This window comes from Stenotrophomonas ginsengisoli (genome assembly GCF_001431485.1).
GTDB lineage: Bacteria > Pseudomonadota > Gammaproteobacteria > Xanthomonadales > Xanthomonadaceae > Stenotrophomonas > Stenotrophomonas ginsengisoli.
Map to the genome: position 1 here is coordinate 1 of NZ_LDJM01000042.1, position 53571 is coordinate 53571.

Sequence of the window (53571 nt, forward strand, 5' to 3'; positions counted from 1 at the left end):
TCGATGGCCTTGTCCAGCACCAGCAGCCAGCGTTGTTGCGGTGCCTGCTGCGCCCATTGCTGCGCGGCCTGCCATTGGCCGGCAAGCGGGCGTTTGAAGCCGAAGTCCACGGCCTTGCGGTCGGCCTGCAGCAGGTTCTGCTCGCGCCAGGCGACCAGGCCCAGCTGGGCCTCCGGGCCGATCTGCTGGCCCACCCCGGCCATGAGCTGTTGTGCCGAACTGTAGGGGGACAGGGCCGGCATGATCAGCAGCCCATGCAGCAGCCAGAGCACGGCCAGGCCACCGAGCAGGCCGGCCAGTACATGACGCAGGCGGGTCAGGGCGCACAGCAGCACGATGCCGATACCGGCGCCGAGCAGGCCTTGGCCGGCAGGTGCCAGCAGGTCGGCCGGCATGCCCCGGCGCAGCAGGTTGGCCAACAGGGCCGGGTGCTGGGTGCTGGCCAGTACGCCCAGGATCAACAAGCCGCTACCCAGCAGCAGCGACCAGCCCAGCAATACCCGGCGCACGCCCGGACGCTGCAGCAGGCCGGGTAACAGGGGCGCGGCGGCCACACACAGTGCCGGCAGCATCGGCAACAGGTACACCTCGCGCTTGCCCGGGCTGGCACTGAAGAAAAGCAGCACCAGCGCGGCCCAGCCCAGCAGCAGCCACTGGCGCGGCTCACCCAGGCGCAACTGCCGCCACCAGGCCGGCAACAGCCACGGCAGCAGCAGGGCGGCGGGCAGCCACAGGGTGGCCATCACCTGCAGGTAGTACCAGGCTGGCTGGATGTGGTGCCAGGCCCGGGCATAGCGGGTGCCGGTCTGTTTGAACAGCAGTTCGTGGGCATAGGCCTGCAGCTGGGCATCGGGGTGATGCCACAGCGCCCAGCACAACGGCCCCAGCCATACCAGGGTGCCCAGCACCAGGCCGGGCAGCAGCCACCACAGCGGTCTTGCCGGTGGCGTGGCCCCGCTTGCCGGCCAGCGCCAACGGGCAAACAGCCAGGGCAGCACCGCCAGCAGGGGCAAAAAGCCCACGCCCTTGGTCACCGTGCCGATGCCGGCGGCAATCCCGGCCAGCAGCAGCCAGCGTCGCTGTGCCCGGCCGAACAGGCAGCGGCACAGGGCCCAGAGTGCGGTGGTGGTCAGGGCCACCAGCACCATGTCGATCTGCGCACGTTTGGCCATCAGCACGAACTGGATGCAGCACAGCAGGGCCAGGATGGCCGGCAGGCGCATCGACCGGCCCCACAAGCGTGCGGCCATGTCGCCGGTCAGCCACAGGGTCAGCAGCGCGGCCAGCAGGGACGGCAGCAGGAAGGCGCCGTCCCAGTGGCCGCTGACGGCGAGGCTGGCCGCCTGCAGCCACATGAACACCGGTGGCTTTTCGGCATACAGCTCACTGCCGCGATGGGGCAGCAGCCAGTTGCCGGTGTCCAACATGGCCTGTGCGGCGAGCACAAAGCGCGGTTCATCCGGGGGCAGCGGCAGGCGCAGGCCGATACCGGCAGCCAGTACGCAGGTGATGGCCAGGGCGGCAAGCAGCCAGAACAGGCTGGCGGGCAGTGTGCAGGGGCGGCCAGCTGCGGCCACAGGGGTAGGGGACAGGGGTTTCAAGGGGGCGCGCAGGTCCTGTTGGAGCTGCCACTGTCAGTGCCCGGCAGTATGAAAACTGTCGGAAGGGGACACATTCCGACAACCCTACGACCTCGCCGCCGGCATACTGGCGCAGCAGGCCACCGCCGGTGGCAACGAGCCTGGACACAGCGCATGCGCTTGCTGGTGATTGATGACAACCAACACCTGGTTGCCAACATCTTTGATTATTTCGAGCCGCGCGGACATGTGCTTGATGCCGCTCCGGACGGGGTGACCGGCCTGTACCTGGCCACCACCCAGGAGTACGACGCGATCATCCTGGACTGGATGATGCCGCGGCTGGAGGGCACGGCCTTGCTGGAACGCCTGCGCCGTGAACACGGTTCCACCGTGCCGGTGATCATGCTCACTGCGCGCGGTGAGCTGCCGGACAAGATTGCCGGTTTCCGCAGTGGCGCCGACGACTATCTGGTCAAGCCGTTTGCCCTGCCCGAGCTGGAGGTGCGGCTGGAAGCCCTGCAGCTGCGCCGTGATGGCCGCAGTGCACAGCAGCGCCTGCAGGTCGGTGACCTGAGCCTGGACCTGTCCACCCTGGAGGCGCATCGCGCCGGCCACCTGCTGCACCTGTATCCGGCCTGCCGCAAGCTGCTGGAGGTATTGATGCGGGCCAGCCCGGCGGCGGTGCCGCGCGAGCGTCTGGAGCAGGCGTTGTGGGGCGACGAGCTGCCTGATGGCGACATGCTGCGCTCGCATATCTACGAGCTGCGGCGTGCGGTGGATGCCCCGTTCGCGGTCAAGCTGCTGCATACCCTGCCCAAGCTCGGTTACCGCCTGCGCGTGCCCGATCAGGAGCCGGTGGCTGCGGCGCCGGTGACCGACGCCAGCGGCCGATGACGCGCCGGCCGACACTGCGGCGCAAGCTGCTGGGCTGGCTGCTGGGCTATCTGGCCCTGGTCACCCTGGTGGTGTTCGCCGCCGCCAATTACGTGCACGAGCATGCCGAGCATGCGGTCTGGCGGGCCATGCTCAACACCGAGCTGGACCGGGTGGTCAGCCACCTGCGCCAGCAGCCCGGCTATCACTGGCAGGACTCGGACACCATGCGCCTGTTCCGTGGCGATGCCACCGGCAAGGGCTTGCCGGCGTCGTTGCAGGTGCTGCATCCGGGCCTGCATGACGGCCCCCTGTTCGATGGCCAGTCCAGTGCGGTGATGGTGCGCCAGACCGATGACCTGGGGCGGCTGGTGATGGTGATGGACATCACCGACTTTGCCGCGATGGAGTCGCTGACCACCCGTCTGGCGATCCTGGCCGGTGCGGCGCTGGTGCTGGTCACCTTGCTGATGGCCTGGCTGGGCATGGCGCGCCTGGTACGCCCGCTGTCCAGCCTGGCGCGCTCCATCGCCGACCTGCGCGAAGGACAGATCGGGCAGCGGGTGGCGGTGGAAAAACGCGGCAGTGCCGAGCTGGAGGTCATCGCCGCCGCGGTGAATGATTACCTGGAACGCAACCAGCGCTTTGTCGAGCGCGAGCGCGAATTCATCAGCACCACCAGCCATGAGCTGCGCACGCCGATGGCGGTGATCAGCGGGGCGGCCGAACTGGGCCTGGATCAGGACGGTCTGCCCGAGCGCGCGCGGGTCCAGTTGCAGCGCATCGGCAACGTCGCCAGCGGGGTGGAACAGCTGATCAGCCTGCTGCTGGTGCTGGCCCGTGATCCGGCTCGCCTGGCTGCGCTGGGTGAGCAGATCAGCCTGGCCGGCCTGATCGAGCAGAGCGTGCAGGACCACCAGCACCTGGCCGCAGGCAAGGAATTGCAGGTGGACTGCCTGATCCATGCCGACTGCGAGATCTTCGCCCCACCGGTGGTGGTGCAGGCCGCCATCGGCAACCTGTTGCGCAACGCCATCGAGAACAGTGACCGCGGCCAGATCGTGGTGTCCCTGCAGGCACCGGCCCTGGTGCGCATCAGCGATTCGGGCCACGGCATGTCGCCGCAGGAAATCAGTGCGCTGTATGCCCGCCTGGCGCGTGGCCAGCAGCAGGGCAACGGCGGTATCGGCCTGGCCCTGATTGCCCGGCTGTGCGCGCACCTGGGCTGGCAACTGGCGCTGCAGCCGCGTGCCGGCGGCGGCACCCACGCCGAGCTGGACATGGCGGCCTCGCTGATTCCAGACGAGGCCGGCAGCGGCTGAAACGGCTCAGTTGACCGGCAGCCGGCGCTCGGCCAGCCAGGCCCGGGCATCTTCGGCATCGCCTTCAAACCAGGCGCGGGTCGAGCCCAGGCGATAGGTGTAGCCCCAGGCATCCATGTCGGCCATCAGGCGCGCGCTGCCCACCCCGGGCAGGCGCCCGGCCAGCACGATCTGCAGGTAGCAGGTGGCATCTTCCTCGGCCACCGAATCGGTGGCATCGGTATGCACCAGGGCGCGGCGGTCCTCGGGCAGCACGATCAGGTGGCAGGACTCGTGCAGCATCGAGTGCACCGGGGTGTCGTTGCGCACATAGACATTGCTGGCAATGATGCCGGCCTCCGGTGCGCCCCAGTAGCTGCCGGGAATCTCGGCGCCGTCGGCGATGTGGTGCAGGGTCAGGCCGAAGCCGGCGAGCAGGCCGGCGGCATCGTCAAAACGGATCTGGCCGACGGTCATGACGCTGTCGGCGGGATCGGGATTCGGTGCAGTGTTCACGCAGATACCAAACCCCGGCGCGGTGAGGCGCCGGAGCCTTGCTTACTTGTCGTCGGGCAGGGCGACGGAAATGTCGAGCACGTCGTTGTCGCCATCACGCACCAGGTCGACCTTGACCGCATCGACATCGATGTTGACGTACTTCTTGATCACTTCCAGCAGCTCACGCTGCAGCAGCGGCAGGTAATCCGGGCCGCCCCGGCTGCTGCGCTCCTGCGCGATGATGATCTGCAGGCGGTTCTTGGCCGTTTCGGCGGTGTTCTTCTTCTTGTGCAGGAAGTCGAGAATACCCATGCCTTAGCCTCCGAACAGCTTGCTGAAGAAGCCCTTCTTTTCCACGCTGGTGAAGCGCATCGGGCGCTCTTCACCGACAATGCGGCTGACCGCGTCCTCGTAGGCCTGGCCGGCGATGGACTCGTTGTCCAGGATCACCGGCTCGCCCTTGTTGGAGGCATTGAGCACGTCGCCGGATTCGGGGATCACGCCGATGCACTTCAGGCCCAGCACTTCCTCGACGTCGGCGATGGAGAGCATTTCGCCGGTTTCAACGCGGGCCGGGTTGTAGCGGGTCAGCAGCAGGCGGGCATCCAGCGGCTTGCCGCTTTCCGCGCGCAGGGTCTTGGAATCGAGCAGGCCGATGATGCGGTCGGAGTCACGTACCGAGGACACTTCCGGGTTGACCACCACGATGGCGCGGTCGGCGAAGTACATCGCCAGGAAGGCGCCCTTCTCGATGCCGGCCGGGGAGTCGCACAGGATGTAGTCAAAACCGTCGTCGGCCAGTTCCTTGAGCACCTTGCCCACGCCTTCCTGGTGCAGGGCGTCCTTGTCGCGGGTCTGCGAGGCGGCCAGCACGTACAGGTTGTCAAAGCGCTTGTCCTTGATCAGGGCCTGCTTGAGGGTGGCTTCGCCGTTGACCACGTTGACGAAGTCATACACCACGCGGCGCTCGCAACCCATGATCAGGTCCAGGTTGCGCAGTCCGACGTCGAAGTCGATGACGGCGATTTTCTTGCCCTTGCGGGCCAGGCCGCAGGCCAGGCTGGCGCTGGTGGTGGTCTTGCCGACGCCGCCCTTGCCCGAGGTGACTACGATGATTTCAGCCAAAGGACTTCTCCTGGTGTGTTGGGGGTATGCCGGACTCAATCCAGAGCGGCAATCATGATTTGATCGTGTTCCAACCAGACTTGAACGGCCTTGCCGCGCAATTGGCTGGGGACATCATCGAGCACCTTGTAGCGGCCGGCGATTGCCACCAGTTCGGCGTGGAACTCACGGCAGAAAATACGCGCATTTTCATTGCCCTGCGCGCCGGCCAGGGCGCGCCCACGCAGGGTGCCGTAAATATGGATGCTGCCATCGGAAATGACTTCGGCACCGGCGCCGACGGTGGACAGCACGGTCAGGTCGCCGTTGTGGGCATACAGCTGCTGGCCCGAGCGCACGGTGGCGTGGTGCATCTTGCCGCTTTCACTGTTGCCGGCCGCAGCAGCCGGGGCCGGCGCGGGAGCCGGTGCCGGGGCAGGGGCCTGACGGCGGGCGGGAGCCGGGGCCGGTGCACTGGCTTCATCGCGCTCGTACTGGGCACGGAACTTGGCCAGCAGCGGCAGGCCGAGCTGCTCGGCCAGCTGTTCGGTGGCCGTGGTGCCATAAGCCAGGGCCACCGGCAGCACGCCGGCCTTGCGCAGGCCGTTGATCAAGGCCTGGGCCGTGGGCAGGTCAGGCACCTGGGACAGGCCGCCGAAATCGAGCACCACCGCTGCACGGGCGAACATTTTCGGTGCCCGGGTCACGCGCTCGTGCATTTCCTGCACCAGGCGCGGGACATCCAGGCTGCGGATGCGCAGGTTGGCAATTCCCACCTGGCCGATTTTCAGTTCACCGGCCTGTTCATAATCATTCATCTGCATCACATCAATTCCCGGCCGGAGCCGGTTCAACGGGGGTACGCGGGCGGATGATCCAGTCCGCATCCGGCAGTTTGTCACCGTAAGTCTCGCGTACCCATGGGTAGCTGCACAGGTCCTTGAGCATCATGCTCGCACGCACATCGACATTGCGCATGGTGTTCTGGCCGATTTCGCGGAAGCCGAAACTGCCGTGGAACAGCAGGGCCGCATCGGCGCCGTGGTCCAGGAATACCTCGCAGGCAATATGCGGGTAGCGCAGCTCGGCATAGCTCTGGATATCGGCATACAGGGCGCGGCCGACACCGCCACCGCGACGGCGACTGGCCACCACGATGCGGTCGATATAGCAAAAACGGGCATAGCGCTGGGCAAACCAGGCAAAGTTGCTTGAATCGTGGGCGCTGCCGCTGCCGAAACCGATCAGGAAGCCGGCCAGCGCGCCATCGCGCTCGGCGATGCGGAAATACTCGGCGTAATCGTAAAAATAGCGAAGCCGTTCGGCATCCATGGGCAGGATGGCGGAGCCGGCATTGTTGTTCAACGCCAGGACGGCATCGAGCTCATGCTCGCGGACATCGCGGATGACAATGGACATGCACACTCCGGTGGGGCGAACGTTAGACGTGTAAACCCGGTCGATTATCGCATGCCCGGCGGGCCGGGGCGATGCGGCCGCCCTGGCATGACCATCGGTACGGTGCGGCTGACCGGGTGCCGGCCTTAAGATGGGCCATGTTTGGACAATTGAGCCATACCCGCGTGCTGCGCCACGCCGGCCTGTTCACCTGGGCCCTGGTCGCGCTGCCGCTGGTCTACAGTCATTTCTACCCTGCCCTGGAAGACCTGAGCGGGCAGGGCATCCAGCTGCTGGGCGCCTATGTGGGCTTCGGCGCCGGCTACTGGTGGCTGACCCGTGGCCTGGAGACCGGTGGCCATTCGTCCTGGTATGACCGCCTGCTGCTGGTCGCGCTGACCTGCTTTGCCTTGATGGTCAGCTATGCCAGCTGGTCCGGGCTGGGTTCGATCCTGATGATGGTCGCCGCCGGGGTGATCCCTTGGCTGCTGCCGGCCCGGGCCGGGGTGGTGTGGCTGCTGGTCAGCCAGCTGGCGGTGCTGCCGGTGTACTGGCTGAACCTGCACATGTCCCTGTTCGAGGCCTTGATGCAGACACTGCTGTATGCGGGCTTTTCGATGTTCGTGTTCGTCACTTCGCTGGTGGCCCGGCAACAGGCCCATGCCCGCGAGCTGCAGCGCCGGCTCAATGCCGAGCTGCGCGCCACCCGCGTGCTGCTGGCCGAAAGCGCCCGGGTCAACGAGCGCACCCGCATCTCGCGCGAGCTGCATGACCTGCTCGGCCACCACCTGACCGCGCTGAGCCTGAACCTGGAAGTGGCCGGCCACATCACGCAGGGCCAGGCCCGCGAGCATGTGCGCCAGGCCCATGTGCTGGCCAAACTGCTGCTCACCGACGTGCGTGAGGCGGTGAGCACCATGCGCCAGACCGGGGCGATCGACCTGGCCGCGACTCTGCGCCCGCTGGCCGACGGGGTTCCCTCGCTGGCGGTGGAGCTGGATATTCCCCAATTGCTGGAAATCGATGACCCCGAACGGGCCCACGTGCTGCTGCGCTGCGCCCAGGAGATCATCACCAATACCGCCCGCCATGCCCGGGGTGCGCGCCACCTGTCCTTGCGCGTGGCCCGCCGTGAGGGCCTGCTGACCCTGACTTCGCGCGATGATGGTGCCGGCGCCGATCCGGCCGCCCTGGCGCCGGGCAATGGCCTGCGCGGCATGCGCGAGCGGCTGGCCCAGCTGGGCGGCAGCGTGGAAATACAGACCAGCCCGGGCAAGGGCTTCGCCATCACGGTGATGCTGCCGGAAACCCCGCCAGGCATTACGCTGATGGCTACCGTTGAGGAGAGTGTTGATGATTCGCGTCTGCCTGGTTGATGACCAGACCCTGGTGCGTCAGGGGATCCGATCGCTGCTGGCGCTGGATGGCGGCATCGAAGTTGTGTCCGAGGCGGCCGATGGCCGGCAGGCGGTGGAGATGATCCCGCAGCAGCGTCCTGACGTGGTCCTGATGGACATGCGCATGCCGGTGATGAGCGGCCTGGAAGCGCTGCAGACCCTGGCTGCGGCCGGGCAGCTGCCGCCGACCATCATCCTGACCACCTTCGATGACGACCAGCTGGTGCTGGCCGGCCTGAAGGCCGGGGCCAAGGGCTACCTGCTCAAGGATGTGTCGCTGGAGCAGCTGGTCGGGGCGATCCGCACCGTGGCCGATGGCGGCTCGCTGGTGCAACCGGCGGTGACCCAGCGCCTGCTCTCGGGCCTGGAGCACATGCGCAACGAGTTCGTCAGCCTGGACCGGCCGGACCCGTTGACCGACCGCGAGACCGAGATCCTGCGCCTGATGGCCAGCGGCTTTTCCAACAAGGAGATCGCCAACTCGCTGGGCGTGGCCGAAGGCACGATCAAGAACCACGTCTCCAACATCCTGTCCAAGCTGGGCGTGCGTGACCGTACCCGCGCCGTGCTCAAGGCATTTGAACTGCAGCTGGTCTGAGCAGGCCTTCTGGTGTGGGCCCGGGCTGGGCAGGGCCGGGCCGGCCCGGTAGCATTGTTTTGCCGGGGTTAAGGCGAGTGAAGGTTTCACATCGCCGGCTACCCCATGACTTTGGAAACCCTCAGTGGAACTGGGGTCAGAATGTAATAAACAAGCGACGCGAAGCCTGCTAGGATGCGAGCTTCGCTTCAATTAACCCGGCCGTGGCATCGGCCTCGGAGACTCTTGCATGACCCGTATTATCGAGTTCCTGATCGCCTTGGGGATCGTGGCAATCCTGTTCGTCATCATCGGCGTCTGCCTGCCGGGTGAGCGTCACATCAGCGAAAGCATCGAAACCAATCGCAAGATGACCATCGTCAATGACACGGTCAACAGCCTGCGTCGTTTCAAGGACTGGAACCCGCTGATCCTGCGTGATCCGGCCATGAAGCTGTCCTACAGCGGCCCGGTCTCCGGCGTGGGTGCCACCATGGAGTACGACTCGGCTGAAGTCGGCCAGGGTAGCTGGAAGATCACCGAGAGCCAGGAAAACGAGCGCGTTGTCTATGCGCTGGACAACAACCAGCGCGGCTCTGACAAGACCGTGACCTTCCTGCTCGAGCCGACCGGCAAGGACAACCGCAACGTCAAGATCACCCAGGAATACTCGGTGAAGTACGGCATGGACCTGTTCGGCCGTTACGCCGGCCTGTACGTCAGCCGTCACGTTGGCGATGACATCAAGATGGGCCTGGGCCGTCTGCAGACCATGCTGGCCGGTGTGCCGAACATCGACTACCGCGATGCGTCCACCACCATGGCCGATCTGGGCATTGTCGACCTGGCTGCCGAAAACCTGCTGGTGGTCAACGCCGGCAACATCGAGCGCGGCAACGAGACCATCCGCCAGTCCATCAAGGACAACCAGGAGTGGATCAAGCGCGTGATGGACAACAACGGTCTGGAAGCTGCCGGCCCGATGCGCATCATCACCACCGACTTCGGTGCCGAGAAGTACGCCTTCGACGTGGCCCAGCCGGTCCGCAAGAAGGGTGCCGCCGAGGCTTCGGCCGAAGAGCTGAGCGTGAAGGTTGATGGCACCCCGGTGACCTACAGCCACGTGCCGGCCCGCAAGTCCGCCCATGCAACCTACGTTGGCCACATGGCCGGCCTGGACGTGGCACGCAACGCCCTGCGTTCGTGGGCCACCACCAATGGTTACGAGCTGATCGAGCGTCCGTACGAATCCTGGAACGATGGCCTGGACAAGTCCTTCACCCAGGACGGTACCTACGACATCTACTGGGCCATCAAGTAAGCGCACCGCGCTCACTGGATGTTGCTGAAAACGCGCCGCGCAAGCGGCGCGTTTTTTATTGCCTGCCTGTTTTGCCACAATCGCTGCGGACTTTGGTTTGCAGGTGGGTGATGAAGGACTTTGCTGTACGTGCGCAGGGCAGTGCCGGTGCCTTGCTGGCCATGCTGGCCATCGGTTTTTCGGCCTGGGCCTCACACGGTCTGGGGCCCGGGCGGGAGCAGCACAACGTGCTGATGGCCTGCCTGTATGCATTCGGCCACGGCGCGGTGCTGGTGGCGCTGGCCCCACGGGTGCTGTCCGGCCTGGCGCGTACGGCCTTGTGGGTATTGCTGCTGGGCGTGGGGCTGTTTTCCGGCAGCCTGCTGGCGGCGGTGCTGCTGGATTGGTCGACGCGGGCAGCGCCGCTGGGCGGCATGCTGTTGATGCTGGGCTGGCTGCTGCTGTCGCTTTCCCACTGGCAGCGCCAGCGCTGAGCCGGCAGCAACCGGATCAGCGCCGGGAAGGTGGGTTCAGACCGTGGCGCTGGGCTGGTGGCACCAGTGCCAGGGTTCGTAGACGATGCCGTGGGGGTTGTCGCGCGGATAGCTCAGGCCAAAGCCGTAGCGGCCGGCATGGGCCGTCAGCCAGGCAAAGGCCGGGGTGGCCTCGAAGCTTTCCTCTGCGGCCGGTTCGCCCGGGGTGCCGATGTCCAGGGCGCGGCCACTGTGGTGTTCGGAAAAGCCGGGGGCGGCATTGACGGTGAGGATCTGTTCAACGCTCAGGCCGCGGGCCTGCTTGCGGGCGAAGATGCCGGCCTGGTAGGCGTGGGAGCGGTAGCCGGAGATTGCTTCCAGGCTGACACCATCGTTGGCAGCAGCCCGGCGCATCTGCTGCCAGCTCTGGCCGGCGCGGCGGGTCAGCCAGAGCGGCCGCTGCCAGCGGTCGCGGCCGGCCAGTTCCAGCCAGGCCGGTTCGGCGCACAGGGCCAGGCCGCTGTCCCGGGCGTACTGCTGCGGGTCCAGTGCCAGCTGCTGCAGCAATGCCAGCAGGCCATCCAGCGGCAGCAGGGTGCTGGCCGTGGGCAGCTGGCCACGCAGGCCGATGCCGTCCAGCACCCGCAATGCGGCCACCAGGCCGGGTTCGTCGGGCAGGCGGCTGACCAGCGGCATCAGGCCGTCGGGCAGGCGGGCGGCCAGGTACTGGCCGTCACTCTTGCGCCGCAGCAGCCAGTCGGCCCGGGCCAGGGTGCGGGCATCACGGTTGCTGCGGGCACGCAGCACGCTGGCCGGCAGGATTTCGATCTGGGGGCTGTTGTACAGCCGCAAGGGGGCGTTGCGCATGCCGCCAGCTTAGGCCGGTGTGCGGCCGCTGGCCACCTGCTGCAAGTGATCGATCAGCTGGCGTGCATCGACCGGCTCGATCAGCAGGTCATAGCCCTCGCTGGTGGGCAGCCACAGCACCCGCTCGCCCTGGCGGATCGACACCAGGGCCTTGTTGCCATTGGCCAGACGGAACCAGCCGCTCTTGATGCCCGGCAGTGAGGTGCCATTGGTCTTCAGGCGCGGCTTGTAGTCGATATGCTCGGCCAGGTTCACCACGCGGGCCTGTTCCAGTTTCAGGCCGGACAGGGGCACACTGCGCTTGTAGAAGCTGGTGGTGATGGTCAGGCCATCGGTGCCCAGCGCCAGATGCTGGCGGCGCAGGGCCCAGTCCAGTACGCCCCACACCGGGCCCAGCAGCAGGGCAATGGCCAGCATGGCCGAGGCTGCGCCACCGAAGCGGGCGTGCTTGCCCAGGTCCGGGTCCAAGGAGGCCAGCGCCAGCGGCAGGCAGAACACCAAGACGAACAGGAGGAAGCGGGACTTGCGGCCCGGGCCCTTGAGGCGGGCGGCGTCGGGCAGGCGGGTCAGCGGGTTCATTGGGCGTGGATCCAGTGGGCAATGTCGTTGATCAACCCGGCATCCACCTTGCCCGGTTGCTGGTACTCGGCCAGGGTGCCGGGGCCGTTGCCAGCGATGCCCAGGTGGTTGAGGGTGGGGTAATGGTGGAAGCTGAAGCGCTCGCCCTGCAGGCCGGCCTGGAGCCGGTTCCAGTCGGCATCGACCACCTGGAAGTCACGCCCGCCCTGCAGCAGCAGGGTGGGCAGGCCGGCGTCACGGGTCTGGCCGATCACATCCACCGCTTCCAGTTCCTGCCAGTACGCGCCGGTGAGACCGGGCAGCTGCGGCAATTCGGCGGTTTTGTCGCTGCGCAAGGCCGCGATCTGGGCATCGAGCTGGTCCAGATGCGCCTTGGCGGCCTCGGCCGTGATCTGCGGTGATTGCGCCAGCAGGTACACGTTCTGCTCGCGCAGCAGGTCCAGGATCGGCCGCGCAGGAGCGGCAAACAGGATCGCGCCGGCGGCCTGGCCGGCCTTGGCAATGTGGCTGGCGAGCATGCCGCCCTGGCTGTGGCCCAGCACGTAGACCTTGCCGGCGTCGATGCCGGGCTGGGCCTTGAGCAGGGCCACAGCGGCAATGGCGTCGTCGGTGGTTTCCAGGGCCAGGCTGGCGCCTTGGGCAAAGTCCTGCGGCCGGGCCTGGCTGCGCTTGTCATAGCGCAGCACCGCGATGCCCTGCGCAGCCAGACCATGGGCGATGTCGGCGAAGGGTTTGTTCGGGCCCACGCTTTCATCGCGGTCCTGCGGGCCGGAGCCGTGCACCAGCACCACGGCCGGGAACGGGCCGGGGCCCTTGGGCAGACTCAGGGTGGCGCCCAGTGGGCCGGGGCCGGCGACAACCTGCAGCGCGGTTTCAGTGAAGGGGGCATCGGCCGGCGGCGCTGCCGCGGCGCTGGCTACCGGGGCCAGATGGAAACCGCTGATGTGCCCGGCCTTGTCTACTGCCGTGGTGGCGCGGACCGTGCCGTGCTGGAAATGCAGCAGGTGGGTACTTACGTCATTGCCCTCGACCTGACGGGTCTGGTCGGGCTCGATGCGTTGCAGTGCGCCCAGCGATTGGGCCAGTTGCTGCCAGAGCTGGGTCAGGGCCGGGCTGCTCACGGCCTGGGCCATGGCCGGGTTGAAGCGGGCGTGGGCCTGTGCGAAGCGCCCTTGCTCCAGTTCGGCCAGCAGCGCGGTGGCCGGGTCGGGCGCGGTGGTATTGGCGGCCGCCAGGGCCGACAGCGGCAGTGCAGCGGCCAGCAGCAGGGTCTTCAGGCGCATGGCGTCAGATCTCCTTCTTGAAGATCAGCAGCATGGGGGCTATTCCGCCGCCGTTGGGGGCTTGGACCAATTCCCAGCCCTTCAGGCCTTCGCGGGTCAGGGTGTCCTGCAGCACCTTGGGGTCATAGCCGCCCCACAACTTGGGCTTGATTTCGATGGTCTGGTACTGCCAGCGGGTGCTCATGGTTCTTCCTTCGGGTCGGGGCGAGGGGCGGGCAGGCGTCCGGCCTTGCGCAGGGCGTCGCGCAGCACGTATTCGATCTGCGCATTGAGGCTGCGCAGTTCGTCGTCGGCCCAGCGCTGCGCCGCTGCCAGGACATCGGCATTGATGCGCAGCGGATAGGCCTTCTTTTCGCTCACTTGCGCATCCTGTGGGCGCGATGCAGGCGCAGCAGCATCGACGCGGCCAGGGCATTGACCGCGACAAACAGCACACCGACCACCGCATAGACACGGGTGCTGATGCTGCCAGCCCAGTACAGGCCGGCGGCGCCGCAGAACAGGCACAGGGCGATCAGGGCCCAGTGCACGGCCTGGTTGCGCGACAACGGCGAGCCTTCACGGCCGACCCAGAAGGCGATGCCCAGGGCCGGGAAGGCGGTCAGGGCGAGGATGAAGGGGGCAACAAGTTCATTCATGGCAACAATCTTCAATACAGGGAGCCGGCATTGACCACCGGCTGGGTGCCACGGTCAGAGCACAGCACGGTCAACAGGTTGGACACCATCTGCGCCTTGCGCTCTTCGTCCAGCTGCACGGTGCCGCCCTTTTCCAGTTCGGCCAGGGCCATCTCGACCATGCCCACCGCGCCGGCGACGATACGCTGGCGGGCAGCGATCACCGCATTGGCCTGCTGGCGCTGGAGCATGGCCTGGGCGATTTCCGGGGCATAGGCCAGGTGGCTGATGCGCGCATCGAGCACCAGCACGCCGGCATCGGCCAGGCGCTCGGCCAGCTCGTCCTTCAGGTGCTGGGAAATTTCCGCCGCATGGCTGCGCAGGGCCAGCTGGCCGTCCTCGTGCTGGTCATACGGATAGCTGGTGGCCATCGCGCGCAGCGCCGATTCGCTCTGGATGTGGACGAAGGATTCGTAGTCATCCACGTTGTAGACCGCCTCGGAGGCGTCGTTGACCTGCCACACGATCACCGCGGCAATCTCGATCGGGCTGCCGTCCAGCTCGTTGACCTTGAGCTTGCCCGATTCGAAGTTGCGCACCCGCAAGGACACCTTGCGCTTGCTGAAGAACGGGTTGTTCCAGCGCAGGCCGTTGTCCTTGACCGTGCCGACGTACTTGCCGAACAGCTCCAGCACTGCGGCCTGGTTGGGCTGGACCATGTAGAAGCCGCAGCAGGCAAACAGGGACAGCACAATGACCATCAGCCCAGCGGCCAGCAGGGCCAGGCGGGCCAGCCCCGGGGTGGTGGCACCGAGCAGCAGGATGCCGATGCCCGCCACGATGGCCACGATTACGGCCAGTACCAGCGGGATGCCGGGCAGGGAGGAGCGCTGGATCTCTTTCATGGTCTGTCCTCTGGTTGATATCAATTTGATATCAGTATTGGGTGGCGGTGGGCAAAATGCAAGCTGAACGGATAAAATGCGCGTCCTTTGTAGACAGTCGGATGTACAGATGAGCGTGCTGGGGACCCCATTGACCGCATCGGCAACCCGCGTGTTGCTGCTCGGCGCTGGTGAGCTGGGCAAGGAAGTGGCCATCGAACTGCAGCGCCTGGGCGTGGAGGTGATTGCCGCTGACCGCTACGCCAATGCTCCGGCCATGCAGGTGGCCCACCGCAGCCATGTGCTGGACATGCTCGACGGTGCCGCCCTGGCGGCCTTGATTGCCGCCGAGCAGCCGCACCTGGTGGTGCCGGAGATCGAGGCCATCGCCACTGCCACCCTGGTCGAGCTGGAAGCGGCAGGGCAGCGTGTAGTGCCCACGGCGCGCGCCGCGCAGCTGACCATGGACCGCGAAGGCATCCGCCGCCTGGCCGCCGAGACCCTGGGCCTGCCGACCTCGCCCTACCGTTTTGTCGATGACCTGGCCCAGTACCAGCAGGCGGTGGCCGACATCGGCCTGCCGTGCGTGGTCAAGCCGGTGATGTCCTCCTCGGGCAAGGGCCAGAGCACACTGCGCCAGGCAGCTGACATCGACCCGGCCTGGACCTATGCACAGACCGGTGGCCGCGCCGGTGCGGGGCGCTGCATCGTCGAGGGTTTCATCGACTTCGATTACGAAATAACCCTGCTCACCGTGCGCCATGCCAGCGGCACCACCTTCTGCGCGCCGATCGGGCACTGGCAGAAGGATGGCGACTACCGCGAGAGCTGGCAGCCGCAGGCCATGTCGGCGCTGGCCCTGCAGCGGGCGCAGCAGGTTGCCGGCGCCATCACCGACGAGCTCGGCGGCTGGGGGGTGTTCGGGGTGGAGCTGTTCGTCAAGGGCGATGAGGTGTGGTTCAGCGAGGTCAGCCCGCGTCCGCACGACACCGGCCTGGTCACCCTGGGCTCGCAGGACCTGAGCCAATTCGCCCTGCATGCGCGGGCCATTCTCGGCCTGCCGGTGCCGATGATCCGCCAGTTCGGCCCGACCGCCTCCTGCGCGATGCTGGCCGCCGGTTTCGGCGTGCCGCGTTTTGCCAACCTCGAGGTGGCCCTGTCGCTGCCCGATACCCAGCTGCGCCTGTTCGGCAAGCCGCGGGTGGAAGGCCAGCGCCGGGTCGGCGTGGTGGTGGCCCGTGGCGAGGACATCGAGCACGCACGCAGCAGCGCACGTGCAGCGGCCGAGGCGATCACCATCACCCTGGATCCGCTGCCCCTGCTGTGAGCGGTGGCTGCTGGGTGGACTGAAACAACAACGGCCCCTTGCGGGGCCGTTGTCATGTGCCAAGCCGGTAGCCGGTGCTCAGCGCACGTCCACCCAGACCAGGTGGTGGTCGCTGGCCTTGGTCGCCTCGACACCGGGCTGGTCGCTGGCCGGCCAGTGCACGCCATTGCCCAGCAGCTGGAAGCCGGCTGAAGGCAGCACGTAGTCCAGGCGCAGGCTGCCGGTGCGCGGGCCGAAGTCGCCGGTGGCCTGGGCCGGGTTGCCGTGACGCTGGATCCCGCGCTCGGCATAGGCCGCGCCCAGTTCGCTGGCACCGGCGCTGGTCGGGGTCGGCATGCGCAGCACGCGCGGGTGTTCGATCAATTCGATGATGCGGCTGTGGTTGCCGTTGCCGTCGGCCGGGTCATTGTTCAGATCGCCGACGATGACAAAGCGCGCATCGCTGGCCAGGCCGCCACAACGGCCCTGGTCATCGCACAGCCAGTCGCTGTCGGCCTCGCCCTTGAGGTATTCGCTCCAGAGCTTGAGCTCATCGCCGTTGCGGGCGACGTTGCGCTTTTCCGGGCCGTCGAAGGCCGGCGGGGTGGGATGGCTGGCCAGTACGTGGATGCGCCCGTTGGGGGTGTCCACCGGCACATCCCAGTGCGACTTGGACGACAGGCGCAGTTGCTGCCAGACCGCATCGGGCCAGAACGGCTGGCCGTTTTCCGGGTCCAGCGGGCGGCTGGCGCCGGGCAGGGTGTGCCACTTGAGCAGCTGGAAGCTGCGCACCGCTGCGGTATCGATCGGGTGGCGCGAGAGCACCAGCATGCCGTACTGGCCCGGGTGCAGGCCGTAGCCCCAGGCATCGTTGCCATGGCTGCGGCCTTGTCCGCCGACCACGCCGTCATTGTCCAGGTCCAGACCGCTGGGCACGCCGGTGTTGACCGGGGCCAGGTAGCGGTAGGCGTAATGCAGCGGCTGCCCGCCACCGGGCTGGGCCACTTCCAGGTAGTTGCGCTGGAACAGGTCAGCGGCCTTGCCCTCAGCATCGAAGTCGAACTCGTTGATCAGCACGATGTCCGGCCGGGTGGTCTGCAGCACGGCGGCGATGCTGGCGGCCTGGTCGCTGCCGGCCTGCAGCTTGTCGATCAGGCCACCGGCCTGGTTGGTGTACAGCGAGACGTTGTAGGTGGCCAGGCGCAACGGCGCGGCATCGGCATCGGCATCGGCCATGGTCGGTTCGGTGGGGGCGGTGTGGCTGCAGGCCGCGCACAGCACGGCGGCAACCAGGAGCAGGGGGCGCAGTTTCATGGGCGCATTGTCTCACGCCGATTGTGGCGCTTGCCGGTCATCGGGCAGGGGGGTCCAGTGCTGGCCATCGTAGGCCTGCAGGGCGGAGAAGCCGCGCTTGTAGGCCATCTTGGCGTGGCCGGCGATCCAGTAACCCAGGTACAGGTGGGGCAGCTGCCGACTGCGTGCCCACTGCAGCTGCTGCAGGATGGCATACGTGCCCAGGGCGCGGGCCTGGCTGCGCGGGTCGTAATAGGTGTACACCGCCGACAGACCGGCCACGGTCACATCGGTCACCGCCACGGCCAGCAGGGCATCGTTGCCGGCGTGGTCCGGGCCACGGATTTCCATGAAGCGGGTCTGCGACCAGTCGCCGAGCAGGAAGCGGTCGTAATCGGCCGCGGTGTGCTTGTCCATGCCGCCACCGGGGTGGCGGGCAGCCAGGTAACGCTGGTACAGGGCCAGCTGCTCGTCACTGCGCTGGGCGTAGATGATCTGCCAGCGCAGGTCGGCATTGCGCTTGAGGCAACGGCGCTGGCTGCGGTTGGGCACGAAGCGCTCGCAATCGATGCGTACCGGCACACAGGCCTGGCAATCCGGGCACTGCGGGCGGTAGAGCAGGTTGCCCGAGCGCCGGAAGCCCCAGCCCAGGCCATGCGGATAGAGTTTTTCCAGGCGCGGGTCATCGGGGTCGATGACCAGGTCCCGCGCGGTGCGCAGGGGCCAGTAGCCGCACGGGTGCGGCGTGCTCTGGAACAGTCGCAGTTCGATGGAGGAGGCGCTCATCGACGCCAGCATAGCGCTGCTGGCGGTGTGCGGGGCTGGCCGTTCAGCCGGCCGGCACGATGCGCACGCGGAACTCGTCCTCGCCCACGCCCGGCTCGCGGGCCGGTTCGGCCGGTTGCTGGGTGGCCGGCGCCGCATTGCCTGCCGGGGCCGGCGCTGCGGGCGGCTGGCCGGGGCGCTGCAGGACGATGAACAAGGCCACTGCGGCAATCACGAACAGCAGGCCGATGCGGATGCGCCAGCCCCAGTTGGCCTGGCCGCGCGGTTTGATCTGCACGTTGGAAAAATCCAGCGCGGTGGCCTGGCCGGGGTCGCGCCGGGTGGTTTCCAGCAGGCCGGCCTGACGCAGCAGTTCGCGCGCGCGGACCTGGTCATCGGCGCGTACCACCCACACCGTGGGCAGGTTCTTGTTGTCCGGCTTGTCCAGATAGCTGAACTGGCCGCTGCGGCGGGTGCGGTAGGAGCGGCCGTTGGTGACGCGTACCTCGATGCCGGCATCGCGCAGGCGGGTGGCCACGGCTTCGGCGGTTTCCACCCGCTGGCTGGAGAAAATCTGGCGCATCAGTGGGTGTCCTGGCCGGGTGCCACGCGAATCAGGCCTTCCTGGGCGGTGGAGGCGACCAGGCGGCCCTGGCGGTCGAAATACTGGCCGCGGGTCAGTCCGCGTGACTGCTGGGCGCTGGGGCTGTCCAGCGAGTACAGCAGCCAGTCATCGATGCGGAAATCGCGGTGGAACCACAGCGCGTGGTCCAGCGAGGCCATGTGCACACCGGGCTGGTTGTAGCTGATCTTGTGCGGGAAGGTGGCCGTGCCGAGCAGGTGGAAATCCGAGGCATAGGCCAGCAGGGCCTGGTGCAGGGCCGGGCTGGCATCGCCGAGCGGGCCGCGCAGGCGGACCCAGACCTGGTGGTAGGGCGGCAGCGCCTGCGGGTTGAACTCGTCGCGGGCCAGCACATGGCGGAATTCGAACGGGCCGTCGTGGGACAGCCAGCGCTGGAACTTGGCCGGCAGCCGGGCCAGCACGTGCTCGTCCAGCGGCGGGGCCGGGTCGATGGCTTCCGGCGGCGGTACCACCGGCATCGAGAACTGGTGCTCGGCACCGGTTTCCGGGGTCTGGAACGAGGCGGCGGCAAAGAAGATCACCTTGCCCTTCTGGATTGCCGAGACCCGGCGCACCGAGAAGCTGCCGCCATCGCGGGTACGGTCCACGTCGTACACGATGGGGTGTTCGATATCGCCGGCGCGCAGGAAGTAGGCATGCAGCGAGTGCACCCGGCGGTCATCGCCGACCGTGGCCTGGGCCGCGGCCAGGGCCTGGCCCAGGACCTGGCCACCGAACACGTAACGGGTGCCGATGTCCCGGCTCTGGCCGCGGAACAGGTCCACTTCCAGACGCTCCAGGGTGAGCAGGTCGATCAGTTCGGGAATAACGGTGGGGGACATGTCGGCCAGGCCAGCTCGCTGATAGCTGGCCATTATAGCCGCCGTGGTCTCAGCCCTTGCCCAGGCGGGCCATCAGGGCAGTCAGCGCGGCTTGGGCATCGGCGCTGTACCAGGCATCGACGAAGCGGTCCAGCTGGATGTGTTCGGCAGCCAGGGCCTCGTGCAGGTCGGCACGGGCAATGGCGCGGGTGCCCAGCATCGGCATGCGGGGCAGGGCCAGCAGCTGCTGCATCCAGGCGATGGCACGTGCCTGGACCTGTTCCAGCGGCAGCAGCTCGTCGACCATGCCCAGGGCATGGGCGCGCTCGGCACTGACCATCTCGCCGGCGGTGAGCATCTGCCCGGCACGGTGCACACCGACCAGACGGCGCAGCAGGCGCTGGATGCCTTCCGGCGCGACCAGACCAACGGCCACTTCGTTCAGACCGATCCGGTAGGGGCGGGCGGCATCACTGCTGGCAGCCATGATCCGGTAGTCCGCGGCCAGTGACAGCACGCAACCGCCGGCCGGGCAGTGGCCGCCGATGGCCATCACCACCGGGATGCGGCTGTGGCCGATGGCCCGCACCGCACCGAAGAAGGCCTGCCAGCTTTCCATCAGGCGGCCGCGGTCATCGCCGTGGGCCATCAGGTGCGGCACATCCATGCCGGCGGAGAAGATGCCGTCACCGCCGCTGATCACCAGGCCCTGCACGTCATCGGTATGGGCCTGTTCGATGGCGCTGATCAGGCCGCGGCACAGCTCGGTATCCAGCGCATTGACCGGCGCATGGGCCAGCTGGATCTGGCGGATGGGGCCGTGGTTGTGCAGCGCAAGCTTGGCGGTCATGCTCGGGATTCACTCGAAGGGATCTGGCCGATGATAGTCAAAGTGCTGCTGGTTGCGACCACCCTGCTGCTGTTGGGCGGCCCTGCCCGGACCGAGCGCCTGCCCGCGCCTTGCCTGATGCTGGAACAGGGCTGGGTACGCGCGCCGGTGGCCGGTCGCGACATGACCGCCGCCTACGGCCAGCTGCACAACAACTGCCGGGTCGCCGTCGAGCTTCGTTTGGACAGGCTGTCCAGCCTGCAGGCGGACAAAGTGGCCTTGCATCGCACCGATGTTGTGGATGGGGTCAGTCGGATGCGGCAGGTCACCGAGTTGCAGTTGGCGCCAGATGAGCAGGTCACGCTCTCGCCCGGTGGCTTCCACCTGATGCTGCATGGGCTGAAGCCTGCTTTGACGGTCGGTAGCGAGGTTGCGATCCAGCTGGAAGACAGTTTGGGCAGGGTGTATGTGGCGTATCTGCCGGTACGCGCGCGCTGATATCGCCTTGTCAGTCACAAAAAACCCGGCGTCATGCCGGGTTTTTTGTGGGATGCAAGGCGATCAGACGCTGGCGTTGCGGATCGCCTCGGGCAGCGGGGCGCTCTTGCCGGTCTGGGTGTCCATCCAGACCACCACCACGTTGCCGTCCGAATACAGCATGGCCGCGTCCTTCTCATCGACGATGCGGTGGGCAATGGTCACGCTGGAATTGCCCAGGCGCTCCACATACAGCTCCACCACGATGTCGTTGGGCCACACGATCGGGGCGCGGTAGTTGACGTTGGTGTTGGCCACCACCGGGGCGATGCGGTCGCTCATCGACACGCCTTCCACGCTGAGCATCCAGCGCACGCGCGCCTCCTCGAGGAAGGAGATGTACTTGGCATTGTTGACATGGCCCATGGCGTCCATGTCGCGCCAGCGCACGGTGATCGGCACGCGGGCCAGCAGCTTGGGGGTGTTCTCGCTCATTTATTCGGCCTTCTTGCGGGTGGTTTTCTTGGCTGCCTTGCGTGGCGGGCGGGCATCGGGCTTGTTGGCCACCGCGGCCGGCTTCTGGCCCGGCGCGCTGCCGGCCAGCAGCGGGGCGAGGAAGCGGCCGGTGTGCGAGCTGGGCGTGGCAGCAATGGTTTCCGGGGTGCCGCAAGCCAGGATGGTGCCACCGCGGTGGCCACCTTCCGGGCCCAGGTCGATCACCCAGTCGGCGGTCTTGATCACATCCAGGTTGTGCTCGATCACCACCACCGTGTTGCCCTCGTCGCGCAGCTTGTGCAGCACCACCAGCAGGGCCTCGATGTCGTGGAAGTGCAGGCCGGTGGTCGGCTCGTCCAGGATGTACAGAGTGCGCCCGGTATCGCGCCGGCTCAGTTCCTTGGCCAGCTTGACGCGCTGGGCCTCGCCACCGGACAGGGTGGTGGCGCTCTGCCCCAGCTTGACGTAGCTCAGGCCGACATCGACCAGGGTTTCCAGCTTGCGCGCCAGCGCCGGCACCGGTTCGAACAGGGTCAGCGCGTCCTCGACGGTCATCTCCAGGATGTCGTTGATGTTGTGGCCCTTGTAGGTGATCTCCAGCGTCTCGCGGTTGTAGCGCTTGCCGCCGCACACGTCACACGGCACGTAGACGTCGGGCAGGAAGTGCATCTCCACCTTGATCAGGCCATCGCCCTGGCAGGCCTCGCAGCGGCCGCCACGCACGTTGAAGGAGAAGCGCCCCGGCGAATAGCCACGCGCACGCGCTTCGGGCATCTGTGCGAACAGCTCGCGCAACGGGGTGAACAGGCCGGTATAGGTGGCCGGATTCGAGCGCGGGGTACGGCCGATCGGCGACTGGTTGATGTCCACCACCTTGTCGAACAGGTCCAGGTTCTCCACCTCCCGGAACGGGGCCACGGTGTGCGAGGCACCGTTGATCTCGTTGGCGGCCAGGGTGAACAGGGTGTCGTTGATCAGGGTCGATTTGCCCGAGCCGGACACGCCGGTGACACAGGTGAACAGCCCGGCCGGGATGTCCAGGTCCACGCCCTTGAGGTTGTTGCCGCTGGCACCGCGCAGGTGCAGCATCATCTTCGGGTTGGGCGCGTGGCGGCGGGCCGGCAGTTCGATCCGGCGCTGGCCGGACAGGAACTGGCCGGTGACCGACTCCGGGGCGTCCATCAGATCCTGCATCGTGCCCTGGCCCACCACGCGGCCACCGTGCACGCCGGCACCGGGGCCGATGTCCACCACATGGTCGGCCAGGCGGATGGCATCTTCGTCGTGCTCGACCACGATCACCGTGTTGCCCAGGTCACGCAGGCGGGTCAGGGTGGCCAGCAGGCGCTCGTTGTCGCGCTGGTGCAGGCCGATGGACGGCTCGTCGAGCACGTACATCACCCCGACCAGGCCGGCACCGATCTGGCTGGCCAGGCGGATGCGCTGGGCCTCGCCGCCGGAGAGGGTCTCGGCCTTGCGCTCCAGCATCAGGTAATCCAGGCCGACATCGACCAAAAAGCCCAGCCGTTCGCCGATTTCCTTGACGATCTTGGCCGCGATCTCGCCGCGCCAGCCGGGCAGGCTCAGCTGCTGGAAGAAGGCCAGGGCATCACCGATGGGCAGGGTGACGATGTCCGACAGCGGGCGGTCGGCCACGAACACATTGCGCGCGGCCCGGTTCAGGCGGGCGCCACCGCACTCGGTGCAGGGGCGCTCGGAGATGTACTTGGCCAGTTCCTCGCGAACCGCGGCCGATTCGGTCTCCCGGTAGCGGCGCTCCAGGTTGGGGATCACGCCCTCGAAGCGGTGCTTGCGCTGGCTGCGGCCACCGGCCTCGGTGAAGTAGGTGAACTGGATCGCTTCCGCGCCGCTGCCGTACAGCACCGCCTGCTGCACCTTGGCCGGCAGGCTGTCCCACGGCGCATCCACGTCAAAGCCGTAGTGCTTGGCCAGCGAGGCGATCAGCTGGAAGTAATACGCATTGCGGCGGTCCCAGCCGCGTACCGCGCCGGCGGCCAGGCTCAGTTCGGGGTGGGTGACCACCCGGGATGGGTCGAAGAACTCGGCCACGCCCAGGCCATCGCAGCCGGAGCAGGCGCCCATCGGTGCATTGAAGGAGAACAGGCGCGGCTCCAGCTCGGGCAGGGCGTAATCGCACAGCGGGCAGGAGTACTTGGAGGAGAACAGCTGGGCCGGTTCGTCCGGCTTGTCCAGCGACATCACCGTGGCCATGCCTTCGCCGAGCTTGAGCGCGGTCTCGAAGCTTTCGGCCAGGCGCTGGGCCAGGTCGGCACGCGGGCGGAAACGGTCGATCACCGCCTCGATGGTGTGCTTGATGCGCAGCGCCAGCGGCGGCACCGCGTCGATCTCGTGGACCACCCCGTCCACGCGCACGCGCACATAGCCCTGGGCACGCAGCTGCTCGAACACCTGCACATGCTCGCCCTTGCGGTCGCGGATCACCGGGGCCAGCAACATCCAGCGCTGCTCGCCATCCAGGGCCAGCACCTGGTCCACCATCTGGCTGACGGTCTGTGCTTCCAGCGGGTAGCCGTGGTCCGGGCAGCGCGGGGTGCCGACGCGGGCGTAGAGCAGGCGCAGGTAGTCGTAGATCTCGGTGATCGTGCCCACGGTGGAGCGCGGGTTGTGGCTGGTGGACTTCTGCTCGATCGAAATGGCCGGGGACAGGCCTTCGATATGGTCGATGTCCGGCTTTTCCATCACGCTGAGGAACTGCCGTGCGTAGGCCGACAGCGACTCCACGTAACGGCGCTGGCCTTCGGCATAGATGGTGTCGAACGCCAGCGAGGACTTGCCCGAGCCGGACAGGCCGGTGATCACGATCAACTTGTCGCGCGGCAGGTCCAGGTCGATGTTCTTGAGGTTGTGGGTCCGCGCACCGCGGAGCCGGATGTAGTCCATCGCCATGGGGGATTCCAGTTGCGCTGCCGGCGCAGGCCGGGCAGGTGGGGAGGGTGGCAGTCGACCAGCCTAGCGAGGCGCCGGGCCGGGGGCAATGTGCCGCCCGGCCGGCGTTTGGCTGGCCCAATGCAGGTTGAACCGTGGCGGTTGCGCGGTTTGACTGGCCCGGCACCGGGGGACTACAATCCCGCTCCTGTCTATCCGTCTGGGTAGACGTTCGCGACCACAATAACTACAGAGGAAGTCTGGTCATGTACGCAGTTTTGGTAACTGGCGGTAAGCAGTACCGCGTTGCCCAGGGTGAAACCCTGCGCATTGAAAAGCTCGATGCCGAAGTCGGCACCGAAATCACTTTCGACAGCATCCTGATGCTGGGCGATGCCGACGGCATCAAGATCGGTGAGGCCGTCAAGGGCGCCACCGTGACCGCCAAGGTTGTGGAGCAGGGTCGTGCCGACAAGGTCCGCATCATCAAGTTCCGTCGCCGCAAGCACCACATGAAGCGTCAGGGTCACCGTCAGTACTACACCCAGATCGAAATCACCGGCGTTGCCGGTGGTAACAAGTAAGCTCTAAGGAGAAGCAGTCATGGCACATAAAAAGGGCGTAGGCTCCTCGCGTAACGGTCGCGACTCCAACCCGAAGTACCTGGGCGTCAAGATCTTCGGCGGCCAGGCCATCGAAGCCGGCAACATCATCGTGCGTCAGCGCGGCACCCAGTTCCACCCGGGTGCAGGCGTCGGCCTGGGTCGTGACCACACCCTGTTCGCACTGGTCGATGGCAAGGTGGAATTCACCACCAAGGGCCCGAAGAAGCGTCGTACCGTCAGCGTGGTTGCTGCTGTCTGATCAGCGCACCTAGCGGCGAGCGCGCCGTCATGGCGCTGCAACGCTGAGAAAAGCCCCGCTTCGGCGGGGCTTTTCATTGCTCCGGATGGTATCGGAGCGCCACCTTCCACCTGGCCTGTGCGCCGGGATGGCTACACTTTCCAGCGAACGGCCACTGTGGCCGGGTTCGCACAAGGCAATCGAGCGCGTCATGAAACTTGTAGACGAGGCAGAAATCCAGGTCATCGCCGGCAACGGCGGCAACGGCTGCGTCGGCTTCCGTCGCGAGAAGTTCATCCCGCTGGGCGGGCCGGACGGCGGTGACGGCGGCAACGGCGGCAGCGTATGGCTGGTCGCCGACGAAAACCTCAACACCCTGATCGACTTCCGTCACGACCGCATCTTCAAGGCGCAGCGTGGCGAGAACGGCATGGGCCGGCAGATGTATGGCAAGGGCGGTGAGGACAAGATCATCACCGTGCCGGTCGGCACCGTGGTGATCAATGTCGATACCGATGAAGTGATCGGCGACCTGACCACCCATGGCGCCCGTCTGCTGGTGGCCAAGGGCGGCAAGGGTGGCCTGGGCAACATGCACTTCAAGAGCTCGGTCAACCGTTCCCCGCGCCAGGCCCTGCCGGGCGAGGAAGGCGAGGAGCGCGTGCTCAAGCTCGAGCTCAAGCTGCTGGCCGACGTCGGCCTGCTCGGCTTCCCCAATGCGGGCAAGAGCACCTTCATCCGCGCCGTCTCGGCAGCGACCCCGAAGGTGGCCGATTACCCGTTCACCACGCTGTACCCGAACCTGGGTGTGGTCAAGGTGGAGAACTACCGCAGCTTCGTCATCGCCGACGTGCCGGGCCTGATCGAGGGCGCTGCCGACGGTGCCGGCCTGGGTACCCAGTTCCTGCGCCACCTGCAGCGCACCCGTATCCTGCTGCACCTGGTGGACATCTCGCCGATGGAAGGTGGGGTGGAGGGCATTTCCCCGGTCGAGCAGGTGCGTGCGATCGAGCGCGAGCTGGAGAAGCATGATCCGGAACTGCTGGCCAAGCCGCGCTGGTTGATCCTGAACAAGGCTGACCTGATGTTCGACAACGAGGCGCGCGAGGCGGCCGACCAGGTCATTGCCGAGCTCGGCTGGGACCAGCCCTGGTTCCTGGTTTCGGCGCTGGGCCGCGAAGGCACCTGGCCGATCATGAACAAGGTCATGGCCTTCTTCGACCAGCAGCGTGAAGCGGCCGAGGAGCTGGCCCGCGAGCAGGGCGCGCTGTAAGGCGCACTGGTGTTTCGCCCGCTTGAAAGGCCCGGTCACTGACCGGGCTTTTTCATGTCGGCAAGAGCGGGGTGGCTGGCCTGGTGCGGCTGGCCGCCGTGCTGTGTGGATGCTGCTGTGTTGATGCAGCTCGCCCGCGGGTACGGGTCGATTACGGGCAAGAAAAAACCCGGCCGAGGCCGGGTTTTTAGGTATCAGGCGCTGCAGCACCTGATACGAGTGCCGTTCCGACTAGACTCAGGCAGCTGCCAGAGCCTTGATGCGGGCGGTCAGGCGGCTCTTGTGACGAGCGGCCTTGTTCTTGTGGATCAGGCCACGTGCGCTCAGGCGATCCAGGATCGGCTGGGCAGCGGTAAAGGCAGCCTGGGCGCCTGCGGCGTCGTTGGCGTCCAGAGCCTTGATGACCTTCTTGACGGCAGTGCGCAGCATCGAACGCTGAGCAACGTTGCGCTCGTTGCGCACGATGGTCTGCTTGGCGCGCTTCTTGGCGGACTTGATATTGGCCACGGTGGTGGTTTCCTGAAAAATCGGTGTAGTGGGAACAGCAAGCACGCTAGTATGATCACCTCCGAACTTTACGTCAAGTTGACTTGTCAAGGGGGCGCCATTGAGCGCACGGCTGTTGCGCTCGACTGCGGTCTTCAGCGCCATGACTTTTCTCTCGCGCATCAGTGGCTTGCTGCGCGATCTGATCTACGCCCAGGTATTCGGCGCCAGCGCCGCGATGGATGCCTTCGTGGCCGTGTTCAGGATCCCGAATTTCCTGCGCCGGCTGTCGGCAGAAGGCTCCTTCTCGATGGCCTTCGTGCCGGTGCTGGCCCAGTACAAGGCCGACGGCGACCACGCGGCGGTCAAGGCGCTGGTGGACCGGGTGGCCGGGGCCCTGATCGGCGCCCTGCTGGTCATTACGGCCGCGGCCATTGCGCTGGCGCCCTGGCTGATCAGTGTGGTTGCGCCGGGCTTCGTGCCGGGTAGCGAACAATGGCAGCTGGCCGTGGACATGCTGCGCATCACCTTCCCCTATGCGCTGTTCATCTCGCTGGCGGCGATGGTTGGCGGCATCCTCAACAGCTACGGGCGCTTCGCGGTGCCGGCGCTGTCGCCGATCCTGCTCAATGTGTCGATGATCGTGGCCGCCCTGTGGGGCGCGCCGCTGGCCCAGCGCTTCGGGGTGGAGCCGGTGTTTGCCCTGGCCTGGGGCGTTTTTGCCGCCGGCATCGGCCAGCTGCTGTTCCAGTTGCCGTCGCTGTTCCGGCTGGGCCTGCTGCCGCTGCCGCGCTGGGACCTGGCCCATGCCGGGGTGCGCCGGATCGGCAAGCTGATGGTGCCGACCCTGTTCGGTGCTTCGGTGGCCCAGTTCAACCTGCTGTTCAACACCTTTGCCGCCTCGCTGCTGGTGGGCGGTTCGATGACCTGGCTGTACTACTCCGACCGCCTGCTGGAATTTCCGCTGGGCATGTTCGGGGTGGCGATCGGCACGGTGATCCTGCCGCACCTGTCCTCGCGGGTGGCTGCCAAGGACCCGGCCGGTTACTCGCGCGGGCTGGACTGGGGCCTGCGCCTGTGTCTGCTGATCGGCATTCCGGCCGGTATCGGCCTGGTGCTGTGCGCCGAAGCGCTGCTGTTCACCCTGTTCCAGTACGGCAACTTCAGCCCCACCGATGCGCGCATGAGTGCCTGGTCGCTGGTGGCCCAGGCGCTGGCGGTGCCGGCCTTCCTGCTGGTCAAGGTGCTGGCCCCGGCCTTCTTCTCGCGCCAGGACACGCGCACCCCGGTCAAGGCCGGGCTGGCGTCGGTGGCGATCAATGCCCTGGCCACCCTCGGCCTGGTGGCTGGCCTGCTGTGGCTCACGCCGGCCGGGCAGGCCGCCCTGGCCCAGGCCGGTGGCAGCATCACCGGCGCGCTGAAGCTGCTGCCGGGTGCGCACGCGCTGCTGGCCCTGGCCATTGCCATTGCCGGCTGGGCCAATGCCCTGCAGCTGGCCTGGTACCTGCGCCGGGCCGGGGTGTTCGCGCGCCAGCCGGGCTGGGCGAAGTTTGCCCTGCAGCTGGCCATGGCCAGTGTGGCGATGGTGGCGGTGCTGCTGTGGCTGCGAGGGTTGTGGCCGGATTTTGCGCTCTGGTCGTGGTCGCAGCGTGGCTGGCGCCTGGCCGCGATGGTGGCCGCCGGCGCGGCCAGCTATGGCGCCGTACTGTTGCTGTGCGGCTACCGGCCGCGCGAGCTGCGTGCCCGGTGAGGCAGGAGCCAGCCGGGCCCGGCTATACTTTCCCATCCCCCGTTGCGTGCCCGGCGTCTGCCGGGTGTATCAGGTATCCATGATCAAGCTGTTCCGAGACCTCCAAGGTGACGTGCTGTATCCGGCCGGCAGCGTGGTGTGCATTGGTGCGTTTGACGGGGTCCACCGTGGCCACCGGGCCCTGCTGCAGCACACCGCACAACGTGCGGCGGCGCTGGGCGTGCCGGCGGTGGCGGTGTCCTTCGAGCCGCTGCCGCGCGAATTTTTCGGCCGTGACAATCCGCCGCCGCGCCTGAGCCTGGCCCGCAACAAGGTCGAGGCCTTTGCCGCCCAGGGCATGCAGGGCGCGGGATTGCTCGGCTTCGACGCGGCCATGGCCGCGACCCCGGCCGAGGACTTCGTGCGCCAGTTGCTGGTCGGCCGCCTGCAGGCCCGCGAGGTCTGGATCGGCCCGGAGTTCAGTTTCGGCCACAAGCGCGGCGGCAACCTCGCCCTGCTGCAGGCCATGGGCGCCCAGCTGGGTTTTGCCGCTGGCCAGATCGACAGCGTGCATGTGCACGGCGAGCGGGTGTCCAGCACGCGCATCCGCCAGCACCTGCTGGCCGGCGAATTTGACCGTGCCGCCGACCTGCTGGGCCGGCCCTATGCCATTGCCGGGCGCGTGGTGCGCGGCCAGCAGCTGGGCCGCACCCTGGGTTTCCCGACCGCCAACCTGCGCTTTGCACGTACGCCGGCGCTGTCCGGGATTTATGCCACCTGGGTGCACGGGGTGTATGAAACACCGTGGCCTTCGGTGTCCAGTTTCGGCACCCGGCCCACCGTGGCCGGGGTCGAGCCGCTGCTGGAGGCTCACCTGTTCGACTTCCATGGCGACCTGTACGGGCGCCGGATCGAGGTCGAATTCGTCGCCAAGTTGCGCGACGAGGAAAAATTTGATGGTCTGCCGGCCTTGACCGAGCAGATGCACCGTGATGCCGCCCAGGCGCGTCACATCCTTTCAGAACACAGACTGCGAGCCACCGCGTGAGCCAGGACTACAAAGCCACCCTCAACCTGCCGGCAACCGATTTCCCGATGCGCGGCGACCTGCCCAAGCGCGAGCCGGGGACGCTGGAGCGCTGGGAAGAGCAGGGCCTGTATGCCCAGCTGCGCGCCAATGCCGCCGGCCGCGACCTGTTCGTGCTGCACGACGGCCCGCCGTATGCCAATGGCCAGATCCACCTCGGCCATGCGGTGAACAAGATCCTCAAGGACATCATCGTCAAGTCGCGCTACCTGGCCGGCTTCGATGCGCCCTACGTGCCGGGCTGGGACTGCCACGGCCTGCCGATCGAAATTGCGGTGGAGAAGAAGTGGGGCAAGGTCGGCACCAAGCTGGACGCGCGTCAGTTCCGCCAGAAGTGCCGTGAATACGCCGCCGAGCAGATCGACATCCAGCGCCGCGATTTCAAGCGCCTGGGCGTGACCGGCGACTGGGACAACCCGTACAAGACCCTGGATTTCGGCTTCGAGGCCAACGAGATCCGTGCCCTGTCCAAGATCGTGGCCAACGGCCACCTGATGCGCGGTGCCAAGCCGGTGCACTGGTGCTTTGACTGCGGCTCGGCCCTGGCCGAAGCCGAGATCGAATACCAGGACAAGGTTTCCCCGGCCATCGACGTGGCTTACCCGGCCCGTGACAGCGCCGCGATGGCGGCCAGCTTCGGCGTGCAGCTGCCGGTGGGCGTGGAAGTGGCGGTGCCGATCTGGACCACCACCCCGTGGACCCTGCCGGCCTCGCTGGCCGTGTCCCTGGGTGCCGAAATTGAATACCTGCTGGTCGAAGGCCCGGCCCGCAACGGCGCTGCGCGCTGGCTGGTGCTGGCGGCCAAGCTGGCCGAGAAGTCGCTGGCCCGTTACGGCATCAACGAGCTGGTGGTGCATGGCCGCGCCAACGGTGCGGCGCTTGAAAACCAGCTGCTGGCCCACCCGTTCTATGACGACCGCGACCTGCCGCTGTTCAATGGCGAGCACGTCTCCGACGAAGACGGTACCGGTGCGGTGCACACCGCCCCGGGCCACGGCCAGGAAGACTTTGCCGTCAGTGCCAAGTACGCGCTGATGGACAACTACAACGCCGGCCAGATCAACCCGGTCGATGGCCGTGGCGTGTACCTGGAATCCACCCCGGATGCCGATGGCGTGGTGTTGGCCGGCCAGCACATCTGGAAGACCCAGGACGCCATCGTGGAGGTGCTCAGCGCCCGCGGCGTGCTGCTGGCCCACAGCAAGATGGAACACAGCTACCCGCACTGCTGGCGTCACAAGACCCCGGTGGTGTTCCGCGCCACCCCGCAGTGGTTCATCTCGATGGACAAGGCCGGCCTGCGCAGCGATGCGATGAGCGCGATCGGCAAGGTCGGCTGGTTCCCGGCCTGGGGCCAGGCGCGCATCGGCGCGATGGTCGAAGGCCGCCCGGACTGGTGCATCAGCCGTCAGCGCACCTGGGGTGTGCCGATTGCGCTGTTCACCCACCGCCTGACCGGCGAGATCCACCCGCGCAGCGTTGAGCTGATGCAACAGGTGGCCGACATCGTGCAGGTCGAGGGCATCGATGCCTGGTTTGACCTGGATGCTGCCAGCCTGCTGGGCGATGAAGCCGGCGACTACGAGAAGGTCACCGACATCCTCGATGTCTGGTTCGATTCGGGCGTCACCCACGAAGGCGTGCTGCTGGAGCGTGGCTTCGGCAAGCCGGCCGACCTGTACCTGGAAGGCAGCGACCAGCACCGCGGCTGGTTCCAGTCCTCGCTGCTGACCGGCGTGGCCATCGACAAGCATGCCCCGTACAAGCAGTGCCTGACCCACGGTTTCACCGTGGACGAGAAGGGCCGCAAGATGTCCAAGTCGCTGGGCAACGGCATCGAGCCACAGGACATCATGAAGACCCTGGGTGCGGACATCCTGCGCCTGTGGATCGCCTCGGCCGACTACTCCAACGAGATGTCGCTGTCCCAGGAAATCCTCAAGCGCAATGCCGATGCCTACCGTCGCCTGCGCAACACCGCCCGCTTCCTGCTGGCCAACCTGGACGGCTTCGACCCGGCGGCCAACAGCGTGGCCCTGGAAGACATGGTCGCCCTGGACCGCTGGATCGTGCACCGCGCCTGGCAGGTGCAGGAGAAGATCAAGGCCGCCTATGACCGCTACGATTTCGCCGAGATCGTGCAGGCGCTGCTCAACTTCTGCTCCGTCGACCTGGGCTCGCTGTACCTGGACGTGACCAAGGACCGCCTGTACACCATGCAGGCCGACTCGGCCGGCCGCCGCAGCGCGCAGACCGCCATGTACCACGTGGCCGAGGCATTCGTGCGCTGGATCGCGCCGGTGTTGACCTTCACCTCCGACGAGTTGTGGGGCTACCTGCCGGGTGAGCGTGACAAGCACGTGCTGTTCACCACCTGGTATGACGGCCTGCAGCCGCTGGCCGAGGACGCCGCCATTTCGGCCGCCGATTTCGACCAGCTGCTGGGCATGCGCGAGCAGGTGGCCAAGGTGCTGGAGCCGATGCGCGCCAATGGCGTGATCGGTGCGGCGCTGGAGGCGGAAATCACCATTGCCGCCAATGCCGCCACCGCCGCCAAGCTGGCACCGCTGGCTGATGAACTGCGCTTTTTGTTCATCAGTGGCGATGTGCAGGTGCGCGAGGCCACCACCGACGAGATCTTCGTCAGTGCCGAGCCGACCAGCAAGGCCAAGTGCGTGCGCTGCTGGCACTACCGCGCCGATGTCGGCAGCAATGCCGAGCACGCCGAGCTGTGCGGCCGCTGCGCCGACAACGTGGCCGGTGCGGGTGAAACCCGCCGGTGGTTCTGATGAAGGCCCGTCCGCGTCCCAACGCGCTGGTCTGGCTGCTGTTGTCGGTGGCGGTGATCGTCATCGACCAGTGGACCAAGGCCTGGGTGCTGTCCAGCCTGCCCGAATACACCGCGGTGCCGGTGATCGAGGGCTTCTGGAACTGGTACCGCACCTACAACACCGGTGCGGCCTTCAGTTTCCTGGCCGGTGCCGGTGGCTGGCAGCTGTGGCTGTTCACCGCGCTGGCAATCGGCATCAGCGGCCTGCTGGCGTGGTGGCTGTACCAGCTGCCGCGCGGCCAGTGGAAGGCGGCGCTACCGTATTCGCTGGTGATCGGCGGGGCAATCGGCAATGTGATCGATCGCCAGCTGCACGGCCACGTGGTGGATTTCATCCAGTGGCACGTGGGCAGCTACTACTGGCCCTCGTTCAACATCGCCGACTGCGCCATCGTCGGCGGGGCGATCGGCATTTTTGTATTCGGCCTGTTTGAAGGCAAGGACAAGGCCAAGGCTGCCGGTTGATCCGGCGGCCCTGGCAAGAGAGACGAGCATGCAAGTACTGCTGGCCAATCCGCGTGGTTTCTGTGCCGGTGTCGATCGCGCCATCGAGATCGTCAAGCGCGCCATCGAAACCTTGGGCGCCCCGATCTACGTGCGCCATGAAGTGGTGCACAACCGCTTCGTGGTCGATGACCTGAAGGCACGCGGGGCGATCTTCGTCGAGGAACTGGACGAAGTGCCGGATGGCAATACGGTGATCTTCTCGGCCCATGGCGTGTCCAAGGCGGTGCGTGCCGAGGCTGACCGCCGTGGCCTGAAGGTGTTCGATGCGACCTGCCCGCTGGTGACCAAGGTGCACTTCGAGGTCAGCCGCCACTGCCGTCATGGCCGTGATGTGGTGCTGATCGGCCATGAAGGCCACCCGGAAGTGGAGGGCACGATGGGCCAGTGGAGCCGTGAGGCCCACACCGGTTCGATCTACCTGGTCGAGGACGTGGACGATGTGCTGGCGCTCAACCCCGGCCAGCCGGAGAACATCGCCTACACCACCCAGACCACGCTGTCGGTGGATGACACCCGTGCGGTGATCGATGCGCTGCGTGAGCGCTTCCCGGCCATCGACGGGCCGAAGAAGGACGACATCTGCTACGCCACCCAGAACCGTCAGGATGCGGTGCGCGATCTGGCCAAGCAGGCCGACCTGGTGCTGGTGGTGGGGTCGCCCAATTCCTCCAACTCCAACCGCCTGGCCGAGCTGGCCCAGCGTGAGGGGGTGGAGGCCTACCTGATCGACAACGCCGGCGAAATCAATGCGGCCTGGGTGCAGGGCAAGCAGTGTATCGGCGTGACCGCCGGTGCTTCGGCCCCGCAGGTGCTGGTGGATGGTGTGCTGGAGCGTCTGGCCCAGCTCGGTGCCACCACCAAGCGCGAGCTGGACGGCGAGCCGGAGACCATGGTCTTCGCCCTGCCCAAGGAACTGCGCCTGCGTCTGGTGGATTGACCGAAACGGTTGAAAAACCCTACAATTACGCCCTTCGCCGGAATAGCTCAGTTGGTAGAGCGGCGCATTCGTAATGCGTAGGTCGCAGGTTCGATTCCTGTTTCCGGCACCAAGTCAAAGCCCGCCTTGTGCGGGCTTTTTCTTTGTCTGGCTTGGGGTGGTGTGATGCCGTTGGCGGGTGGGCATGTGGAGGGCATGGGGGGGCGCTGGGCTCACGCGGCCTGCGTGGTTCCGGCCTGACTGGCCTGGCGGATGCGCCGGTGGCGCCAGAACAGCGGGGCGCCGAGGGCGCAAATGGCGATCACCATGATGCAGAAGCTGGTCACCGCCGCGCGCATGCCCCAGTGGTCGGCGATGGCGCCGATGCCCAGCATCGGCAGCATCGAGCCGATGTATCCGACCAGCAGGTAGGTGGAGAACAGGCCGGAGCGGGTGCGCAGCTCGGACAGGCGCGGCACCAGGCTCATGCCGGCCAGCATGCACATGGCATGGCCGATTGCCGCGGCCAGCACCCCGGCCACAAACAGCAGGGCAGAGCCGGCCCACAGGTTGACCATCAGCAGGGCATTGCTCAGGGCCAGCATGAGCAAGCCGGCAGTACCGGTGCGGTAGGTGGGCAGGCGGCCGACCAGGACCTGGACGATGGCCGAAACGAACAGGATCAGGGCGATGGCGCTGCCGCTGACCACCGGGCCATGCCAGGGCACCAGCTTGTCCAGGAACAGGGGCGACATGGCCGCATACAGGCCGAACACCGCAAAGGCCATGAACGGCAGGCAGGTGGTGAGCCAGAACGCGCTGCGGTTTTCCGGTGTCGGCAGGGTCAGCTGGGGCAGGAAATCGTGGGCCTGCAATGGTGCCATGGCGGCCTGCGCGGTGGCCGGCAGTGCCAGCGTGCGCAGTGCCAGCCAGCCGCACAGCCCCAGTACCAGGGTCGGCAGGTAGGCGCTGACCAGTGGCTGTGGCAGCCACTGGCCGATGATGCCGCCGGTCAATGGGCCCAGGCCAAAACCCAGCGCCATCAAGAAGCCGGTCAACATGGCCACGCGCTGTGCGCTGCCGGCCGGGGCCAGCAGGGCCAGGCCCTTGGTGGCGCTGGTGGTGAGCAGGGTGGAGGCGATGCCGACCAGAAAACGCCCGCTGCCCAGCCACCACAGGTTGTTGGCCAGCAGGCACATCACGGTGCCGAGCAGGATCAGCAACAGGCCGGCCTGCATCACCCGCAGGAAGCTGGTGCGGTCCGGCAGGCGGCCCAGAAACAGCAGTCCGGCCAGGGCGCCGCCCATGTAGATCACATAGAGCAGGGAGATGTCACTGGGCTTGAGCTGCCACAGCTCCTTGTACAGCGCATACAGCGGGCTGATCAGGGCTGTGCCCATCACGCCGACGATCATTGCGTAGCTGACCCAGAAATACGGTGTTGCCTTGGGTTTCATTGCAGGTTCCGGTGTTGCGGGTGGCGATGCGGTGCAGGCATCAGAGCGTGTCGAAACTGCGGGAGATCTTCTCCAGCGTGCGGCGGGTGACTTCCAGGTCTTCGGCACTGACCCCGTCCAGGATCGTGTGCTCGATATGCAGGCTGTGCTGCAGGATGCGCAGGGCGCAGTCACGGCCGGCATCGGTCAGGGCGATGCACTTGGTGCGCCGGTCTGCCGGCTGGCATTGCCATTGCACCAGGCCGGCCGCGCGCAGCTGGGCCAGTACCCGTACCAGGGAGGAGCTGTCCAGGTGCAGGGCCTGGGCCAGGTCCTTCTGCAGCATCGGCGCGGCATGGGTGTACAGGGTGATCAAGGGCATGCGCGTGGCATCGGACAGGCCACTGTCACGCAATGCCAGATCCACCTGGCGACGCCACTGGCGATAGACCGAGCCGATCAGCTGGCCGAAGCGGGCGCGGAACCCGGCCAGGGCGATGTCCGCAGCCGTAGTCGATGCGGCCGGCGCAGGGGTGTTTGTTTGCATGCAAAGTATTTTGCGCCGCGGCCGGGCTGATGACAATCCTGGCCTGCGTGCCGTTGCCACCCGGTACCGGTACAAACAACATCGGCCAGGTGCCTGGCACCTGGCCGATGTGTTTGCCCTGCGGTGTTGCTTACAGCTTGAAATTCAGGCTGAGGTGGAAGGTGCGGCCGATCACGTCATACAGGCCAGACGAGGTACCGGCGATGCCCTGGTTGAAGTTGGAACCACCGGCTTCGGCACCCGGGATGCGCGGCGGCGAGCGGTCGAACATGTTGTTCATGCCGGCCGACACGCTCACCTTCGGAGTCAGCTGGTAGCTGGCGTAGATGTCGTTGTAGAACATGCTGCCCGACCACGGACGCTCGTAGGTCTCGTAGGTGGCATATTCGGAGGCGCGCATCTTGGAGTAACCGCGCAGGGTCCAGTACACGCTGTACTTCTCGTGGCTCAGGCCGGTGCGCAGCGAACCCTTCCACTGCGGGGTGCCGAAGATTTCCAGATTGTTCCAGACATCGTCCGGGTTGGCGGCATCGGCAATGTCGATGCGCTCCAGGTTGCGGCCCAGGTTCAGGTCCAGCGATAGGCGGTGGCCGCGCGGCAGCTGGGTGAACCAGGTGGCATTGATGTCCACGCCACGGGCCAGGCTCTGGGCCAGGTTGAGCTGCTGCACCGACACGTCCACCAGGTCGCCGGTGGCATTGCGGGTAACCAGGCCGCAGAACTGGTTGTCCATCGAGGCCAGGTCAACACAGCGCTGCAGGATGGTCTGCGGGGCCAGGCCGGCGATGACGTTGCGCAGGTCGATCTTGTAGTAGTCGGCCGAGATCACCAGGTTGTTGATGAAGCGCGGGCGGAACACGGCGCCGAAGGTGGTGGTCTTGGCCGTTTCCGGGCCCAGTTCGGTGTTGCCCGAGTAGATCACATCCAGCCACTGCCAGTAGGTGGCGGTGTCGGAGGGGGCGATCTGCGCACAGTTGGCCGCGGTGTACTGGGTGTTGCCGGTGCTGTTGGCCAGCGAGTAGTCGTTGCACGGATCGTACAACCAGGCACCGGAGACCACGCCGGCGGTGAACATTTCACCGATGTTCGGTGCACGGATGGCCTTGCCATAGGTGCCGCGCAGGGTCAGGTCCTCGATCGGTGCCCATTCCAGGCCGACCTTGGTGGTGGTGGTGCGGCCGGACAGGTTGTAGTCGGACACGCGACCGGCCAGATCCAGCGACAGGCGCTCGGCGCCCGGCGCACCGCTGATCAGCGGCAGGTGGATTTCACCGAAGGCTTCCTTGACGCTGTACTCGCCGATCAGCGGGGTGGCGGTATAACCCAGGCTCGGGTCGAACAGGGCGTGGTTGGCATTGAACTGCGGGGACACGCCGACGTTGTTGCTTTCGCTGCGGTATTCCATGCCCACCACCAGCTGGGCTTCGCCACCCGGCAGGTCGAACAGGCCGCCGCTGGCATAGGCCGAGGCCACCTTCTGGGTCATCTGGGTCTTGGACCAGTCGGTGTCATAGCTCAGCCACTTGACCATTTCCGGGGTCAGCTGGGCGAACGGGTTGATCGCCACGCAGCCGGCCATCGGTGCGGCCCAATCCCAGTCATTGAGTACATCGCTCCACACCCACGAGCCATTGCACACGGCATTGCCATTGGCATCGGCGGTGGAGTTCAGGCCGGCATAGAAGCGCGGGAGGGCGGCGGCATTGAGCGAGCGCGAACGCTCCTCGCTGCGTCCATAGGAGACGTAACCGGAGTAGTTCCAGTTGCGTGAGAACAGCTCGAAGTCACCTTCCAGGCCGGTCACCACCTGCAGCAGCTTGCGTTCGTAATCGGTGCGGCGCAGGCCGAAGTCATTGTCGAAGTGGCGGGCGAAGCTGATGTTGTCGGTGAACGCGCCGCCGTTGGCGTCGATCATGTCCTGGGTGATGAACGGGCTGTCGTAGGGCACGCTTTCTTCGTAGCCCGAGCCGTAGGCGGCCAGTTCGCGGTTGCGGGTCTGGGTCTGGCTCTGCGAGTAGGTCAGGTTGGCGAAGAAGCGGGCGTGTTCGTTGAAGTCGAAGTTGACGGTGCTGCGCACGGTCTGACGGTCAGACGGGACACTGAGCATCCAGTTGTCGTAATAGGCGCCGTATTCGCCGCCGTCGGTACGCCCCTGCTGCAGCAGGGCATTGCCGGTGTTCAGGGCGCCGGGATTCAGGTTGACCAGGCCGCCCGGGCCCAGCTGCGGACGGCGCAGCTGGCCGTTGGCATCGAAGGTGTACAGGCAATTCATCCAGTTGGACGAGTTGCAGTTGCCCAGCACCACCTGGGCGTTGGGGCTGTTGTAGAAGTTGCGGTTGCCTTCGGTGATCACCCGACGATCGCCGGCATTGGCGCGCTCGTACAGCGGCATGCCGCCGGCGGTCCACGGGCGGTCCTGGCCGGAGACTTCGCCGCTGGTGCGTTCGGCAAAACCGAACAGGGTGAAGTTGCCGCGGTTGTCGGCGAAGTTCTTGCCGAACAGCACGTCAGCGGTGGTGGAGGGCATGTCGAAACGGCTGGAATTGCCGTAACGGATGTTGGCTTCCAGGCCGTCGAAGTCGCGCTTGAGAATGAAGTTGGCCACGCCGTTGACGGCGTCGGCGCCGTACAGGGCCGAAGCACCGCCGGTGATCACTTCCACCCGTTCGACCAGGCTGGACGGGATCATGCTCAGGTCCACGCCCGAGGTGCCCGGGATCGACGGCACCTGGCGACGGCTGTCGACCAGGGTCAGGGTACGCTGCACGCCCATGCCGCGCAGGTCCAGGGCGTTGATGCCCGGGTTGCCGACTTCGTACTGGTTGCTGGTCTGGCCGGTCTGGGTGATGGCAAAGCCCGGCAGCTGGTTGACCACGTCGGTGATCTGGGTGTGGCCGGAAGCGGTGATGGCTGCCGCATCGATGGTGCTCATCGGCGCCGGGCCGTCGAAGCCAGCCTCGCGCCGGATGCGCGAACCGGTCACCACGATGGTGTCCAGGGTTTGGGCCTGGTCAGCAGTGGGCTCGTCTTCGGTGCTGGCGCGCTCCTGGGCCAGCGCCTGCGGGCCGCCGAGCAGGCCGCCGATCAGGATGGTGGCAATGGCGCCGGCCAGGGGGCCACGACAGGGAAATTTCAACGCGGAGGACTGACGGGTCTTGCTCATCGGAATGCGCTCCAAACAGGGGTGACGGTAAGCGGTACAGGAGGGGGTGGCGACAGGACCCGGGTGGGCCTTGTCTGTCGGCACCGCAGACGCTGTGCCGGTACCGCAAGCGGGTCCGTGCTGCACTGCCGGGCCGGTGCCCCGCAGCGCATCAAGCGTGATCGCGATGTGTATTCCCCTCGGTGGTACATCTTTATGCTGAATGAACACTTAAGTCTTGCTCGGATGGGGTGTGATCGATGCGGAAATCAGCACAAATAAACCGGCCCGTACGTGACTTCACGGGCCTTGCTTGCGGTCAAAATTTGGTTTCATTGCCAACAATTGGGCGTCATTGGCTGGAATATGTACGGAATTGAAATTTGCACGTCATCAAACGTGACGAAGTCAGCACATTTGCAGTTGCGCCGTGCCCGGCTCCTCGCAGCGCCGCAGACGGGCGCGGCCCTGTCTGCGGCGTCCTCGCCGGTGCGCAACGTGCGCAGGGGGGCAATCTGCGACAACATGTCGCAGCGTGAAGGCCTTCTACATGGCGTTAACGCCACGTCAATGCCTTTCGTTAAAAGGCGTGGCGGCCTAAAATTGCAGGGCTGAATTGTGTCTGGTGTCCTGTCCGCGGCGGAACTGCTCCGACGTGGGCCGTTCTGCGTCCGGGGACTTGGCATCTTTTCGGTACACCCTCCCCAATTGGATCTTGCGATGATTCCGTTGAAAACCCTTGGGCGTTTGTTGCGCCCGGGCCTGCTTGTCGCGATGGCCGTCTTGATGACGGGCTGCGACTGGGCCTTGTTTGACCCGAAGGGCCAGGTCGCCCGGGAAGAACTCACCCTGCTGATCACCTGTACGGTGCTGATGCTGCTGGTGGTGATCCCGGTGATCGTGATGACCCTGGTGTTTGCGTGGAAGTACCGCGCCTCCAACACCAACGCCCGTTACGAGCCGGAGTGGTCGCACTCCACCGCCATTGAAGTGGTGGTGTGGTCGATTCCCTGCATGATCGTGACGGCCCTGGCCGTGCTGTGCTGGAAGTCCTCGCACGAGCTGGATCCGTACAAGCCGATCGAACACGAGAAGCCGGGTATCGAGATCCAGGCCGTGTCGCTGGACTGGAAGTGGCTGTTTGTCTATCCGGAAGAAAAGGTGGCCGTGGTCAACGAGCTGACCTTCCCGGTGGACACCCCGCTGAACTTCCGCATCACTGCCGACACCGTGATGAATGTGTTCTTCATCCCGCATCTGGGGTCGATGATCTATTCGATGGCCGGCATGGAAACCAAGCTGCACCTGATCGCTGATCAGACCGGTACCTTCCCGGGCCGTTCGGCGCATTACAGCGGCTATGGCTTCAACAAGATGTACTTTGATGCCCATTCGGTCAGCGATGCCGAATACCAGCAGTGGCTGGCCAAGGTGCGTGCCGATGGCAAGACCATGGACCAGGCTGCCTTCACCGCCATCGGTGCGGAGAAGAACCACGACTGGTACCCGGTCACCTACTACAGCAACGTCGAAGACGGCCTGTTTGACTGGGTGATCAACAAGCACATGGGTGACAACCATCACTTTGGCATGAAGGCCGACGCCCACGCTGCTGCCGGTCATGGCAGCCACGATGCCCATGCAGCCCCCGCTGTCGAGCAGGCTCCGGCCGATCAGGCACCGGTGGCTGGCCAGGACGTGGCTGATGATGCCCATGCAGGTCACACCGCTGACGAGCACGCCGCCCATGCGGGTCACGGCGTCTCGGGAGAATGACAATGCTCGGAAAACTGTCCCTCAATGCGATCCCGCACGATCCGATCGTGCTGACCACCCTGGTCGGCGCCATCCTCGGCGGCATCGGTATGCTGGCCCTGCTGACCAAGTTCAAGCTCTGGGGCTATCTGTGGAAGGAGTGGTTCACTTCGGTGGACCACAAGAAGATCGGCGCGATGTACCTCATCGTCGCCTTCGTGATGCTGCTGCGTGGCTTCTCTGACGCCATCATGATGCGTGCCCAGCAGGCGCTGGCCGCTGGCGGTGCGGAAGGCTATCTGAACCCGCACCACTTCGATCAGGTCTTCACCGCACACGGTGTGATCATGATCTTCTTCGTGGCCATGCCGCTGATCACCGGTTTGATGAACCTGGTGGTCCCGCTGCAGATCGGTGCCCGCGACGTTGCCTATCCGTTCCTCAACTCGCTGAGCTTCTGGCTGTTCGTGGCCGGTGCCGGCCTGATGATGATCTCGCTGTGGATCGGTGAGTTCGCCGCTACCGGCTGGCTGGCCTTCCCGCCGTTGTCCGGCAAGGAGTACAGCCCAAGTGTGGGTATGGACTACTACATCTGGGCGCTGCAGGTCTCCGGTCTGGGTACGACCCTGTCGGGTATCAACTTCTTCATTACCATCCTGAAGATGCGTACCCCGGGCATGAAGCTGATGAAGATGCCGATCTTCACCTGGACTGCCCTGGTCACCAACGTGCTGATCATCGCCGCCTTCCCGGTGCTGACCATCACCCTGGTCCTGCTGACCCTTGACCGTTACATGGGCACCCACTTCTTCACCAATGACGGTGGCGGCAACGCCATGCTGTACGTCAACCTGATCTGGATCTGGGGTCACCCGGAGGTCTATATCCTGATCCTGCCGTGCTTTGGTGTGTTCTCCGAAGTGATCGCCACCTTCTCGCGCAAGACCCTGTTCGGCTACAAGGGCATGGTCTACGCAACGGCCGCCATCGGCGTGCTGTCGTTCCTGGTGTGGCTGCACCACTTCTTCACCATGGGCTCGGGTGCCAACGTCAATGCCTTCTTCGGCATCACGACGATGATCATCTCGATCCCGACCGGCGTGAAGATCTTCAACTGGCTGTTCACGATGTACCGCGGCCGCATCCAGTTCACCGCCCCGGTGCTGTGGACCATCGGCTTCATGGTCACCTTCGTCATCGGTGGCATGACCGGCGTGATGCTGTCCATCCCGGCCATTGACTTCGTGCTGCACAACTCGCTGTTCCTGATCGCCCACTTCCACAACGTCATCATCGGTGGCGTGGTGTTCGGCTGCTTCGCGGGCATCACCTACTGGTGGCCGAAGATGTTCGGCTTCAAGCTCAACGAGACCTGGGGCAAGCGCGCGTTCTGGTGCTGGTTCGTCGGCTTCTACGTGGCCTTCATGCCGCTGTACGCACTGGGCTTCATGGGTGCGACCCGCCGCATGCAGTCCTACCCGAACATGGAGTACCAGCCGTACTTCATCGTGGCTGCCGTCGGTGCTGCGCTGATTGCCCTGGGCATCCTGTGCCAGGTCATCCAGATTGCCGTGTCCATCAAGGACCGCAAGCAGAACATGGACCTGACCGGCGACCCGTGGGATGCCCGTACCCTGGAGTGGGAAACCGCTTCTCCGGTGCAGTTCTACAACTTCGCCACCCTGCCCAAGGGTGAGGAGCTGGACGACTTCTGGGCCCGCAAGCAGCGCGGCGAAGCCTGGGTCAAGCCGACCCAGTACGAAGACATCCACATGCCCAAGAACACCGGTACCGGTGTGGTCATCGGTGCCTTCTCGCTGGTGCTGGGCTTTGCGATGGTGTGGCACATCTGGTGGCTGGCCATCATTGGCCTGGTCGGCATGATCGGCACCTTCATTTACCGCAGCTTTGACAAGGACGTGGACTACTGGGTCCCGGCCGCCGAAGTCGAGCGCATTGAAAATGAGCACCGCAAGCACCTGGAAGCCCAGGGCCTGGTGAAGACCGAGGTGAAGGCATGAGTACTCTCGCCCACAACAACCATGGTGCCGCTGCCCACGCAGCGGGCCATGACGACCACCACCACGACGCCGGCGAGAACACCCTGCTCGGTTTCTGGGTCTACCTGATGAGCGACGTGCTCATCTTCGCCTCCCTGTTCGCCACCTACGTGGTGCTGCAGGGTGGCACCAACGGTGGGCCGTCGGCCAAGGACCTGTTCGACCTGTCCTTCGTTGCCTGGGAAACCGCGCTGCTGCTGTTCTCCTCTCTGACCTTCGGCCTGGGCATGATTGCCATGCACCAGTCCAAGAAGGGCCAGATGTTCTTCTGGCTGGCCATCACCTGGTTGCTGGGTGCCGGCTTCATGGCCATGGAAATCTGGGAGTTCAACCACCTGATCCACCAGGGTTACGGTCCGGACCACAGTGCCTTCCTGTCGGCGTTCTTCGCCCTGGTCGGCACCCACGGCCTGCACGTGACCGCCGGCCTGCTGTGGCTGACGGTGATGTTCATCCAGCTGTCCCAGGATGGCCTGACCCAGCGCAACAAGACCCGCATGATGTGCCTGAGCCTGTTCTGGCACTTCCTGGATCTGATCTGGATCGGTGTGTTCTCCGTCGTCTACCTGTCGGGAGCTATGTAATGTCCGCACATGACAATCACGGCGACGCCAGCCACGGCAGCGTCAAGTCCTACCTGATCGGCTTCGTGCTGGCAGCAGTGCTGACCATCATTCCGTTCTGGGCAGTGATGAGCGGTGGCATGTCGCCGCTGGCCACTGGCCTGACGGTGGTGATCACCGCGGTGCTGCAGGTGCTGGTCCACCTGGTGTTCTTCCTGCACCTGGATGGGTCGAAGGGGCAGCGCATGAACGTTGCCGCTGGCCTGTTCACCCTGCTGGTGATCGCCATCATCGTGGTCGGCACCCTGTGGGTGATGTGGAACATGAACTACTTCATGATGCACTGAGCCTTCAGCATCGGCTGATACGCAAAGGGCCACCGCAAGGTGGCCCTTTGTTTTTGTCCGCCTTGCAGCGATGCTTGCTGCTTTGCCGGGGAGGGCAGGACATGAGTGCAGGCGGACGTGCAGGGGTACTGGCGGTACTGGCGGCAGGTGCCATCATCGGGGCGCTGGGGCAGGGGCCATGGTGGTGGCTGCACTGGCTGTGCAAGCCATTGGCAACGCTGTGGTTGATTGCCTGGGTCGCCGGCATGACCGTACCGGTGATGCGCCAGGGATACCGGCGCTGGGTGCTGGCCGGCCTGTGCCTGTCATTGCTCGGTGATGTGTTGCTGATGCTGCCGCAGGGCTTGTTCGTGCCCGGCCTGGTGGCCTTCCTGCTGGCCCACCTGTGCTACATCGCCGCCTTCGCCGGTGATGCACGCGCCGGTGCGTTGCCGGCTGGAATCGGGCTGGCCACGCTGATCGGCGCCGGCAACCTGCTGGCCCTGTGGCAACACCTGCCGGCAGCGATGCAGGTTCCGGTCAGTGCCTATGTGCTGGTGATTGCGGCGATGGCGGCGCTGGCCCTGGCTGGCGCGATGCGGCGTATGGCCAGTCTGGCCAACCGTCTGGCTGCAGGCGGCGCGCTGTTGTTTGTGGCCAGTGACAGCTGGCTGGCCTGGGACCGTTTTGCCGGCCCGCTGCCGCTGGCCATTGTTGGCGTGCTGCTGACCTACTGGGCCGCGCAGTACTTGATTGCCGCCTCGGTGCAGGCCGGTTCCTGCAGTGATGCTGCCGGGCCGCAATAAGCCTTGTTGAAACTGGCCGCATCCAGGGGGCGGTCGAAGTGGTAGCCCTGCAGCTGGTCGCAGCCCATCGCGTCCAGCCAGCCCTGCTGGGCCGCCGTTTCCACGCCCTCGGCCACGATGCGCATCTGCAGGGTGCGGCCCAGGGCAATGATCGAGGCGACGATGGCCGCATCCTCGCTGCCGGCATGCAGGTCGCGCACGAAGGCGCGGTCGATCTTCAGCTCGGTGGCCGGCAGCCGCTTCAGGTAAAGCAGGCTGGAATAGCCGGTGCCGAAGTCGTCAATGGCGATATGCACGCCCATCGCACTGAGTTCGCCCAGGATCTTCAGGCTGGCTTCGACATCGCGCATGGCGGTGCTTTCCGTCACCTCCAGAGTCAGACGGTCGGCCGGGATGTGGTGGCGCTGCAGGGCGCTGGCAACGCTGTGCACCAGCCCCGGCGCATTGAACTGCACCGCTGACAGGTTCACCGCCATCGACCATTGCCGGTGCCCGGCCTGGTGCCATTGATGCAGCTGGGCGCAGGCCTGGTCCAGCACCCAGTCGCCGATCGGCACGATCAGGCCGCTGCGTTCGGCCAGCGGGATGAAGCTGTCGGGCATCAGCAGGCCCAGCAGCGGGTGCTGCCAGCGCAGCAGCGCCTCGGCACCGATCACCGGTTTGCCGGCCGCCATCAGTTTGGGCTGGTAATGCAGGACCAGCTCGTCACGCTGCAGCACCCCGCGCAGGTCCTGGAGCAGGCGCAGCTGGCGGTCGGCGGCGGCCTGCATGGCGCTGGTGAAAAAGGTATGGCCGCCCTGCAGGCGATGCTGGCGGCCGTGCTCCATGGCGGTGTTGGCATGGCTGATCAGGGCACGCTCGTCCTGGCCGTCCTGTGGGTACAGGGCGATGCCGATGCTGGCCTGCACGCTGACCGGGCCTTGCTCGCGTTGCGCCGGTGCGGTGATGGCTGCCAGCAGCCGCCCGGCCAGCAGGGCCGCCTCACCCGGGCCGTTGACGGCCGAGACCACCACGAATTCGTCGCCGCCGAGCCGGGCCAGGGTGTCATCGGCACGCAGGGTTGCGCTCATGCGCCGGGTCAGCTCCAGCAGCACCTGGTCACCACAGGCATGGCCGTGCAGCTCGTTGATCAGGCGGAAGTCATCCAGATTGACCAGCTGCACCGCAATCAGTTGGCGTTGGCGGGCGGCCTTGGCAATGGCCTGGCCGATGCGGTCGGTCAGCAGGGAGCGGTTGGGCAGGCCGGTCAGTGGATCATGCAGGCTGGCCTGTTGCAGGCGATGGCGGGCGCTGGCCAGGCGTGCATCCAGTATTTCGGTGCGCAGTTGCATCTGGCGGTCAAACAGCACGGCCAGCAGGGCGGTGGCCATCACCGAGGCAGTGGTGGCGATGATCATCGCCGCCAGGGTGCGGTTGTCCATGCCGCTGCCGGCCGCCAGGCACAGGCTGTCCGGGGCAAATTGTGCTGCGGCCATGCCGCTGTAATGCATGCCGATGATGGCGCAGCCCATCAGCAGGGCGGCCAGCATCCGCCAGTGCAGGCCATGTGCCTGCTGCCGGTGCAGGTGGTGGGTCAGCCACAACGCGGCCGTGGCCGCGCCCATCGCGATCAGCAGCGAGGCGACCAACCACAGCGGGTCATAGCTGATGCCCGGTTGCATGCGCATCGCCGCCATGCCCAGGTAATGCATGGCGGCAATCCCGCTGCCCATCACCAGCCCGCCCAGCAACAGCACTGGCCAGCTCAGGTGGGGACGGGCACTGAGCCACAGCGCAAAACCGGAGGCGGCCAGTGCGGCCAGCAGCGACAGGACGGTCAGGCCGATGTCATGGCCGGTGGCAATGGGCAGGTGCAGGGCGAGCATGCCGATGAAGTGCATCGACCAGATGCCCAGGCCCATGGCCAGGGTGCCGCCGGCCAGCCACCAGCGCGCATCGCGCCGGTTGGCCGTGGCCAGGCGGCTGGCCATGTTCAGCGCGGTATAGGACGCGGCAATGGCCACCAGCAACGAGATCGCAACGAACAAGGGGTTGTAGGTGCCGGTCATGGAATCGTGCTGTACCGCGTGGGTGACGATGCTGTATCGACCTATTTCACGCCGTCTTGAGCTGATCTCAGGTGTTGCGATTGCGCTGGGGTATGGTGGCGGCTGCGCAATACGGTGAACCGGGAACGATGGCCAAGAGCCGAGTGGCTTACGTCTGCAATGAATGCGGCGCTGAATACACCAAGTGGCAGGGGCAGTGTGGCGAGTGCCAGGCCTGGAACAGCGTGGCCCAGATCGTGCTGGAAAGCGCGGCGGCGGCCGGCAAGCCCAGCCCGTCACGGCGGGCCAGCTGGGCCGGCAAGGTGGATCCGCCCAAGGTCACCGCGCTGAAGGATGTCACCCATACCGAGCAGGCCCGTCTGTCCACCGGCATCGGCGAGCTGGACCGGGTGCTGGGCGGCGGCCTGGTCGACGGCGCGGTGGTGCTGGTCGGTGGTGATCCGGGTATCGGCAAGTCGACCCTGCTGCTGCAGGCCATGGCCCGCCTGGCCGCGACCCAGTCGGTGCTCTATGTCACCGGTGAGGAATCGCTGGCCCAGGTGGCCGGGCGTGCCCAGCGTCTGGACCTGCCGCTGGACGGCCTCAATGCGCTGGCCGAAACCGGGGTGGAACTGATCATCGGCCATGCCATGCGCGAGCAGCCGCGGGTGATCGTGGCCGACTCGGTACAGACCCTGTGGACCGAGACCCTGACCGCCGCGCCCGGCTCGGTGTCCCAGGTACGTGAGGCGGCTGCCCGGCTGGTGCGGTATGCCAAGGAAACCGGCACTGCGGTGTTTCTGGTCGGCCATGTGACCAAGGAGGGCGGCATTGCCGGTCCGCGCGTGCTCGAGCACATGGTCGATGCGGTGCTGTACTTCGAGGGCGAGAGCGGCAGCCGTTTCCGTGTCCTGCGCGCGTTCAAGAACCGCTTCGGCGCGGTCAACGAACTGGGCGTGTTCGCCATGGGCGAGAAGGGCCTGAAGGAAGTCTCCAACCCCTCGGCGATCTTCCTGTCCGGTTCCGGGCATGAGCCCGGTTCCTGCGTGATGGTCACCCGCGAGGGCACCCGCCCGTTGCTGGTGGAGGTGCAGGCGCTGGTTGATGCCTCGCCACTGTCCAACCCGCGCCGGGTGGCGGTGGGTCTGGAGGGCAACCGCCTGGCCATGTTGCTGGCGGTGCTGCACCGTCATGGCGGGGTGCTGGTTGGCGACCAGGACGTGTTCGTCAATGTGGTCGGCGGTATCCGTGTGCAGGAAACCGCGGTCGACCTGCCGGTGCTGCTGGCGGTGCTGTCCTCGCTGCGCGACCGTCCGCTGCAGGAAAAGACCATCGCCTTCGGCGAGGTCGGCCTGAGCGGGGAGATCCGCCCGGTACCCAATGGCGAGGACCGCCTGAAGGAAGCGGCCACCCATGGTTTCAAGCGCGCCATCGTGCCCAAGGCCAATGCGCCCAAGGCCGGCAGCATCAAGGGCCTGGAGATCATCGCGGTGGAGCGGCTGTCGCAGGCGATCGAGGCGGCCTGCGGCTGAGCCGGGCGTGGCGCTCACGCTGGCCCGGCTGGCAGCAGCGGCTGTCCGGGATTGTGTGGAATGTGCGCAAGGGCACGGTGCCGGTCCTGCCGATGGCCTATTGATGGCAGTCCGTTACGCAGACAAGGAGATGTTGATGCAGAACCGGATTTCCCGCTGGCCGTTGCTGCTGGCCCTGTTGCTGCCGTCCCTGCAGGCCCTGCAGGCCCTGCCGGCCCATGCGCTCGAACCGGCAGCCAGCGCTGCCAGCGCACAGGACCGACTGGGCGTGGCCGGGCCGCAGCAAGTAGCCGGCCAGGTCTACCGCCTGGCCTTCGTCACCCCGCCATCGGCCAACGGCCATGTGTTGCAGGAATACCTGCCGGCCGGGCAGCAGTTGGAAAGCTATACCGAGATGCTGCTGCTCAGTCATGTTCCGGTCCAGGCGACGCCGCTGCAGCTTGCCCAGCACAAGTACCAGGAGATCCAGGCCCGGCGCTCGGGCGGCGATGCACTGGCCAATGGCGAGCTGCTGGAAGGCCCGGATGGCAGCGCGGTACTGGATTTTGTGATGTCGGCCACCCTGCCTGATGGCCGGCTGGTGGTGGAGTGGAATGCCTACCACTACCGCCAGCAGGCTGCTGGCATCACCCTGACCGCACTGTCCCGCCGCGCTTATGGTGATGAGGCGGCCACCACCTTCCTGCGTGGGCTGAAGCAACGCAGGCTGGTTGACCGTGAGGCCGTGCTGGCCTGGTTGCCGACGGTGCAGCGGCAGGGCTGAGCCCGGGCCGTCTTGCCGGCCAGTCAAAGCAACGCCCCGCTCTGCGGGGCGTTTTTGTTTCAGTGGAAGATCAGCTCGATCGCCGCCTTGGAGCCGAAGAAGGCCAGCAGCAGCAGGGCACTGGCAATCAAGGTCAGTCGTACCGCCTTCTTGCCGCGCCAGCCCCAGCGCCAGCGCCCCAGCAGCAGGGTGCCGAACACCAGCCAGGACAGCACGCTGAGCACGGTCTTGTGCACCAGCTTCTGGGCCAGCAGGTCATCGACGAACAAGACCCCGGTCAGCAGGGTGGCGCTGAGCAGGATGAAACCGGCGGTGATGGTGCGGAACAGCAGGGTTTCCAGCTCGTGCAGCGGCGGCAGGCGGCGGCTGAAACGGCTGAAGCTGCGCTGGCGCAGGGCGCGCTCCTGGATGCGCAGCATCAAGGCCAGCACCGCGCTGATGGCCAGCGTGGCGTAGGCCAGCAGGGCGGTCCAGGCATGGGTCTCCAGGCGCCAGCCCAGTGCCGGGGAGGGCGCATGGCCGTACAGGTGGTAGGCCAGCAGCAGCAGGGCCGCCAGCGGATAGGCCACCAGCCCCAGGGCGGTGAGCTGGCCGCGTGCGGCCACCACCGTGGTCAGGCCGGCCATGCCCAGGCCAACCAGGGAGAGGGCGGCAAAGAAATGCATGTCCGGTCCGCCGGGCGTCTGCCAGGCCACCAGGGCGTGGTAGCTGGCATGCAGCAGTACCGCGGCGCTGGCCAGGCCCAGCCAGGGTCCACGCGGCCGGTCTGCCTGTTTGCCTTCCTGCAGCAGCAGGCCGCTGGCCAGCAGGTAGAGAACCAGCGCGATGAGAACGATTGTCATCGCCACAGTGTGGCACAGCCGCGCCGGTGTTGCGAAGGCGCAGCGGGCAAGGGGGCACAGCAGGTATAATCGGCCGTTTCGTTATTCCTTCTGCAGGTTGCACCGCATGTTCGAGTCCCTGACCCAGCGCCTTTCCGGCACCATCGAGCGCCTGCGTGGGCGTGGCCGCCTGACCGAGGAGAACATCCGCGAGGCCACCCGTGAAGTGCGCATCGCCCTGCTCGAGGCCGATGTGGCCCTGCCGGTGGTGCAGGCCCTGATCGAGAAGATCAAGGTGCGCGCCGTTGGCCAGGAAGTGCTCAAGTCGCTGACCCCGGGCCAGGCCCTGATCAAGGTCGTGCGCGACGAGCTGACCGCGGTGATGGGCTCCACCGCCACCGATCTGAACCTGAATGTGCCGGCGCCGGCGGTGATCCTGATGGCCGGCCTGCAGGGTGCGGGCAAGACCACCACCACCGGCAAGCTGGCCAAGCTGCTCAAGGAAAAGCGCAAGAAGAAGGTCATGGTGGTCTCGGCCGACGTCTACCGCCCGGCCGCGATCGAGCAGCTCAAGACCCTGGCCGAACAGGTCGGCGTGCTGTTCTTCGCCTCCTCGCCTGACCAGGACCCGGTGGACATCGTCAAGGCGGCCATCGCCGATGCCAAGAAGTCCTTCGTCGACGTGCTGCTGGTGGATACCGCCGGCCGTCTGGCCATCGATGAAGCGATGATGGCCGAGATCAAGGCCCTGCACGCGGCGGTCAACCCGGTCGAAACCCTGTTCGTGGTCGATGCGATGACCGGCCAGGATGCGGCCAACACCGCCAAGGCCTTTGGTGAAGCCCTGCCGCTGACCGGCGTGGTGCTGACCAAGACCGACGGTGACGCCCGTGGCGGTGCCGCCCTGTCGGTGCGCTACATCACCGGCAAGCCGATCAAGTTCACCGGTACCGGTGAAAAGGTCGATGGCCTGGATGTGTTCCACCCCGAGCGTGTGGCCGGGCGCATCCTGGACATGGGCGACGTGCTCTCCCTGGTGGAGCAGGTCGAGCAGCAGGTGGACAAGGACAAGGCGGCCAAGCTGGCCGAGAAGGTCGCCAGCGGCAAGAAGTTCAACCTCAACGACATGCGCGACCAGCTCGAGCAGATGGAAAACATGGGCGGCATCGGTGGCCTGATGGACAAGCTGCCGGGCCTGGGCCAGATTCCGGACCACCTCAAGGCACAGGTCACCCAGAGCCGCGAAGTGCCGCGCATGATCGCCATCATCAACTCGATGACCCTGAAGGAACGCCGCAACCCGGGCCTGCTCAATGGTTCGCGCCGTGCCCGCATCGCCAAGGGTGCCGGTGTGCAGCCGGCCGACGTCAACCGTCTGATGAAGCAGTACATGCAGATGGAAAAGATGATGAGCAAGATGGCCGGTGGCGGCATGAAGGGCATGATGCGCTCGATGCGCGGCATGATGGGCGCCATGGGCATGAAGGGCGGCTTGCCGTTCCGCTGAACCTGACATTCATGGGCGCTTGGCGCCGGGCTGCGGCCCGGCTATAATCGCCGACTTACCGCGCCATCCTGGCGACTGGGCTACAAAGGAAAAACCACCATGGTCAAGATTCGACTGACCCGCGGCGGCGCCAAGAAGCGTCCGTTCTACCACATCATCGTCACCGACGTCCGTAGCGCCCGCGACGGCCGCAACATCGAGCGCGTCGGTTTCTACAACCCGGTTGCCCAGGGCGCTGAATCGCGCGTTGTGCTGGACATCCCGGCTGTCGACAAGTGGATCGCCAACGGCGCCCAGATGACCGACAAGGTCCGCAACCTGTACAAGGAAGCGACCAAGGCTCAGGCAGCTGCCTGATCCGCAGGGGGCCGCATCGCAAGATGCGGCCCTTTCCACTTATGACCAATGAAAATTCCGCGCGCCGGATCCTGCTGGGCAGGGTTGTCGGTGCTTTTGGCGTCCGTGGCGAAATCAAGCTCGAGTCGTGGACCGAGCCGCGTTCGGCCATCTTCAAGTACCAGCCCTGGATCCTGCGCAGCCCCGCTGGCGTGGAAACCGAGCTGACCGGTGCGCGTGGCCGTGATACCGGCAAGCACCTGGTGGCCACCTTCCCGGGCGTGGACGACCGCAACGTGGTCGAGGCCATGCGTGGGACCGAGGTGTACGTGCCGCGCAGCGCGTTGCCGCCGCCGAAGGCCGACGAGTTCTACTGGGTCGACCTGGAAGGCATGGAGGTGGTGACCACCACCGGTCAGGTGTTCGGCACGGTCTCCCACCTGTTCTCCACCGGTGCCAATGACGTGCTGGTGGTCCGCGGCGATCGCGAGCGCATGATCCCATGGGTCCGCCCGGACTTTGTGCTCAGTGTGGATTTCGACGCTGCCCGCATCACCGTGGACTGGGATCCGGATTTCTGATCCGTGCGCATCGACGTCATCACCCTGTTCCCTGATTTCATCGCCCAGTCCGCCGGCCTGGGCGTGGTCGGCCGTGCCGCCGAGCGCGGCCTGGTCGAGGTGCAGGGCTGGAACCCGCGCGATTACGCCGCCGGCAATTACCGCCGTGTCGATGACCGCCCGTTTGGTGGTGGCCCCGGCATGGTGATGCTGATCGAGCCGTTGCTGGCCACCCTGGCAGCAGTCAAGGCGGCCGATCCCACTCCGGCCCGGGTGATCTACCTGTCTCCGCAAGGCGCGCCATTGACCCAGGCCAAGGTGCGCGAGCTGGCCGGGCAACCGCGGCTGGTCCTGCTGTGCGGCCGCTATGAAGGCATCGACGAGCGCTTCCTGTCCGCCAACGTGGATGAGGAAATCTCCATCGGCGATTACATCCTGTCCGGCGGCGAGCTGGGCGCGGCGGTGATCATCGATGCGGTGACCCGGGTCCAGGACGGCGCCCTGGGCGATGCCCTGTCGGCGGTGCAGGACAGCTTCGAGGGTGACGGCATGCTCGACTGCCCGCATTACAGCCAGCCGGCCAGCCATGTGCTGGGCGAGGTGCCGGAAGTACTGCGCTCGGGCAACCATGCTGCCATCGCCGCCTGGCGCCGTCAGCAATCCCTGCTGCGTACACGTGCGCGGCGTCCGGACCTGTTTGATGAAGCGGCGCTGTCCAAGGCCGACCGCAAGCTGCTGCAACAGGCAGACGGGAGCAAAAACCGCTGAGGCAACTGGCGCTGGCCGTTGCTTTTGGCTAGAATATGCGACTTCCTGCGGCCGGCATCGGCACGTGGGGGCATAACAACAAACGTGCAGCACAGTCCGGTGACTGCATGAGACCCAAGCTGTCGATATCGACACACCCACCCGAATAAAGAATCGGTAGAGCCATGAGCAAGCTGAACAAGTCCATCATCGCGGAGTTCGAATCCGCCCAGATCACCCGCGAACTGCCGCAGTTCAGCCAGGGCGACACCGTCGTGGTGAACGTCAAGGTGAAGGAAGGCAACCGTGAGCGTATCCAGGCCTATGAAGGCGTGGTCATCGCCACCAAGAATGCCGGCCTGAACTCCTCGTTCACCGTGCGCAAGATCTCCCACGGCTACGGCGTGGAGCGCGTGTTCCAGACCCACAGCCCGGTCGTTGACTCGGTTGAAGTCAAGCGCCGCGGCAAGGTCCGTCAGGCCAAGCTGTACTACCTGCGTGGCCTGGAAGGCAAGGCTGCCCGCATCAAGGAAGATCTGGCCAAGGCTGCTCAGGCCAAGGCCCTGCGCCTGGCTGCTGCCAAGGGCGAGTAATTCCGGCGCGCACCAGCAACTGGTGCAGCAGGAAAGGAAAAGGCCGCCGCAAGGCGGCCTTTTTCGTGCAGGCAGATCGGCAGTGCGAAACCTGCCTTGAGAACGTCCAGCAGCAAACGGCCGCCTGCAG

At 66.1% G+C, this 53571-nt stretch carries 54 protein-coding genes and 1 tRNA gene; 29 read left to right on the top strand and 26 right to left on the bottom strand.

The features are described from left to right. A partial coding sequence (locus tag ABB30_RS13640) for an ArnT family glycosyltransferase (RefSeq protein WP_425477412.1) occupies positions 1-1592 on the bottom strand: 1592 nt, incomplete at its 3' end. 162 nt (positions 1593-1754) lie between these two features. Here ABB30_RS13640 and ABB30_RS13645 point away from each other — a divergent pair. Together ABB30_RS13645 and ABB30_RS13650 are read left to right on the top strand one after the other, a co-directional pair. Next, positions 1755-2477, top strand: a complete 723-nt coding sequence (locus ABB30_RS13645; protein WP_057638863.1) for a response regulator transcription factor — start codon at positions 1755-1757, stop codon at positions 2475-2477. Further along, positions 2474-3778: a sensor histidine kinase gene (locus ABB30_RS13650; RefSeq protein ID WP_057638864.1), complete on the top strand. Its 1305-nt coding sequence runs from the start codon at positions 2474-2476 to the stop codon at positions 3776-3778. The genes ABB30_RS13645 and ABB30_RS13650 overlap by 4 nt, the downstream gene beginning before the upstream one ends. Before the next feature lie 6 nt (positions 3779-3784). Here ABB30_RS13650 and ABB30_RS13655 read toward each other — a convergent pair whose 3' ends face one another. The 5 genes from ABB30_RS13655 to ABB30_RS13675 all read right to left on the bottom strand — a co-directional run bounded on the left by ABB30_RS13655 (position 3785) and on the right by ABB30_RS13675 (position 6778). Further along, positions 3785-4234 (bottom strand): hypothetical protein, encoded by a 450-nt coding sequence (locus ABB30_RS13655; RefSeq protein WP_057638865.1) that lies wholly within the window; start codon positions 4232-4234, stop codon positions 3785-3787. An 81-nt stretch (positions 4235-4315) separates the two neighbouring features. Then, a complete protein-coding gene (gene minE / locus ABB30_RS13660) occupies positions 4316-4567 on the bottom strand; it encodes a cell division topological specificity factor MinE (RefSeq protein ID WP_057638866.1) in 252 nt (83 codons plus the stop codon). A gap of 3 nt (positions 4568-4570) precedes the next feature. Then, complete coding sequence (minD, locus tag ABB30_RS13665; protein WP_057638867.1) at positions 4571-5380, bottom strand: septum site-determining protein MinD; 810 nt, start codon at positions 5378-5380, stop codon at positions 4571-4573. Between the two features lie 35 nt (positions 5381-5415). Continuing rightward, positions 5416-6183, bottom strand: coding sequence for a septum site-determining protein MinC (minC, locus tag ABB30_RS13670; protein WP_057638908.1), 768 nt, complete (start codon positions 6181-6183; stop codon positions 5416-5418). Between the two features lie 4 nt (positions 6184-6187). After that, the gene (locus ABB30_RS13675; RefSeq protein WP_057638868.1) at positions 6188-6778 is read right to left on the bottom strand and encodes a GNAT family N-acetyltransferase; all 591 of its coding nucleotides are present in this window, start codon (positions 6776-6778) and stop codon (positions 6188-6190) included. 137 nt (positions 6779-6915) lie between these two features. On the opposite strand from ABB30_RS13675, the gene ABB30_RS13680 reads away from it, so the two are divergent. From ABB30_RS13680 to ABB30_RS13695, 4 genes are all read left to right on the top strand, one after another. Then, positions 6916-8133: a sensor histidine kinase gene (locus ABB30_RS13680; RefSeq protein WP_057638869.1), complete on the top strand. Its 1218-nt coding sequence runs from the start codon at positions 6916-6918 to the stop codon at positions 8131-8133. After that, positions 8111-8752, top strand: coding sequence for a response regulator (locus ABB30_RS13685; RefSeq protein WP_057638870.1), 642 nt, complete (start codon positions 8111-8113; stop codon positions 8750-8752). The genes ABB30_RS13680 and ABB30_RS13685 overlap by 23 nt, the downstream gene beginning before the upstream one ends. 229 nt (positions 8753-8981) lie before the next feature. After that, positions 8982-10052 carry a polyketide cyclase gene (locus ABB30_RS13690; protein ID WP_057638871.1) on the top strand — a complete coding sequence of 357 codons (1071 nt, stop codon included), beginning with the start codon at positions 8982-8984 and terminating at the stop codon, positions 10050-10052. A 110-nt stretch (positions 10053-10162) separates the two neighbouring features. Further along, entirely contained in the window at positions 10163-10525 is a 363-nt protein-coding gene (locus tag ABB30_RS13695; protein WP_057638872.1) for a DUF423 domain-containing protein, read from the top strand. 36 nt (positions 10526-10561) lie between these two features. Here the strand turns inward: ABB30_RS13695 and ABB30_RS13700 are convergent, their stop codons facing one another. Genes ABB30_RS13700 through ABB30_RS13730 form a run of 7 tightly spaced genes read right to left on the bottom strand, consistent with a single transcriptional unit; the run spans position 10562 to position 14755 of the window. Continuing rightward, entirely contained in the window at positions 10562-11371 is an 810-nt protein-coding gene (locus ABB30_RS13700; RefSeq protein WP_057638873.1) for a M15 family metallopeptidase, read from the bottom strand. A gap of 9 nt (positions 11372-11380) precedes the next feature. Next, the gene (locus tag ABB30_RS13705; protein WP_057638874.1) at positions 11381-11950 is read right to left on the bottom strand and encodes a PH domain-containing protein; all 570 of its coding nucleotides are present in this window, start codon (positions 11948-11950) and stop codon (positions 11381-11383) included. Next, on the bottom strand, positions 11947-13233 hold the full coding sequence (locus tag ABB30_RS13710) for an alpha/beta hydrolase (protein WP_057638875.1): 1287 nt from the start codon (positions 13231-13233) through the stop codon (positions 11947-11949). The genes ABB30_RS13705 and ABB30_RS13710 overlap by 4 nt, the downstream gene beginning before the upstream one ends. 4 nt (positions 13234-13237) lie before the next feature. After that, positions 13238-13417 (bottom strand): DUF4177 domain-containing protein, encoded by a 180-nt coding sequence (locus tag ABB30_RS13715; protein WP_057638876.1) that lies wholly within the window; start codon positions 13415-13417, stop codon positions 13238-13240. Continuing rightward, positions 13414-13593, bottom strand: a complete 180-nt coding sequence (locus tag ABB30_RS13720) for a type II toxin-antitoxin system antitoxin (RefSeq protein WP_057638877.1) — start codon at positions 13591-13593, stop codon at positions 13414-13416. Before ABB30_RS13720 ends, ABB30_RS13715 begins: the two co-directional genes overlap by 4 nt. Next, positions 13590-13871 carry a hypothetical protein gene (locus ABB30_RS13725; protein ID WP_152980753.1) on the bottom strand — a complete coding sequence of 94 codons (282 nt, stop codon included), beginning with the start codon at positions 13869-13871 and terminating at the stop codon, positions 13590-13592. Before ABB30_RS13725 ends, ABB30_RS13720 begins: the two co-directional genes overlap by 4 nt. Positions 13872-13882: 11 nt before the next feature. Next, the gene (locus ABB30_RS13730; RefSeq protein ID WP_057638879.1) at positions 13883-14755 is read right to left on the bottom strand and encodes an SPFH domain-containing protein; all 873 of its coding nucleotides are present in this window, start codon (positions 14753-14755) and stop codon (positions 13883-13885) included. Between the two features lie 109 nt (positions 14756-14864). Between ABB30_RS13730 and purT the strand changes: the two genes are divergently transcribed. After that, a complete protein-coding gene (purT, locus tag ABB30_RS13735; protein WP_057638880.1) occupies positions 14865-16061 on the top strand; it encodes a formate-dependent phosphoribosylglycinamide formyltransferase in 1197 nt (398 codons plus the stop codon). Positions 16062-16139: 78 nt separating this feature from the next. Here the strand turns inward: purT and ABB30_RS13740 are convergent, their stop codons facing one another. The 5 genes from ABB30_RS13740 to ABB30_RS13760 are packed head-to-tail and all read right to left on the bottom strand — an operon-like array spanning position 16140 to position 20391. After that, positions 16140-17354: an endonuclease/exonuclease/phosphatase family protein gene (locus tag ABB30_RS13740; protein ID WP_057638881.1), complete on the bottom strand. Its 1215-nt coding sequence runs from the start codon at positions 17352-17354 to the stop codon at positions 16140-16142. A 12-nt stretch (positions 17355-17366) separates the two neighbouring features. After that, on the bottom strand, positions 17367-18119 hold the full coding sequence (locus tag ABB30_RS13745; RefSeq protein WP_152980754.1) for an arginyltransferase: 753 nt from the start codon (positions 18117-18119) through the stop codon (positions 17367-17369). A gap of 43 nt (positions 18120-18162) precedes the next feature. Then, entirely contained in the window at positions 18163-18681 is a 519-nt protein-coding gene (locus tag ABB30_RS13750) for a putative signal transducing protein (protein ID WP_057638882.1), read from the bottom strand. Next, positions 18681-19562, bottom strand: coding sequence for an acyl-CoA thioesterase II (tesB, locus tag ABB30_RS13755; protein WP_057638910.1), 882 nt, complete (start codon positions 19560-19562; stop codon positions 18681-18683). The genes ABB30_RS13750 and tesB overlap by 1 nt, the downstream gene beginning before the upstream one ends. A 49-nt stretch (positions 19563-19611) precedes the next feature. After that, positions 19612-20391: an enoyl-CoA hydratase/isomerase family protein gene (locus ABB30_RS13760; RefSeq protein WP_057638883.1), complete on the bottom strand. Its 780-nt coding sequence runs from the start codon at positions 20389-20391 to the stop codon at positions 19612-19614. Between the two features lie 30 nt (positions 20392-20421). Between ABB30_RS13760 and ABB30_RS13765 the strand changes: the two genes are divergently transcribed. Continuing rightward, a complete protein-coding gene (locus ABB30_RS13765) occupies positions 20422-20868 on the top strand; it encodes a copper chaperone PCu(A)C (protein WP_083489883.1) in 447 nt (148 codons plus the stop codon). 63 nt (positions 20869-20931) lie between these two features. On the opposite strand, the gene ABB30_RS13770 is transcribed toward ABB30_RS13765, so the two are convergent. Further along, a complete protein-coding gene (locus ABB30_RS13770) occupies positions 20932-21342 on the bottom strand; it encodes an acyl-CoA thioesterase (RefSeq protein WP_057638884.1) in 411 nt (136 codons plus the stop codon). Beyond that, on the bottom strand, positions 21343-24270 hold the full coding sequence (uvrA, locus tag ABB30_RS13775; protein WP_057638885.1) for an excinuclease ABC subunit UvrA: 2928 nt from the start codon (positions 24268-24270) through the stop codon (positions 21343-21345). Between the two features lie 245 nt (positions 24271-24515). On the opposite strand from uvrA, the gene rplU reads away from it, so the two are divergent. From rplU to obgE, 3 genes are all read left to right on the top strand, one after another. Continuing rightward, positions 24516-24833 (top strand): 50S ribosomal protein L21, encoded by a 318-nt coding sequence (gene rplU / locus ABB30_RS13780; protein ID WP_057638886.1) that lies wholly within the window; start codon positions 24516-24518, stop codon positions 24831-24833. 19 nt (positions 24834-24852) lie between these two features. Continuing rightward, positions 24853-25113 carry a 50S ribosomal protein L27 gene (rpmA, locus tag ABB30_RS13785; protein WP_057638887.1) on the top strand — a complete coding sequence of 87 codons (261 nt, stop codon included), beginning with the start codon at positions 24853-24855 and terminating at the stop codon, positions 25111-25113. A 190-nt stretch (positions 25114-25303) separates the two neighbouring features. Further along, positions 25304-26365, top strand: a complete 1062-nt coding sequence (gene obgE / locus ABB30_RS13790; RefSeq protein WP_057638888.1) for a GTPase ObgE — start codon at positions 25304-25306, stop codon at positions 26363-26365. A 237-nt stretch (positions 26366-26602) separates the two neighbouring features. On the opposite strand, the gene rpsT is transcribed toward obgE, so the two are convergent. After that, the gene (rpsT, locus tag ABB30_RS13795; RefSeq protein WP_057638889.1) at positions 26603-26872 is read right to left on the bottom strand and encodes a 30S ribosomal protein S20; all 270 of its coding nucleotides are present in this window, start codon (positions 26870-26872) and stop codon (positions 26603-26605) included. A gap of 142 nt (positions 26873-27014) precedes the next feature. Between rpsT and murJ the strand changes: the two genes are divergently transcribed. From murJ to ABB30_RS13825, 6 genes are all read left to right on the top strand, one after another. Further along, positions 27015-28601, top strand: coding sequence for a murein biosynthesis integral membrane protein MurJ (murJ, locus tag ABB30_RS13800; protein ID WP_057638912.1), 1587 nt, complete (start codon positions 27015-27017; stop codon positions 28599-28601). A 79-nt stretch (positions 28602-28680) separates the two neighbouring features. Beyond that, complete coding sequence (locus ABB30_RS13805; RefSeq protein ID WP_057638890.1) at positions 28681-29628, top strand: bifunctional riboflavin kinase/FAD synthetase; 948 nt, start codon at positions 28681-28683, stop codon at positions 29626-29628. Beyond that, positions 29625-32456 carry an isoleucine--tRNA ligase gene (gene ileS, locus ABB30_RS13810; protein WP_057638891.1) on the top strand — a complete coding sequence of 944 codons (2832 nt, stop codon included), beginning with the start codon at positions 29625-29627 and terminating at the stop codon, positions 32454-32456. Before ABB30_RS13805 ends, ileS begins: the two co-directional genes overlap by 4 nt. Continuing rightward, on the top strand, positions 32456-32962 hold the full coding sequence (gene lspA, locus ABB30_RS13815) for a signal peptidase II (protein ID WP_057638892.1): 507 nt from the start codon (positions 32456-32458) through the stop codon (positions 32960-32962). The genes ileS and lspA overlap by 1 nt, the downstream gene beginning before the upstream one ends. A 28-nt stretch (positions 32963-32990) precedes the next feature. Then, a complete protein-coding gene (ispH, locus tag ABB30_RS13820; RefSeq protein ID WP_057638893.1) occupies positions 32991-33941 on the top strand; it encodes a 4-hydroxy-3-methylbut-2-enyl diphosphate reductase in 951 nt (316 codons plus the stop codon). Between the two features lie 36 nt (positions 33942-33977). Next, positions 33978-34053: transfer RNA gene (locus ABB30_RS13825), tRNA-Thr, on the top strand. A 100-nt stretch (positions 34054-34153) separates the two neighbouring features. On the opposite strand, the gene ABB30_RS13830 is transcribed toward ABB30_RS13825, so the two are convergent. The 3 genes from ABB30_RS13830 to ABB30_RS13840 all read right to left on the bottom strand — a co-directional run bounded on the left by ABB30_RS13830 (position 34154) and on the right by ABB30_RS13840 (position 39066). Next, complete coding sequence (locus tag ABB30_RS13830) at positions 34154-35377, bottom strand: MFS transporter (RefSeq protein ID WP_057638894.1); 1224 nt, start codon at positions 35375-35377, stop codon at positions 34154-34156. A gap of 40 nt (positions 35378-35417) precedes the next feature. Further along, positions 35418-35903, bottom strand: coding sequence for a MarR family winged helix-turn-helix transcriptional regulator (locus tag ABB30_RS13835; protein ID WP_083489884.1), 486 nt, complete (start codon positions 35901-35903; stop codon positions 35418-35420). Positions 35904-36033: 130 nt separating this feature from the next. Next, positions 36034-39066, bottom strand: a complete 3033-nt coding sequence (locus ABB30_RS13840; protein WP_083489885.1) for a TonB-dependent receptor plug domain-containing protein — start codon at positions 39064-39066, stop codon at positions 36034-36036. Between the two features lie 699 nt (positions 39067-39765). On the opposite strand from ABB30_RS13840, the gene cyoA reads away from it, so the two are divergent. The 5 genes from cyoA to ABB30_RS13865 all read left to right on the top strand — a co-directional run bounded on the left by cyoA (position 39766) and on the right by ABB30_RS13865 (position 44555). After that, positions 39766-40821 carry a ubiquinol oxidase subunit II gene (gene cyoA / locus ABB30_RS13845; RefSeq protein ID WP_057638895.1) on the top strand — a complete coding sequence of 352 codons (1056 nt, stop codon included), beginning with the start codon at positions 39766-39768 and terminating at the stop codon, positions 40819-40821. Between the two features lie 2 nt (positions 40822-40823). Then, the gene (cyoB, locus tag ABB30_RS13850) at positions 40824-42821 is read left to right on the top strand and encodes a cytochrome o ubiquinol oxidase subunit I (protein WP_057638896.1); all 1998 of its coding nucleotides are present in this window, start codon (positions 40824-40826) and stop codon (positions 42819-42821) included. Next, positions 42818-43444 (top strand): cytochrome o ubiquinol oxidase subunit III, encoded by a 627-nt coding sequence (gene cyoC, locus ABB30_RS13855; protein ID WP_057638897.1) that lies wholly within the window; start codon positions 42818-42820, stop codon positions 43442-43444. Before cyoB ends, cyoC begins: the two co-directional genes overlap by 4 nt. Then, the gene (gene cyoD / locus ABB30_RS13860) at positions 43444-43770 is read left to right on the top strand and encodes a cytochrome o ubiquinol oxidase subunit IV (protein WP_057638898.1); all 327 of its coding nucleotides are present in this window, start codon (positions 43444-43446) and stop codon (positions 43768-43770) included. Before cyoC ends, cyoD begins: the two co-directional genes overlap by 1 nt. Positions 43771-43871: 101 nt before the next feature. Then, on the top strand, positions 43872-44555 hold the full coding sequence (locus tag ABB30_RS13865; protein WP_057638899.1) for a lysoplasmalogenase: 684 nt from the start codon (positions 43872-43874) through the stop codon (positions 44553-44555). Here the strand turns inward: ABB30_RS13865 and ABB30_RS13870 are convergent. Beyond that, the gene (locus tag ABB30_RS13870) at positions 44480-46603 is read right to left on the bottom strand and encodes a putative bifunctional diguanylate cyclase/phosphodiesterase (protein WP_083489886.1); all 2124 of its coding nucleotides are present in this window, start codon (positions 46601-46603) and stop codon (positions 44480-44482) included. The genes ABB30_RS13865 and ABB30_RS13870 overlap by 76 nt on opposite strands. 128 nt (positions 46604-46731) lie before the next feature. Here ABB30_RS13870 and radA point away from each other — a divergent pair, with 128 nt between their 5' ends. Next, entirely contained in the window at positions 46732-48114 is a 1383-nt protein-coding gene (gene radA / locus ABB30_RS13875) for a DNA repair protein RadA (RefSeq protein ID WP_057638900.1), read from the top strand. Positions 48115-48250: 136 nt separating this feature from the next. Beyond that, entirely contained in the window at positions 48251-48877 is a 627-nt protein-coding gene (locus tag ABB30_RS13880; protein ID WP_152980755.1) for a hypothetical protein, read from the top strand. Positions 48878-48936: 59 nt separating this feature from the next. Here the strand turns inward: ABB30_RS13880 and ABB30_RS13885 are convergent, their stop codons facing one another. Continuing rightward, positions 48937-49719, bottom strand: coding sequence for a cytochrome C assembly family protein (locus ABB30_RS13885; RefSeq protein WP_057638902.1), 783 nt, complete (start codon positions 49717-49719; stop codon positions 48937-48939). A gap of 106 nt (positions 49720-49825) precedes the next feature. Here ABB30_RS13885 and ffh point away from each other — a divergent pair, with 106 nt between their 5' ends. From ffh to rplS, 5 genes are all read left to right on the top strand, one after another. Next, complete coding sequence (gene ffh / locus ABB30_RS13890; RefSeq protein ID WP_057638903.1) at positions 49826-51205, top strand: signal recognition particle protein; 1380 nt, start codon at positions 49826-49828, stop codon at positions 51203-51205. Between the two features lie 99 nt (positions 51206-51304). Next, complete coding sequence (gene rpsP / locus ABB30_RS13895; protein ID WP_057638904.1) at positions 51305-51562, top strand: 30S ribosomal protein S16; 258 nt, start codon at positions 51305-51307, stop codon at positions 51560-51562. A 41-nt stretch (positions 51563-51603) separates the two neighbouring features. After that, complete coding sequence (gene rimM, locus ABB30_RS13900) at positions 51604-52122, top strand: ribosome maturation factor RimM (RefSeq protein WP_057638905.1); 519 nt, start codon at positions 51604-51606, stop codon at positions 52120-52122. A 3-nt stretch (positions 52123-52125) separates the two neighbouring features. Further along, positions 52126-52869: a tRNA (guanosine(37)-N1)-methyltransferase TrmD gene (trmD, locus tag ABB30_RS13905; RefSeq protein WP_057638906.1), complete on the top strand. Its 744-nt coding sequence runs from the start codon at positions 52126-52128 to the stop codon at positions 52867-52869. Between the two features lie 164 nt (positions 52870-53033). Next, entirely contained in the window at positions 53034-53441 is a 408-nt protein-coding gene (gene rplS, locus ABB30_RS13910) for a 50S ribosomal protein L19 (protein WP_057638907.1), read from the top strand. Positions 53442-53571: the final 130 nt, after the last annotated feature.

Bases quoted from the DNA above. Each gene is read 5' to 3' on its own strand.
- ABB30_RS13710 (WP_057638875.1), bottom strand. From the start codon at position 13,233: ATGCGCCTGAAGACCCTGCTGCTGGCCGCTGCACTGCCGCTGTCGGCC.
- ABB30_RS13805 (WP_057638890.1), top strand. From the start codon at position 28,681: ATGATCAAGCTGTTCCGAGACCTCCAAGGTGACGTGCTGTATCCGGCC.
- ABB30_RS13870 (WP_083489886.1), bottom strand. From the start codon at position 46,603: ATGACCGGCACCTACAACCCCTTGTTCGTTGCGATCTCGTTGCTGGTG.
- ABB30_RS13685 (WP_057638870.1), top strand. From the start codon at position 8,111: ATGATTCGCGTCTGCCTGGTTGATGACCAGACCCTGGTGCGTCAGGGG.
- ABB30_RS13770 (WP_057638884.1), bottom strand. From the start codon at position 21,342: ATGAGCGAGAACACCCCCAAGCTGCTGGCCCGCGTGCCGATCACCGTG.
- murJ (WP_057638912.1), top strand. From the start codon at position 27,015: ATGACTTTTCTCTCGCGCATCAGTGGCTTGCTGCGCGATCTGATCTAC.
- ABB30_RS13880 (WP_152980755.1), top strand. From the start codon at position 48,251: ATGCAGAACCGGATTTCCCGCTGGCCGTTGCTGCTGGCCCTGTTGCTG.
- ABB30_RS13830 (WP_057638894.1), bottom strand. From the start codon at position 35,377: ATGAAACCCAAGGCAACACCGTATTTCTGGGTCAGCTACGCAATGATC.
- rpmA (WP_057638887.1), top strand. From the start codon at position 24,853: ATGGCACATAAAAAGGGCGTAGGCTCCTCGCGTAACGGTCGCGACTCC.
- ABB30_RS13715 (WP_057638876.1), bottom strand. From the start codon at position 13,417: ATGAGCACCCGCTGGCAGTACCAGACCATCGAAATCAAGCCCAAGTTG.
- ABB30_RS13885 (WP_057638902.1), bottom strand. From the start codon at position 49,719: ATGACAATCGTTCTCATCGCGCTGGTTCTCTACCTGCTGGCCAGCGGC.
- ABB30_RS13840 (WP_083489885.1), bottom strand. From the start codon at position 39,066: ATGAGCAAGACCCGTCAGTCCTCCGCGTTGAAATTTCCCTGTCGTGGC.
- cyoD (WP_057638898.1), top strand. From the start codon at position 43,444: ATGTCCGCACATGACAATCACGGCGACGCCAGCCACGGCAGCGTCAAG.
- obgE (WP_057638888.1), top strand. From the start codon at position 25,304: ATGAAACTTGTAGACGAGGCAGAAATCCAGGTCATCGCCGGCAACGGC.
- cyoA (WP_057638895.1), top strand. From the start codon at position 39,766: ATGATTCCGTTGAAAACCCTTGGGCGTTTGTTGCGCCCGGGCCTGCTT.
- ABB30_RS13705 (WP_057638874.1), bottom strand. From the start codon at position 11,950: ATGAACCCGCTGACCCGCCTGCCCGACGCCGCCCGCCTCAAGGGCCCG.
- ABB30_RS13865 (WP_057638899.1), top strand. From the start codon at position 43,872: ATGAGTGCAGGCGGACGTGCAGGGGTACTGGCGGTACTGGCGGCAGGT.
- uvrA (WP_057638885.1), bottom strand. From the start codon at position 24,270: ATGGCGATGGACTACATCCGGCTCCGCGGTGCGCGGACCCACAACCTC.
- ABB30_RS13725 (WP_152980753.1), bottom strand. From the start codon at position 13,871: ATGAATGAACTTGTTGCCCCCTTCATCCTCGCCCTGACCGCCTTCCCG.
- ffh (WP_057638903.1), top strand. From the start codon at position 49,826: ATGTTCGAGTCCCTGACCCAGCGCCTTTCCGGCACCATCGAGCGCCTG.
- ispH (WP_057638893.1), top strand. From the start codon at position 32,991: ATGCAAGTACTGCTGGCCAATCCGCGTGGTTTCTGTGCCGGTGTCGAT.
- ABB30_RS13700 (WP_057638873.1), bottom strand. From the start codon at position 11,371: ATGCGCAACGCCCCCTTGCGGCTGTACAACAGCCCCCAGATCGAAATC.
- rplS (WP_057638907.1), top strand. From the start codon at position 53,034: ATGAGCAAGCTGAACAAGTCCATCATCGCGGAGTTCGAATCCGCCCAG.
- ABB30_RS13740 (WP_057638881.1), bottom strand. From the start codon at position 17,354: ATGAAACTGCGCCCCCTGCTCCTGGTTGCCGCCGTGCTGTGCGCGGCC.
- ABB30_RS13695 (WP_057638872.1), top strand. From the start codon at position 10,163: ATGAAGGACTTTGCTGTACGTGCGCAGGGCAGTGCCGGTGCCTTGCTG.
- ABB30_RS13760 (WP_057638883.1), bottom strand. From the start codon at position 20,391: ATGACCGCCAAGCTTGCGCTGCACAACCACGGCCCCATCCGCCAGATC.
- ABB30_RS13650 (WP_057638864.1), top strand. From the start codon at position 2,474: ATGACGCGCCGGCCGACACTGCGGCGCAAGCTGCTGGGCTGGCTGCTG.
- ABB30_RS13675 (WP_057638868.1), bottom strand. From the start codon at position 6,778: ATGTCCATTGTCATCCGCGATGTCCGCGAGCATGAGCTCGATGCCGTC.
- tesB (WP_057638910.1), bottom strand. From the start codon at position 19,562: ATGTCCCCCACCGTTATTCCCGAACTGATCGACCTGCTCACCCTGGAG.
- ABB30_RS13645 (WP_057638863.1), top strand. From the start codon at position 1,755: ATGCGCTTGCTGGTGATTGATGACAACCAACACCTGGTTGCCAACATC.
- ABB30_RS13765 (WP_083489883.1), top strand. From the start codon at position 20,422: ATGATAGTCAAAGTGCTGCTGGTTGCGACCACCCTGCTGCTGTTGGGC.
- rplU (WP_057638886.1), top strand. From the start codon at position 24,516: ATGTACGCAGTTTTGGTAACTGGCGGTAAGCAGTACCGCGTTGCCCAG.
- radA (WP_057638900.1), top strand. From the start codon at position 46,732: ATGGCCAAGAGCCGAGTGGCTTACGTCTGCAATGAATGCGGCGCTGAA.
- ABB30_RS13750 (WP_057638882.1), bottom strand. From the start codon at position 18,681: ATGCGCCAGATTTTCTCCAGCCAGCGGGTGGAAACCGCCGAAGCCGTG.
- minC (WP_057638908.1), bottom strand. From the start codon at position 6,183: ATGCAGATGAATGATTATGAACAGGCCGGTGAACTGAAAATCGGCCAG.
- ABB30_RS13655 (WP_057638865.1), bottom strand. From the start codon at position 4,234: ATGACCGTCGGCCAGATCCGTTTTGACGATGCCGCCGGCCTGCTCGCC.
- ABB30_RS13745 (WP_152980754.1), bottom strand. From the start codon at position 18,119: ATGAGCGCCTCCTCCATCGAACTGCGACTGTTCCAGAGCACGCCGCAC.
- ABB30_RS13835 (WP_083489884.1), bottom strand. From the start codon at position 35,903: ATGCAAACAAACACCCCTGCGCCGGCCGCATCGACTACGGCTGCGGAC.
- ABB30_RS13730 (WP_057638879.1), bottom strand. From the start codon at position 14,755: ATGAAAGAGATCCAGCGCTCCTCCCTGCCCGGCATCCCGCTGGTACTG.
- ABB30_RS13680 (WP_057638869.1), top strand. From the start codon at position 6,916: ATGTTTGGACAATTGAGCCATACCCGCGTGCTGCGCCACGCCGGCCTG.
- cyoC (WP_057638897.1), top strand. From the start codon at position 42,818: ATGAGTACTCTCGCCCACAACAACCATGGTGCCGCTGCCCACGCAGCG.
- cyoB (WP_057638896.1), top strand. From the start codon at position 40,824: ATGCTCGGAAAACTGTCCCTCAATGCGATCCCGCACGATCCGATCGTG.
- lspA (WP_057638892.1), top strand. From the start codon at position 32,456: ATGAAGGCCCGTCCGCGTCCCAACGCGCTGGTCTGGCTGCTGTTGTCG.
- rpsP (WP_057638904.1), top strand. From the start codon at position 51,305: ATGGTCAAGATTCGACTGACCCGCGGCGGCGCCAAGAAGCGTCCGTTC.
- minE (WP_057638866.1), bottom strand. From the start codon at position 4,567: ATGGGTATTCTCGACTTCCTGCACAAGAAGAAGAACACCGCCGAAACG.
- rimM (WP_057638905.1), top strand. From the start codon at position 51,604: ATGACCAATGAAAATTCCGCGCGCCGGATCCTGCTGGGCAGGGTTGTC.
- ABB30_RS13690 (WP_057638871.1), top strand. From the start codon at position 8,982: ATGACCCGTATTATCGAGTTCCTGATCGCCTTGGGGATCGTGGCAATC.
- purT (WP_057638880.1), top strand. From the start codon at position 14,865: ATGAGCGTGCTGGGGACCCCATTGACCGCATCGGCAACCCGCGTGTTG.